This window comes from Amycolatopsis sp. NPDC004625 (assembly GCF_040609695.1).
GTDB lineage: Bacteria > Actinomycetota > Actinomycetes > Mycobacteriales > Pseudonocardiaceae > Amycolatopsis.
The window spans coordinates 1-56,187 of sequence record NZ_JBEXKX010000042.1 but is presented as its reverse complement, the minus strand read 5'-3'; the positions used below and the strand labels follow the sequence as shown (position 1 = coordinate 56,187).

58 protein-coding genes (1 of these 58 only partly in view) are annotated in these 56,187 nt (G+C 71.6%); 30 read left to right on the top strand and 28 right to left on the bottom strand.

What is annotated here, in order from left to right:
* Positions 1-620, bottom strand: the 5' portion of a protein-coding gene (locus ABZW17_RS35655; protein ID WP_354823939.1) for a hypothetical protein. The gene continues 217 nt to the left of window position 1, outside the view; 620 of the gene's 837 nt are visible here — the first part of the coding sequence; its start codon is at positions 618-620; the stop codon falls past the left edge of the window.
* A 167-nt stretch (positions 621-787) separates the two neighbouring features.
* Entirely contained in the window at positions 788-1,030 is a 243-nt protein-coding gene (locus ABZW17_RS35650; protein WP_004561020.1) for a DUF3039 domain-containing protein, read from the bottom strand.
* A 67-nt stretch (positions 1,031-1,097) separates the two neighbouring features.
* Here ABZW17_RS35650 and ABZW17_RS35645 point away from each other — a divergent pair, with 67 nt between their 5' ends.
* Genes ABZW17_RS35645 through ABZW17_RS35630 form a run of 4 tightly spaced genes read left to right on the top strand, consistent with a single transcriptional unit; the run spans position 1,098 to position 4,290 of the window.
* On the top strand, positions 1,098-1,886 hold the full coding sequence (locus tag ABZW17_RS35645; protein WP_354823937.1) for a sporulation protein: 789 nt from the start codon (positions 1,098-1,100) through the stop codon (positions 1,884-1,886).
* Positions 1,887-1,888: 2 nt separating this feature from the next.
* Positions 1,889-2,506: a hypothetical protein gene (locus ABZW17_RS35640; RefSeq protein ID WP_354823935.1), complete on the top strand. Its 618-nt coding sequence runs from the start codon at positions 1,889-1,891 to the stop codon at positions 2,504-2,506.
* Between the two features lie 9 nt (positions 2,507-2,515).
* Positions 2,516-3,421 (top strand): pseudouridine-5'-phosphate glycosidase, encoded by a 906-nt coding sequence (locus tag ABZW17_RS35635; protein WP_354823933.1) that lies wholly within the window; start codon positions 2,516-2,518, stop codon positions 3,419-3,421.
* Positions 3,418-4,290 (top strand): carbohydrate kinase family protein, encoded by an 873-nt coding sequence (locus ABZW17_RS35630; protein ID WP_354823931.1) that lies wholly within the window; start codon positions 3,418-3,420, stop codon positions 4,288-4,290. Before ABZW17_RS35635 ends, ABZW17_RS35630 begins: the two co-directional genes overlap by 4 nt.
* Before the next feature lie 55 nt (positions 4,291-4,345).
* Here the strand turns inward: ABZW17_RS35630 and ABZW17_RS35625 are convergent, their stop codons facing one another.
* Together ABZW17_RS35625 and ABZW17_RS35620 are read right to left on the bottom strand one after the other, a co-directional pair.
* The gene (locus tag ABZW17_RS35625) at positions 4,346-4,660 is read right to left on the bottom strand and encodes a DUF3099 domain-containing protein (RefSeq protein ID WP_354823929.1); all 315 of its coding nucleotides are present in this window, start codon (positions 4,658-4,660) and stop codon (positions 4,346-4,348) included.
* 37 nt (positions 4,661-4,697) lie between these two features.
* The gene (locus ABZW17_RS35620) at positions 4,698-5,963 is read right to left on the bottom strand and encodes an amidohydrolase (RefSeq protein ID WP_354823927.1); all 1,266 of its coding nucleotides are present in this window, start codon (positions 5,961-5,963) and stop codon (positions 4,698-4,700) included.
* 28 nt (positions 5,964-5,991) lie between these two features.
* Between ABZW17_RS35620 and ABZW17_RS35615 the strand changes: the two genes are divergently transcribed.
* The 4 genes from ABZW17_RS35615 (at position 5,992) to ABZW17_RS35600 (ending at position 11,576) form a co-directional block, all read left to right on the top strand.
* Positions 5,992-7,494: a methyltransferase gene (locus ABZW17_RS35615; RefSeq protein ID WP_354823925.1), complete on the top strand. Its 1,503-nt coding sequence runs from the start codon at positions 5,992-5,994 to the stop codon at positions 7,492-7,494.
* A complete protein-coding gene (gene dtd / locus ABZW17_RS35610; RefSeq protein WP_354823923.1) occupies positions 7,491-7,916 on the top strand; it encodes a D-aminoacyl-tRNA deacylase in 426 nt (141 codons plus the stop codon). The genes ABZW17_RS35615 and dtd overlap by 4 nt, the downstream gene beginning before the upstream one ends.
* Before the next feature lie 287 nt (positions 7,917-8,203).
* A complete protein-coding gene (locus ABZW17_RS35605; RefSeq protein ID WP_354823921.1) occupies positions 8,204-9,238 on the top strand; it encodes a sigma-70 family RNA polymerase sigma factor in 1,035 nt (344 codons plus the stop codon).
* 685 nt (positions 9,239-9,923) lie between these two features.
* Positions 9,924-11,576 carry a fumarate hydratase gene (locus tag ABZW17_RS35600; protein ID WP_354823919.1) on the top strand — a complete coding sequence of 551 codons (1,653 nt, stop codon included), beginning with the start codon at positions 9,924-9,926 and terminating at the stop codon, positions 11,574-11,576.
* Between the two features lie 56 nt (positions 11,577-11,632).
* On the opposite strand, the gene ABZW17_RS35595 is transcribed toward ABZW17_RS35600, so the two are convergent.
* The 10 genes from ABZW17_RS35595 to ABZW17_RS35550 form a co-directional block, all read right to left on the bottom strand.
* Positions 11,633-12,298, bottom strand: coding sequence for a hypothetical protein (locus ABZW17_RS35595; protein WP_354823917.1), 666 nt, complete (start codon positions 12,296-12,298; stop codon positions 11,633-11,635).
* A 186-nt stretch (positions 12,299-12,484) separates the two neighbouring features.
* Positions 12,485-12,994, bottom strand: a complete 510-nt coding sequence (locus tag ABZW17_RS35590; protein WP_354823971.1) for a hypothetical protein — start codon at positions 12,992-12,994, stop codon at positions 12,485-12,487.
* Positions 12,995-13,113: 119 nt separating this feature from the next.
* Complete coding sequence (locus tag ABZW17_RS35585; RefSeq protein ID WP_354823915.1) at positions 13,114-13,623, bottom strand: hypothetical protein; 510 nt, start codon at positions 13,621-13,623, stop codon at positions 13,114-13,116.
* A gap of 40 nt (positions 13,624-13,663) precedes the next feature.
* Positions 13,664-14,461, bottom strand: a complete 798-nt coding sequence (locus ABZW17_RS35580; RefSeq protein ID WP_354823913.1) for an ABC transporter permease subunit — start codon at positions 14,459-14,461, stop codon at positions 13,664-13,666.
* The gene (locus ABZW17_RS35575; RefSeq protein ID WP_354823911.1) at positions 14,439-15,290 is read right to left on the bottom strand and encodes a 2-aminoethylphosphonate ABC transporter permease subunit; all 852 of its coding nucleotides are present in this window, start codon (positions 15,288-15,290) and stop codon (positions 14,439-14,441) included. The genes ABZW17_RS35580 and ABZW17_RS35575 overlap by 23 nt, the downstream gene beginning before the upstream one ends.
* Entirely contained in the window at positions 15,287-16,336 is a 1,050-nt protein-coding gene (locus ABZW17_RS35570; protein WP_354823909.1) for an ABC transporter ATP-binding protein, read from the bottom strand. The genes ABZW17_RS35575 and ABZW17_RS35570 overlap by 4 nt, the downstream gene beginning before the upstream one ends.
* The gene (locus ABZW17_RS35565; RefSeq protein ID WP_354823907.1) at positions 16,333-17,340 is read right to left on the bottom strand and encodes a 2-aminoethylphosphonate ABC transporter substrate-binding protein; all 1,008 of its coding nucleotides are present in this window, start codon (positions 17,338-17,340) and stop codon (positions 16,333-16,335) included. Before ABZW17_RS35565 ends, ABZW17_RS35570 begins: the two co-directional genes overlap by 4 nt.
* The gene (locus ABZW17_RS35560) at positions 17,337-18,005 is read right to left on the bottom strand and encodes a phosphonatase-like hydrolase (protein WP_354823905.1); all 669 of its coding nucleotides are present in this window, start codon (positions 18,003-18,005) and stop codon (positions 17,337-17,339) included. Before ABZW17_RS35560 ends, ABZW17_RS35565 begins: the two co-directional genes overlap by 4 nt.
* A complete protein-coding gene (locus tag ABZW17_RS35555; RefSeq protein WP_354823903.1) occupies positions 18,002-19,117 on the bottom strand; it encodes a TIGR03364 family FAD-dependent oxidoreductase in 1,116 nt (371 codons plus the stop codon). Before ABZW17_RS35555 ends, ABZW17_RS35560 begins: the two co-directional genes overlap by 4 nt.
* 134 nt (positions 19,118-19,251) lie before the next feature.
* Positions 19,252-20,028: a GntR family transcriptional regulator gene (locus ABZW17_RS35550; protein ID WP_354823901.1), complete on the bottom strand. Its 777-nt coding sequence runs from the start codon at positions 20,026-20,028 to the stop codon at positions 19,252-19,254.
* 81 nt (positions 20,029-20,109) lie between these two features.
* On the opposite strand from ABZW17_RS35550, the gene ABZW17_RS35545 reads away from it, so the two are divergent.
* Positions 20,110-21,321 carry an APC family permease gene (locus tag ABZW17_RS35545; RefSeq protein ID WP_354823899.1) on the top strand — a complete coding sequence of 404 codons (1,212 nt, stop codon included), beginning with the start codon at positions 20,110-20,112 and terminating at the stop codon, positions 21,319-21,321.
* A gap of 124 nt (positions 21,322-21,445) precedes the next feature.
* A complete protein-coding gene (locus ABZW17_RS35540; RefSeq protein ID WP_354823897.1) occupies positions 21,446-22,252 on the top strand; it encodes a serine protease in 807 nt (268 codons plus the stop codon).
* A gap of 53 nt (positions 22,253-22,305) precedes the next feature.
* On the opposite strand, the gene ABZW17_RS35535 is transcribed toward ABZW17_RS35540, so the two are convergent.
* Both ABZW17_RS35535 and ABZW17_RS35530 read right to left on the bottom strand, forming a co-directional pair.
* Positions 22,306-23,406: a nitronate monooxygenase family protein gene (locus ABZW17_RS35535; protein WP_354823895.1), complete on the bottom strand. Its 1,101-nt coding sequence runs from the start codon at positions 23,404-23,406 to the stop codon at positions 22,306-22,308.
* A 12-nt stretch (positions 23,407-23,418) separates the two neighbouring features.
* Positions 23,419-25,038 carry an acyl-CoA synthetase gene (locus tag ABZW17_RS35530; protein ID WP_354823893.1) on the bottom strand — a complete coding sequence of 540 codons (1,620 nt, stop codon included), beginning with the start codon at positions 25,036-25,038 and terminating at the stop codon, positions 23,419-23,421.
* A gap of 62 nt (positions 25,039-25,100) precedes the next feature.
* On the opposite strand from ABZW17_RS35530, the gene ABZW17_RS35525 reads away from it, so the two are divergent.
* The 4 genes from ABZW17_RS35525 to ABZW17_RS35510 all read left to right on the top strand — a co-directional run bounded on the left by ABZW17_RS35525 (position 25,101) and on the right by ABZW17_RS35510 (position 29,133).
* Positions 25,101-25,889, top strand: coding sequence for a crotonase/enoyl-CoA hydratase family protein (locus ABZW17_RS35525; RefSeq protein WP_354823891.1), 789 nt, complete (start codon positions 25,101-25,103; stop codon positions 25,887-25,889).
* An 82-nt stretch (positions 25,890-25,971) separates the two neighbouring features.
* Positions 25,972-26,949, top strand: a complete 978-nt coding sequence (locus ABZW17_RS35520) for an OB-fold domain-containing protein (protein ID WP_354823889.1) — start codon at positions 25,972-25,974, stop codon at positions 26,947-26,949.
* 7 nt (positions 26,950-26,956) lie between these two features.
* Entirely contained in the window at positions 26,957-27,970 is a 1,014-nt protein-coding gene (locus tag ABZW17_RS35515) for a thiolase domain-containing protein (protein WP_354823887.1), read from the top strand.
* The gene (locus tag ABZW17_RS35510; RefSeq protein ID WP_354823885.1) at positions 27,967-29,133 is read left to right on the top strand and encodes a thiolase domain-containing protein; all 1,167 of its coding nucleotides are present in this window, start codon (positions 27,967-27,969) and stop codon (positions 29,131-29,133) included. The genes ABZW17_RS35515 and ABZW17_RS35510 overlap by 4 nt, the downstream gene beginning before the upstream one ends.
* A 28-nt stretch (positions 29,134-29,161) precedes the next feature.
* Here the strand turns inward: ABZW17_RS35510 and ABZW17_RS35505 are convergent, their stop codons facing one another.
* Positions 29,162-30,184 (bottom strand): YhjD/YihY/BrkB family envelope integrity protein, encoded by a 1,023-nt coding sequence (locus tag ABZW17_RS35505; RefSeq protein ID WP_354823883.1) that lies wholly within the window; start codon positions 30,182-30,184, stop codon positions 29,162-29,164.
* A 49-nt stretch (positions 30,185-30,233) separates the two neighbouring features.
* Positions 30,234-31,025, bottom strand: coding sequence for a transglutaminase family protein (locus tag ABZW17_RS35500; protein WP_354823881.1), 792 nt, complete (start codon positions 31,023-31,025; stop codon positions 30,234-30,236).
* A 35-nt stretch (positions 31,026-31,060) separates the two neighbouring features.
* Between ABZW17_RS35500 and ABZW17_RS35495 the strand changes: the two genes are divergently transcribed.
* Positions 31,061-31,642, top strand: coding sequence for a dienelactone hydrolase family protein (locus ABZW17_RS35495; protein ID WP_354823879.1), 582 nt, complete (start codon positions 31,061-31,063; stop codon positions 31,640-31,642).
* Here ABZW17_RS35495 and ABZW17_RS35490 read toward each other — a convergent pair.
* Entirely contained in the window at positions 31,614-32,840 is a 1,227-nt protein-coding gene (locus tag ABZW17_RS35490; RefSeq protein WP_354823877.1) for a cytochrome P450, read from the bottom strand. The two genes, ABZW17_RS35495 and ABZW17_RS35490, sit on opposite strands and share 29 nt — an antisense overlap.
* Positions 32,841-33,069: 229 nt before the next feature.
* Between ABZW17_RS35490 and ABZW17_RS35485 the strand changes: the two genes are divergently transcribed.
* Positions 33,070-34,227 carry a steroid 3-ketoacyl-CoA thiolase gene (locus ABZW17_RS35485; RefSeq protein ID WP_354823875.1) on the top strand — a complete coding sequence of 386 codons (1,158 nt, stop codon included), beginning with the start codon at positions 33,070-33,072 and terminating at the stop codon, positions 34,225-34,227.
* On the opposite strand, the gene ABZW17_RS35480 is transcribed toward ABZW17_RS35485, so the two are convergent.
* The gene (locus ABZW17_RS35480; protein ID WP_354823873.1) at positions 34,211-34,600 is read right to left on the bottom strand and encodes a RidA family protein; all 390 of its coding nucleotides are present in this window, start codon (positions 34,598-34,600) and stop codon (positions 34,211-34,213) included. The two genes, ABZW17_RS35485 and ABZW17_RS35480, sit on opposite strands and share 17 nt — an antisense overlap.
* A gap of 43 nt (positions 34,601-34,643) precedes the next feature.
* Here ABZW17_RS35480 and ABZW17_RS35475 point away from each other — a divergent pair, with 43 nt between their 5' ends.
* Positions 34,644-35,441 (top strand): alpha/beta hydrolase, encoded by a 798-nt coding sequence (locus tag ABZW17_RS35475; RefSeq protein WP_354823871.1) that lies wholly within the window; start codon positions 34,644-34,646, stop codon positions 35,439-35,441.
* 94 nt (positions 35,442-35,535) lie between these two features.
* A complete protein-coding gene (locus tag ABZW17_RS35470; RefSeq protein WP_354823869.1) occupies positions 35,536-37,038 on the top strand; it encodes a hypothetical protein in 1,503 nt (500 codons plus the stop codon).
* Here the strand turns inward: ABZW17_RS35470 and ABZW17_RS35465 are convergent.
* The 4 genes from ABZW17_RS35465 to ABZW17_RS35450 are packed head-to-tail and all read right to left on the bottom strand — an operon-like array spanning position 37,035 to position 41,054.
* Positions 37,035-38,237, bottom strand: a complete 1,203-nt coding sequence (locus ABZW17_RS35465) for an amidohydrolase family protein (RefSeq protein ID WP_354823867.1) — start codon at positions 38,235-38,237, stop codon at positions 37,035-37,037. The genes ABZW17_RS35470 and ABZW17_RS35465 overlap by 4 nt on opposite strands.
* Positions 38,234-39,649 (bottom strand): sodium:solute symporter family protein, encoded by a 1,416-nt coding sequence (locus ABZW17_RS35460; protein ID WP_354823865.1) that lies wholly within the window; start codon positions 39,647-39,649, stop codon positions 38,234-38,236. The genes ABZW17_RS35465 and ABZW17_RS35460 overlap by 4 nt, the downstream gene beginning before the upstream one ends.
* Positions 39,646-39,852 carry a hypothetical protein gene (locus ABZW17_RS35455; protein WP_354823863.1) on the bottom strand — a complete coding sequence of 69 codons (207 nt, stop codon included), beginning with the start codon at positions 39,850-39,852 and terminating at the stop codon, positions 39,646-39,648. The genes ABZW17_RS35460 and ABZW17_RS35455 overlap by 4 nt, the downstream gene beginning before the upstream one ends.
* Positions 39,849-41,054, bottom strand: a complete 1,206-nt coding sequence (locus ABZW17_RS35450) for a M20 family metallopeptidase (RefSeq protein WP_354823861.1) — start codon at positions 41,052-41,054, stop codon at positions 39,849-39,851. Before ABZW17_RS35450 ends, ABZW17_RS35455 begins: the two co-directional genes overlap by 4 nt.
* Before the next feature lie 68 nt (positions 41,055-41,122).
* Between ABZW17_RS35450 and ABZW17_RS35445 the strand changes: the two genes are divergently transcribed.
* On the top strand, positions 41,123-42,187 hold the full coding sequence (locus ABZW17_RS35445) for an AsnC family transcriptional regulator (protein WP_354823859.1): 1,065 nt from the start codon (positions 41,123-41,125) through the stop codon (positions 42,185-42,187).
* 578 nt (positions 42,188-42,765) lie between these two features.
* On the opposite strand, the gene ABZW17_RS35440 is transcribed toward ABZW17_RS35445, so the two are convergent.
* The 4 genes from ABZW17_RS35440 to ABZW17_RS35425 all read right to left on the bottom strand — a co-directional run bounded on the left by ABZW17_RS35440 (position 42,766) and on the right by ABZW17_RS35425 (position 46,882).
* Positions 42,766-43,704 carry a hypothetical protein gene (locus ABZW17_RS35440; protein WP_354823857.1) on the bottom strand — a complete coding sequence of 313 codons (939 nt, stop codon included), beginning with the start codon at positions 43,702-43,704 and terminating at the stop codon, positions 42,766-42,768.
* Between the two features lie 48 nt (positions 43,705-43,752).
* A complete protein-coding gene (locus ABZW17_RS35435; RefSeq protein ID WP_354823855.1) occupies positions 43,753-45,252 on the bottom strand; it encodes a DUF1996 domain-containing protein in 1,500 nt (499 codons plus the stop codon).
* A gap of 273 nt (positions 45,253-45,525) precedes the next feature.
* Complete coding sequence (locus ABZW17_RS35430) at positions 45,526-46,314, bottom strand: zf-HC2 domain-containing protein (protein ID WP_354823853.1); 789 nt, start codon at positions 46,312-46,314, stop codon at positions 45,526-45,528.
* Positions 46,315-46,321: 7 nt separating this feature from the next.
* Complete coding sequence (locus ABZW17_RS35425) at positions 46,322-46,882, bottom strand: sigma-70 family RNA polymerase sigma factor (protein WP_354823851.1); 561 nt, start codon at positions 46,880-46,882, stop codon at positions 46,322-46,324.
* A gap of 239 nt (positions 46,883-47,121) precedes the next feature.
* Between ABZW17_RS35425 and ABZW17_RS35420 the strand changes: the two genes are divergently transcribed.
* The 11 genes from ABZW17_RS35420 (at position 47,122) to ABZW17_RS35370 (ending at position 56,134) form a co-directional block, all read left to right on the top strand.
* Positions 47,122-47,718 carry a hypothetical protein gene (locus ABZW17_RS35420; RefSeq protein WP_354823849.1) on the top strand — a complete coding sequence of 199 codons (597 nt, stop codon included), beginning with the start codon at positions 47,122-47,124 and terminating at the stop codon, positions 47,716-47,718.
* Positions 47,702-48,502 carry a DUF4142 domain-containing protein gene (locus ABZW17_RS35415; RefSeq protein WP_354823847.1) on the top strand — a complete coding sequence of 267 codons (801 nt, stop codon included), beginning with the start codon at positions 47,702-47,704 and terminating at the stop codon, positions 48,500-48,502. The genes ABZW17_RS35420 and ABZW17_RS35415 overlap by 17 nt, the downstream gene beginning before the upstream one ends.
* Positions 48,495-49,112, top strand: a complete 618-nt coding sequence (locus ABZW17_RS35410; protein WP_354823845.1) for a ferric reductase-like transmembrane domain-containing protein — start codon at positions 48,495-48,497, stop codon at positions 49,110-49,112. Before ABZW17_RS35415 ends, ABZW17_RS35410 begins: the two co-directional genes overlap by 8 nt.
* Before the next feature lies 1 nt (position 49,113).
* Positions 49,114-49,344 carry a ferredoxin gene (locus ABZW17_RS35405; RefSeq protein WP_354823843.1) on the top strand — a complete coding sequence of 77 codons (231 nt, stop codon included), beginning with the start codon at positions 49,114-49,116 and terminating at the stop codon, positions 49,342-49,344.
* On the top strand, positions 49,337-50,779 hold the full coding sequence (locus tag ABZW17_RS35400; RefSeq protein ID WP_354823841.1) for an FAD-dependent oxidoreductase: 1,443 nt from the start codon (positions 49,337-49,339) through the stop codon (positions 50,777-50,779). Before ABZW17_RS35405 ends, ABZW17_RS35400 begins: the two co-directional genes overlap by 8 nt.
* Positions 50,780-50,896: 117 nt before the next feature.
* A complete protein-coding gene (locus ABZW17_RS35395; RefSeq protein WP_354823839.1) occupies positions 50,897-51,040 on the top strand; it encodes a hypothetical protein in 144 nt (47 codons plus the stop codon).
* A 410-nt stretch (positions 51,041-51,450) separates the two neighbouring features.
* Positions 51,451-51,894 carry a helix-turn-helix transcriptional regulator gene (locus tag ABZW17_RS35390; protein ID WP_354823837.1) on the top strand — a complete coding sequence of 148 codons (444 nt, stop codon included), beginning with the start codon at positions 51,451-51,453 and terminating at the stop codon, positions 51,892-51,894.
* Between the two features lie 10 nt (positions 51,895-51,904).
* On the top strand, positions 51,905-52,315 hold the full coding sequence (locus ABZW17_RS35385; protein WP_354823835.1) for a VOC family protein: 411 nt from the start codon (positions 51,905-51,907) through the stop codon (positions 52,313-52,315).
* A gap of 32 nt (positions 52,316-52,347) precedes the next feature.
* Positions 52,348-53,553, top strand: a complete 1,206-nt coding sequence (locus tag ABZW17_RS35380) for an MFS transporter (protein ID WP_354823833.1) — start codon at positions 52,348-52,350, stop codon at positions 53,551-53,553.
* Complete coding sequence (locus tag ABZW17_RS35375; protein WP_354823831.1) at positions 53,538-53,777, top strand: AraC family transcriptional regulator; 240 nt, start codon at positions 53,538-53,540, stop codon at positions 53,775-53,777. Before ABZW17_RS35380 ends, ABZW17_RS35375 begins: the two co-directional genes overlap by 16 nt.
* Positions 53,774-56,134, top strand: coding sequence for an excinuclease ABC subunit UvrA (locus ABZW17_RS35370; RefSeq protein ID WP_354823829.1), 2,361 nt, complete (start codon positions 53,774-53,776; stop codon positions 56,132-56,134). Before ABZW17_RS35375 ends, ABZW17_RS35370 begins: the two co-directional genes overlap by 4 nt.
* Positions 56,135-56,187: the final 53 nt, after the last annotated feature.

Genomic DNA, 56,187 nt, shown 5'->3' with positions numbered 1-56,187 from the left:
GGTTTCGTGGTGCCGAAGAGGCTGCCGTCCGGGTCGTCGGACGCGCAGAGGAGGCGGGTCGCCGTCTGGAAGTCGCAGCCCTGGACGTCGCGGACCGCGTGGTCCAGGCGGATCGCGCCGGCCAGCGGCAGGTTCTGCGCCGGGTTCGTGGCCACCACGCCGGGCATCGGGTGCACCAGGAGCCGGTCCATGGTGCCCCACTCCCCCGCCACCAGCCAGTGCGCGTCCGGCGACACCGCGGCGAAGGAGTTGTTGTTCGCCTCCCACGACTCGAGGTTGTGCTTGTAGTTCGCCCACGAGCCGTCCGGGGCCTGGACGCGGAACAGCTTCGCGCCGCGGTCGTCACGCTGGTAGGGCTCGACGTACCAGCCCTGGGCCGAGCCCGGGTCGCCGACGTGGTTCCAGCCCTGCGCGTTCAGGTCGGCCGGGATCGTGCCGATCCCGGTGTAGCGGATCGTCGTGCCCGACGGGCGGACGATGGTCGCGAGGCCCTGGCTCTCGTCGAGGGCCCGGGCGTTGTCGGAGCCGACCTCCGTCCAGCCGGTGACGGCCTGGGCCAGCGCGGGCGAGACCACGGCGAGCAGGGCGACGAGGGTGAGCACGATCCCGGTTCTGCGCATGTGCGACTCCGGTGGGTGGGGGGAACCTGGCCCGCTGGATTTACCAGGACCGCCCCACCCGGCACACCCGCCGAATGAAGGTTTTTCACGTTTGTTCGGCGACTTGTCCCGTTCCGGACAGCAGAAAGCCCCGGCGGGGGGTGCCCCGCCGGGGGTTCAGGCCCGGCTCACTTACCGGGGCGGAGACTGTCGTAGATCTCCTTGCAGGCCGGGCAGACCGGCGACCCGGGCTTCGGCGACTTCGTCACCGGGAAGACCTCGCCGCACAGCGCCACCACGTGAGTGCCCATGACCGCGCTCTCGGCGATCTTGTTCTTCTTCACGTAGTGGAACATCTTCGGCGAGTCGTCGTCGGTGGTGTCCGTGCCCTCGGGCGTGGTTTCCGGCTTCGTCAGCGTCTCGGTGCTCACCCGACCATTGTGCCCGAGTCCCGCCGGACCTCCCGCGATCGGCCCTCGGCCTGGCAGGATCCCCGGCATGTTCCAGAAGGTGCTCGCGACGTTCGGCTCGGGCGGGGCGCGGATCGACGCCCGCCTGCTCGACCGCACCGCCGCCCCCGGCCGCCCGCTCCACGGTGAGGTGCTGCTGCTCGGCGGCGAGGTCGACCAGGAGATCAACGGGCTCTCGGTGACGCTGCTGGCGCGCGTGCAGGTGCCCGGCGGCGAGAAGACCGAAGACCTCCCGTTCGGCACGCGGCACCTGGTCGGCAGCGAGGTCATCCGGGCGGGGCAGCAGATCAGGGTGCCGTTCGAGGTGCCGCTGCCCTGGGAGACGCCGGTGACCAGCGTCTACGCCAAGCCGCTGGCCGGCATGGCAGTCGGCGTCCGTGCCGAGCTCGACCTGGCCGCCGCGGTGAGCGACCCGTTCGACGCCGACGCCGTCGCGGTCGAGCCGCTGCCGGCGCAGAAGCGGATCCTCGACGCGCTGAGCCGGCTCGGCTTCACCTTCCGCGAGGCGGTCCTCGAGCCGGGCCGGGTCGACGGCGCCGCCCAGCAGCTGCCGTTCTTCCAGGAGATCCGCTTCACGCCTTCGCCGCGCTTCGCGAGCGTCTTCTCCCAGGTCGCGGTCACCTTCCTGGCTTCGGCCGAACGCACCGACGTCGTGCTGGAGGTCACCAAACGGGTCCGGGTGAGCAAGACCGGCGGGTTCGGCGGCCGCGGCCAGGACTTCCTCGGGATGTTCACCATGAAGCCGGACGTCAACTGGGAGAAGCAGCTCGAGGACTGGCTCGACCAGGTCGCCCGGCCGCGCGGGATCTTCGACTAGCCATGGAGTGGTCCGAAGCGATCACCGAGCTGGGCGGCGAGCCCGGGGCCTGGCCGCGGCTCGAAGCCCGCTACGCCGAGCCCCATCGCCGCTACCACACGCTCGCGCACGCGGCCGCCGTCGCGCGCGACTCCGCCTGGCTGGCCGAAGACCTCGGCGACGCCGAACGCGCGATCGTCGCCGTCGCGGCCTGGACGCACGACGTCGTGTACGACGCGAAGCCCGGCGAAGACGAGCGAGCCAGCGCCGCCTGGGCCCGCGCAGCCTTGGCAGGAGTCGCCGAAGCGCACGTCGAGCGCGTCGAAGGGCTGATCCTCGCCACGATCGGGCACGACGCGCCGCCGGGCGACCTCCTGGCCACCGCCCTCCTCGACGCCGACCTCGCCGTCCTCGGCGCACCCGAAGCGCAGTACGCCGACTACGCCCGCGGAGTGCGCGAGGAGTACGCGAAGTACCCCGACGACGTCTGGCGCGAAGGGCGCATCGCGGTCCTGGAACGCATGCTCGCGCGCGAGCTCTACCGCAGCGAACCCGCGCGGACACGCTGGGCGAGCGCCGCCGAGCGGAACCTCACCACCGAGCTGACCCACTGGCGCGGCGGGCGGACCGATCACCGATGATGGTCCCTCGTGACTACCGCACTCTCGCTGCACGAAGAGGTCGCCTCGGCGCTGCGTGACGGGCACCCCGTCGTCGCGCTGGAGAGCACCATCCTGTCCCACGGCCTGCCGCCGGGCCGCAACCTCGACGTCGCCCGCCGCCTCGAAGGCGTGGTCCGCGACGGCGGGGCCGTGCCGGCCACGATCGCGGTGCTCGACGGACGGGTCGTCGTCGGCCTCTCCCCCGCCGAGCTCGAGCGGGTCTGCGCGCCGGACGCCGGCCTGGACAAGCTGTCGCTGCGCGACCTCGGCCCGGCCGTCGGCCTCGGCCGCTCGGGCGCGACCACCGTGGCGAGCACGTCGGCGCTGGCCGCCGCGGCCGGGATCGGGATGTTCGCCACCGGCGGCCTCGGCGGCGTGCACGTCGGCGCCGCGCAGTCGTGGGACGTCTCGGCCGACCTCGGCGTGCTGGCGAAGGTGCCGACCGTGGTCGTCTGCTCCGGCGTGAAGTCGGTGCTCGACATCCCGGCCACCCTCGAAGTGCTGGAGACGAACTCGGTGCCCGTGCTGGGCTACCGCACGAGCGACTTCCCGGCGTTCTACCTGCGCTCGTCGGGCCACCAGGTCGGCTGGCGGGTCGACGACCCGAAGCAGGCCGCCGCCGTCATCGACGCGCACCGCGCGTACGCGGGTTCGGGCGTCCTGCTGGCGAACCCGATCCCCGAAGCGTCCGAAATGGACAAGGACCTGCACGACCGGCTGCTCGCCGAGGGTCTCGCGCTCGTCGCGGAGCAGGGTGTGCACGGCGCCGACGTCACGCCGGTCCTGCTGGAGCACTTCCACACCGCGAGCGGCGGCGTGAGCATCGACGCGAACGAAGCGCTGGTGCTGAACAACGCCAAGCTGGCCACCGAGGTCGCGGTGGCACTGGCATGAACAGGATCGTGGTGGTCGGCGACGCGGCCCTGGACGTGATCGCCCGGCACGACAAGCCGCTGCCGCACGGCGGCGACGCGCGCGCGAAGATCCGGTTCACCGGCGGCGGCTCGGGCGCCAACACGGCGCTGTGGCTGCGGCACCTCGGCGCGGAGACGACGCTGGTCGCGCGGATCGGCGACGACCCGGGCGGCCGGCTCATCCGCGCCGAGCTGGAGGCCGCGGGCGTGCGGTGCGCGTTCGCCGTCGACGCCGAGGCGCCGACCTGCTGCGTCGTCGTGATGGTCGACGGCTCCGGGCAGCGCAGCATGCTGGCCGACCGCGGAGCGAACCAGCGGTTCGCGCCCGAAGACGTCACGCCCGAAGCGCTCGAAGGGGCGAGCCACCTGCACCTGTCCGGTTACGTGCTGCTCGACCCGCCGTCGCGCGCGGCCGGGCTCGCCGCGCTGGCCGCGGCTCGCGAAGCGGGCCTGACGACGTCGGTCGACCCGCAGGCCGCCGCGCACATCACCGACCCGGCCGCCTTCCTGGCCGACGTCCGGGGCGTGGACCTGCTGATGCCGAACACCGAGGAACTGGTCGCGCTGACCGGTTCGGCGGACCCGGCGTCGGCGAAGGAGCTGCTCGGCACGGTCGGCGCGGTGGTCGTCACCGCCGGGCTCGACGGCGCTAGCTGGGTGGACGCGGACGGCGTCACCAGCGTGCCCGCGGTGGCGGCGGAGTGCCTCGACTCGACCGGCGCGGGCGACGCCTTCGACGCGGGCGTGCTCACCGGCTGGCTGGCCGGGGAGTCCACTGTGGACGTTCTGCGCCACGGGACGCGGCTGGGGGCGCTGGCCGTCGGCAAGGTGGGCCCCCAGCCCTCGTGAGTGTTAAGGCGGGTTCTAACCCGCCTTACCACTCACGAGCCGTGGTGGGTGGGGCTCAGCCGTCGATCACGCGGTGGGTGGTGCCTTCGATCGCCTTCGCCTCGTGCACGTACGTCGAGACGTTCTCGGACTTGCGGGGCGGGCGGTCGTTGGCGATCAGCACCGCCACCCACGGCAGCGGTACCGAGATCGCCAGGAACCCCAGCGCGAGCCACCAGGTGTGGTAGGTCAGGCCGGCGAGGATCAGGCACGGGATCCGGCAGGCCATCATGATCACGTACTTGCGCTTGCGCGCGGCGAACTGCTCTTCGTACGACGGGGCCGCCCCGGTGATCAGCACCGGGTCCGAGTCCTTGGCGGGCGTGGTCACTGCACCACCTCCGCCTCCATCGTCCCACTTGCGGGGTTCATCCGACACCGGGGTGACGCATCCGGCTCACCGCGGCGGCGACCAGGGTTTCGATGCCCGTGCGCAGGGTCGGGTGCAGCACCGGGGCGAACCGCGGCGAGTGGTTGGACGGGATGTCGCGCTCGAACCGGCCTTCGGTCATCGCCGTGATCACCGTCTGCGGGTCGTAGCCGCCGACCAGCCAGAACACCGAAGGCACGCCGGCCGCGCGGCCGAACTCGCTGAAGTCCTCGCTGCCGGTGACCAGCGGGGCGGGCAGGACGACGTCGGCGCCGAAGCGGGCCCGGAAGACCTCGGTGAGGGCGTCGTTGGCGGCTTCGTCGTTCTCGGTGATCGGGTACGCGCCGGACCGCTCGATGTCCGGCGGCTTCGGCGCACCGGCCGTGGCCGCCTCGCCGTTGACGATCCGCTCGACCGCGGCCAGCACCCGCTCGCGCACCGCCTGGTCGAAGGACCGGACGTTGACCTCGAGCACGGCGTCGTCGGCGATCACGTTGGCCGCGGTGCCCACGTGCAGCGAACCGACGGTGACGACGGCCGAGTCGGTGGCGGCGATCTCCCGCGACACGATCGTCTGCAGCTTGAGCACCACGGACGCGGCCAGCACGGCCGGGTCGACGGTGGTCTCCGGGCGTGAGCCGTGCCCGCCGCGGCCGTGCAGGGTGACGCGCAGCGTGTCGGTGGCGGCCATGATCACCCCCGGCCGGGTGAGCACCCAGCCGGCCGGGCCGGGCACCAGGTGCTGGCCGAACACGACGTCGGGCTTCCCGGCGATCTCGAACAGGCCGTCGCGGACCATCGCCGAGGCGCCGCCCGCGCTCTCCTCCCCCGGCTGGAACACGACCAGCAGCGTGCCGGACCAGGTTTCGCGGCCCTTCGCGAGCAGCGCGGCGGCGCCGGAGAGCCAGGTGGCGTGCATGTCGTGGCCGCAGGCGTGCATGACCGGGACGTCGTTGCCGTGTTCGTCGGTACCGCGGGCGGTGCTGGCGTAGGACAGCCCGGTCTTCTCCTCGACCGGCAGCGCGTCGATGTCGGCGCGCAGCATCACCGTGGGCCCCTCGCCGTTGCGCAGCACGCCCAGGACGCCGGTGCCGGCGATGCCGGTGTGCACCTCGTAACCGTCGTCCTCCAGCCGCCGGGCCAGCTCGGCCGCCGTCCGGGTCTCGGCGAAGGACAGCTCCGGGTGCCGGTGGAAGTCGATGTACAGCGCTTCGAGTTCGGGCAGCGCCGCGTCGAGCGGGGCGAGGACGCGTTCAAGGGTCACGGGGGCCATCGTGGCAGCATTACCCACCGTGAGCACGCGAACGGCACTGCCCGACCTGTCCGACGACGTCTGCGCGCGGCTGCGCGAGGCCTTCCGGCGCACCGCCTACGACGCCGACGGCGTGGTCGACGCCCTCGGCGGGGCGGCACACGCGGCGCTGGGCCGCGGCGAGCCGGTGCCCGCCGAGCGCGCGAGCCGCGACGCGGGCGACCTCGGCACGCTGATCCGGCTGTTCCTGCTGGGCGGCACCGAGTCCGGGACCGCGGTCAAGGCGGCCCTCGCGCCGCTCGCGGTCGAGGACGCCGTCGCCGCCGGCGTGCTGGCGGCCGTCGCCGACGGTTACCGGGCCGCGCTGGACATCCGGCCGCACGGCGACGAGGAAGGCTCGTGGTGGGTCGTGTCCGACCTCGACGCCGACCTGCTGGGCCACACCGTGCCCGAGGACCACGTGCTCGGGGTCGGGCACGCGTCGCTGTCGCTGATCCGGGCGACCAGCCGGCGTCCGGTCGGCACCCTGCTCGACCTGGGCACCGGCAACGGCGTCCAGGCGCTGCACGCGACCCGGCACGCCCGGCGCGTCACCGCGACCGACGTCTCCTCGCGGGCCCTCGCCCTGGCCGCGGCGACCTTCCGGCTGAACGAGCTGGACGTCGAACTGGTCCGCGGCGAGTGGTTCGCGCCGGTCGCGCGGCGGAAGTTCGACCAGATCGTCTGCAATCCCCCGTTCGTGGTCGGCCCGGCACGGGTCGACTACACCTACCGCGACTCCGGGCTGGCCGGCGACGACGCGAGCGCGCTGGTCGTGCGGCAGCTGCCGGGCTTCCTCACCGACGGCGGCACCGGCCACCTGCTCGCGTCCTGGCTGCACACCGGCCGCGAAGACTGGGCCGACCGGGTGAGCCGCTGGCTGCCCGCCGAGACCGACGCCTGGTTCGTGCAGCGCGACGTCGCCGATCCGGCGCTCTACGTCGGCACCTGGCTGCGGGACGCGGGCCTGGACCCGCGCTCGCCCGAGGGCCGGGCGAAGGCGGCGGCGTGGCTGGACTGGTTCGCCGCGAACGACGTCCGGGGCATCGGCTTCGGGTTCGTCACGCTGCGCCGGGCGGCCGGGCGGACGCCGGCGGTCGTGTGCGAGGACCTGCGGCAGGCCTACGACGACCCGCTGGGCCCGGAAGCGGCGGGCTGGCTGGACCGGGTGGAATGGCTGCGCGAATCGGGTGATTCATTACTCGATGTCCGTTTTGTGGTGCCGGACACGGTATTGCTCGAAAGCGTCGAAGAACCCGGCGACGAAGGCTGGGCGACGACCATCCGGCGGCTGCACCGCACCGACGGGCCGGGCTGGCAGCACGAGGTCGACGAACTGGCGACGCGGCTGCTCGCGGGCTGCCGCGGGGCGCTGCCCCTGGAGGACCTGATCGAGCTGCTGGCGGCCGCGCAGGGCCTGTCCTCGGAGGAACTGGCGGACGCCGCGCTGCCGGTCGTCCGGGAGCTCGTCCGGCACGGGATGCTCGTCCCGGCGGACCGGTGAGGGCGGTCGCGGCCCGCGTCACGCGGGCGGACGTGACGGTCGACGGCGAAGTCGCCGGCGCGATCGACGAGCCGGGTTTGCTCGTACTGCTGGGAATCCACGTCGACGACGATCCGGCGAAGGCCGCGACGATGGCGCGCAAACTGCACGAACTGCGAGTGCTGCGCGACGAGGAATCATGCGCGACGGCGAATGCACCCCTGCTCGTGGTGAGCCAGTTCACGCTCTACGGCGACACGAAGAAAGGGCGGCGGCCGTCGTGGACGCAGGCGGCCCGGCCGGAGGTCGCCGAGCCGTTGGTGGACGCCGTGGTGGCCGAGCTGCGCGGCCGCGGCGCGACGGTGGCGACCGGGCGGTTCGGGGCGATGATGGCGGTGTCGAGCGTGAACGACGGTCCGTTCACGGTTTTGGTAGAGGTCTAGACCACTGCCCGCCGGTTCGATTCCGGCCGGATTCATATGGAATTCTCAGGTTTCCCCGGCACGGAACGTTCTCAGGAAAAGCTCAGCCTTGATTGAGCAACCGGATCGCTCCGGCAGCCGTCTTGTTCTATGACGAGCCGGGAACGTTTTGGGAACCCGGAGCGTTGTGCCAGATGTCCAGCCAAGCCGGCCGGACCGGCGTACCGGGTTCCACAGGCCCCGGTCCGCGGGTACGCACCCGGTGGACGACCGCAGCAGCACGTTCAGCCCGTGACCGGGGAGGCAGAATGTCAGTCCAGACTCTCGAACGCGAGTCGCGCGGGATTCGCGAGCGCATCCCGGCTCAGACGTCCGAGGAGCCGACGACGCTGGGCGTGGGGGCGCTCACCGACGCCGACCTCGACGCCCAGAGCCCCGCCGCCGACCTCGTCCGCGTCTACCTCAACGGCATCGGCAAGACGGCCCTGCTCAGCGCGGCCGACGAGGTCGAGCTGGCCAAGCGCATCGAAGCCGGGGTGTTCGCCCAGCACATGCTGGACACGGCCGAGGACCTCACGGCGAAGCGGCGCACCGAGCTGGCCGCCCTGGTCCGGGACGGCCACGTGGCGAAGAACCACCTGCTGGAGGCCAACCTCCGCCTGGTGGTCTCGCTCGCCAAGCGCTACACCGGCCGGGGGATGCCGCTGCTCGACCTGATCCAGGAGGGGAACCTGGGTCTGATCCGCGCGGTGGAGAAGTTCGACTACTCCAAGGGGTTCAAGTTCTCGACGTACGCCACGTGGTGGATCCGCCAGGCCATCACCCGGGGGATGGCCGACCAGGGCCGCACCATCCGGCTCCCGGTCCACCTGGTGGAACAGGTGAACAAGCTGGCCCGCATCAAGCGCGACCTGCACCAGCAGCTCGGCCGCGACGCGACGCACGAGGAGCTGTCGGCCGAGTCCGGCATCCCGGCGCACAAGATCTCGGACCTGCTCGACCACTCGCGTGACCCGGTAAGCCTGGACATGCCGGTCGGCACGGAGGAGGACGCCCCGCTGGGCGACTTCATCGAGGACTCCGAGGCGACCGACGCGGAGAGCGCCGTGATCTCGGGCCTCCTGCAGGACGACCTGCGCCGCGTCCTGGCCACCCTGGACGACCGCGAGCAGCACGTGATCCGCCTGCGCTACGGCCTCGACGACGGCCAGCCGCGCACGCTCGACCAGATCGGCAAGCACTTCGGGCTGTCCCGCGAGCGCGTCCGCCAGATCGAGCGCGAGGTCATGTCGAAGCTGCGCCAGGGCGAGCGCGCGGACCGGCTGCGGGCCTACGCCAGCTGAGCAGTACGTCAAGGGGCGGGTGTCCTCGGGCACCCGCCCCTTTTCTCTGCGTACTGGAGATTTTTTCACGAAACCGGGTTTCGCCGTTCACGAAGGTGGGTAGCAACCCTCCGCCAGCACCCGTTCGGCGGCGTTGACTTATGACCTGCGTCACGACAGCCTCGAAGTGCCGGCGCAGGCCTCGCAACCGGATGTGCACGCATCCGGGCGCTTCCCCCGGGAGGTCGGGTCCGTCGGGGTGGACCCGGCCTCCCGACCAGTTTCCGCAGCAGCGCACCCGGCCAGCCAACTCACGTACTCAGACGGTCGGCTCGCGTACCCGGAAGGTCGGCTCACGCACTCAGACGGTCGGCACGCGTACCTGGAAGGTCGGCTCGCGACCCGGGGCGCGCGTTCCTGGCGCAGAAGCGGAGCGGCCGGGCAAAACCGGCACACCACCCAGCCCTCCCCCGCCACCCCGATCCGAAGCCAGAACACGGACGGCGGTGCCGGGTCAAGGCATCTTTCCCGCCTTGACGCGGTACCGCCGTCCGTAGTCACAATCGAGCTTCGGGGTGGTGGGGCCCAACGTGGTGGGTCCACGGAAGCCACGTGGGGTGGCCCACAGTGACCGGGTGCTTCTGTCGGGTGCGAGGACAGCAGCCGTAGGGTGGACCGATCCCGGAGCTGGCAAAGGAGCCTGGCAGTGCCGTCCACCACGTTTCAGCACACCGAAGTCCTCCCGCTGGGCAAGGACACCACCACGGAATACCGGCTGGTCACCGACCAGGGCGTCGAGACCGTCGAAGCCGCCGGGCGGACCTTCCTGAAGATCACCCCCGAAGCGCTCACCACCCTCGCGCGCACCGCCATCACCGACATCCAGCACCTGTTGCGCACATCACACCTGCAGCAGCTCAAGGCCATCGTCGACGATCCCGAAGCCAGCGGGAACGACCGGTTCGTCGCCATGGACCTGCTGCGCAACGCCGCCATCTCGGCCGGTGGGGTGCTCCCGATGTGCCAGGACACCGGGACCGCCATCGTCATCGGCAAGCGGGGCGAAGGCGTCCTCACCGGCGGCGACGACGAGCGGGCCCTCTCCCAGGGCATCTTCGACGCCTACCAGCAGCTGAACCTGCGGTACTCGCAGATGGCTCCGGTGAACTTCTGGGACGAGCGCAACACCGGGACAAACCTGCCCGCGCAGATCGAGCTCTACCACAAGGACGGGGACCCGACCTACGAGTTCCTCTTCATGGCCAAGGGCGGCGGCAGCGCCAACAAGACCTTCCTCTACCAGGAGACCAAGGCCGTCCTGAACCCGAAGCGGCTCGCGCGCTTCCTCGACGAGAAGCTGCGCAGCCTCGGCACCGCCGCCTGCCCGCCGTACCACCTCGCGATCGTCGTCGGCGGGATGTCGGCCGAGTTCAACCTCAAGGTCGCCAAGCTCGCCTCCGCGCGCTACCTCGACAACCTGCCGCAGGAGGGTTCCGAACTCGGGCACGCCTTCCGCGACACCGACCTCGAGCAGCAGGTGCTGGAGATGACCCGGCAGTTCGGGATCGGTGCCCAGTTCGGCGGGAAGTACTTCTGCCACGACGTGCGCGTCATCCGGTTGCCGCGGCACGGCGCCAGCTGCCCGGTCGGCATCGCCGTCTCCTGCTCGGCCGACCGGCAGGCGAAGGCCAAGATCACCGCCGACGGCGTCTTCATCGAGCAGCTCGAGCGCGATCCCGCCCGCTTCCTGCCCGACGTCACCGAGGAGGACCTCTCCGACGACGTCGTCGCCGTCGACCTCAACCGGCCGATGGCCGAGATCCGGGCGCAGCTGTCGCAGCTGCCGGTCAAGACGCGGCTTTCGCTCACCGGGCCGCTGGTCGTCGCCCGGGACATCGCGCACGCGAAGATCGCCGAGCGGCTCGACGCCGGCGAGGAAATGCCGGAGTACCTCAAGAACCACCCGGTCTACTACGCCGGCCCGGCGAAGACGCCCGAGGGCTACGTGTCCGGCTCGTTCGGGCCGACCACGGCCGGGCGGATGGACTCCTACGTCGAGCAGTTCCAGGCCGCCGGCGGCTCACTCGTCATGCTGGCCAAGGGGAACCGCTCGAAGCAGGTGACCGACGCGTGCCGGGCGCACGGCGGGTTCTACCTCGGCTCGATCGGCGGCCCGGCCGCGCGGCTCGCGCAGGACTGCATCAAGCAGGTCGACGTCCTCGAGTACGCCGAACTCGGCATGGAAGCCGTCTGGAAGATCGAGGTCGAGGACTTCCCGGCGTTCGTGGTCATCGACGACAAGGGCAACGACTTCTTCGCCAGCACCGGGGATCCGGTGCTGCAGATCAGCTTCCGTTAGCGGACAAGGGAAAGGGGGACACCGGCCCGCCGCCGGTGTCCCCCTTTTCCGCACCCTCAGCCGACGCGCTCGATCCGCGCGCGCCGGATGAGGAACTTGCCGGGTTCCCGGACCTGTTCGAAGGCCGCGTTGTTGAGCAGCGTGCAGCTGCCCGACACCGACGTCACCTCGACCGTCGTGGACTTCGAGTTGTCCAGATTGGTCACCTTCAGCTTGGTCCCGGCCGGGAACTGGTTGCTCGACGCGGCCGGCGCGCCGCCCTCGCCCGAGAGCGTCACCGTCGATCCCGGGCAGACGACCTGGCCCACCGCGCCACCGGCGGCGGCCTGGTCCTGCTTCTTCTGCTGGCCGGGGGCCTGCGCCTTGCCCGGGGCGTTGCCGGAGTTGCCGGGCGCGGCGGCGGCCTGGCCGTTGTTCGCCGCGACGTTCGCCGTGCACCCCGCGACCTGCCGCCGCTGCTGGATCAGGTCGACCACCGCCTGCCGGTTGGCGATCCGGGCGGCCGATTGCGCGTCCGGGTTCGCCTGCTGGCCCGCGATGAAGTTCAGGTTGTTCTGCAGCGCGGTGTCGAGTCCACCGCAGTTCTCCTTGGGCGCTTCGGCCGCGTTGCCCGCGGGACTGCTCAGCGCGATGGCGGTCGCGGTGACGCCGGCGACGCCCAGCAGCGCGGCCAATCCGACGGTCGCCTGCTTGCGGTGCCGGCCACTGCTCAACCGGGGCATGGGCCCCTCCTCTCTGATCGCCACCTCACTCCGGGACACGGCCCGGTCACGGCGGCGGTTCAAGGGGAGCCCTGACAATTTTCGACAACTTCGACGGCGGCGCCGTCGTGGTCCGGACCACTGGCCGACGAATGTCCACTCCGGACCGGTCGTGACCCCGGCGGATCCGGGGTCACGACCACCGGCTCACTTCGGCGGCGTGGTCTTCAGCACCACCGTGCGCTGGTCCAGCGGCGCGGCCAGGGCGACCGAGATCACCGGGTAGCGGATGTCCATGGTGCACATCTGCCCGGTCTGCGCCTTCGTCTCGCTCAGGTTGACGACGACGTGGTCGCCGGCCTGCTCGGCCGCCTCGCCGAGGGCGTGGCCGCAGCCGCCTTCCTGGGCGCGGATGTCGAGGATCGTGCCGCCGTTGGACGTCCACACCTCGCGCGGGAAGCCGGCGGGCAGCGCGGACGCGTCGATCTTGGCCGGCGGCACCGGGGTGCTGCCCTCGGGCACGGTCAGCCGGGGCTTGCCCGGCGGGTTGGGCGTCGGCTGCGGCACCACCGGGTCGCCCGGCGACGGCGAGGCCGACGGCGATGTCGACACGCTGCCGGTGGGTGCCGTGGAAACACCGCCCGCGGGCTGGCTGGTGGGCATGTCCTGGCCGGCACAGGCCGTAGCCATCAGCAGGAACGCGCCTGTCCCGACCACCTTCGCTAAGTACCTCATGCCCCGAAGACGGAACGGGGGCGGCGCGGGGTTGCACCGGACGTGGTCTGGGAGGGCGCCCGCGGGCATCCCGGGGGCCGCCCTCCCAGCGTCGGAGGGGGTCAGCCCTGGCGGAGGACGACCGTGCGCGAGCCGAGCGGCGCGGCGAGCACCAGGGGCAGCTTGATCTCCCGGATGTAGTCCGGGCACAGCTGCCCCTTCGGCGCCGACAGCACGGCGACCAGCACGACCACCTGCTGGGCCGTCTGGTCGCCGACGCGGGCCGAGATGCGGCGGCAGCCGCCCTCCTCGGCCTGCAGGACCAGCGTCCTGCCGTCGAGGCTGCGGGTGAGGCTGCGCGGGTAGCCCTCGGGCAGCTGACGGGCGTCGACCTGCGTCTCGGCGACGACGTCGTCACCGGGCGCGATGCCCTGGGTCGGGCGCCCGGCCGTCGGCGACGACGGCGAGACGGGGGTCGGGGTCACGGACCCGGGTGCGGGCGCGCTCGCCGACGACGTGGCCGAGTCCGAGCCGGGGCCGCTCGCCGCCGGGGCGCCGGCACCGGAGTTCGCCGCGCAGGCCGTCACCGTGAGCAGCAGCAGGCCCGTGCCCAGCAGTTTTGTTGAACGCATACCTGCCAGACGTAACGGACCGCCGCCGGGTTGCACGCGCTCACCGGGCAGCCGCCCGGCCGCGGGCCAGACCGAGCAGGACCACCCCCGCGAGGGTGACCCCGAGCAGCAGCACGGTGGCCGCGGAGGCGAGGAACACCTGGCCGCGGTCGGTCAGCGCGAAGATGCTCGCCGGGAGCGTGCGCCAGTCCGGCGGGTACAGCATCACCGTGGCGCCCAGCTCGCCCATCGACATCGCCAGCGCGAGGCTCGCCGACGCCGTCATCGCCGGGAGCAGCACCGGGATCCGCACCCGCAGCAGCACCCGGACGGGGGACGCGCCGAGCGACGCCGCCGCCTGGGCCAGCTGCGGGTCGACGCGGGCCAGCGCGGCCGAGACGGTGCTGTAGGCGAACGGCAGCAGGATCAGCAGGTGCCCGAGCAGCACGATCCAGCGCGTCCCGTTGAACGCCAGCGGCGGCCGGCTGAACGCCACCAGCAGCGCCAGGCCCAGCACCACCGACGGCACCGCGATCGGCAGGTGGAACAGCGTGCCGGCGACCTGCCGCAGCCGCCGCGGCGCGGTCTCGGCCGCCAGCGCCGCCCAGGTGCCCAGCAGCACGGCCGCCGCGCCCGCGAGCACGCCCGTCTGGACGCTCACCGAGAGGCTCGCGAACGTCTCCCCCGACAACGCGTCCGCGTAGTGGCCGAAAGTCGGCCCGCCGGGCAGCACGTCCGTCCAGTGCCCGGCGAACGACGCCAGCACGATCACCGCCAGCGGCGCCACGACCACGACGGTGAACACCACCCCGAACACCAGCCACAGCAGCACCTTGCTACGCCGCGTCCACAGCAGCACCGCGACTCCTTCCCGCCAGGACCCGGTAACTCCCGTACAGCAGCAGCGAAATCACGACGTCGACCAGCGCGACGACGCTCGCCGCCGGGAAGTCGAAGGTGACGATCCCCTTGCCGTAGACCAGCATCGGCAGCGTCGTGACGCCCTTCGCGCCGAGGAACAGCACGATGCCGAACTCGTTGAGCGCCAGCAGCAGCGTCAGGCACGCCCCCGCGGCCAGCGACGGCAGCGCCGCGGGCAGCACGACCCGCCACAGCACCCGGCCCGGCCGCGCGCCCAGCGACGCCGCGACGTCCAGGTGCACGCCCGGGACCTGGCCGAACGCCGCCAGCGCGGGCCGCATGACGAACGGCGTGTAGAACGTGACCTCGGCCAGCAGCACGCCCCACGGCGAGTACAGGAACGCGCCCGCGCCGAAGACGCCCGCGCTGCCGTACAGGAAGGTGAAGGCCAGCGCGATGAGGAACGACGGGAACGCGAGCACGGTGTCCACCAGCCGCGACAGCGTCCGGGCGCCCGGGAACGGGACGAACGCGATCACCAGGGCGAGGAACGTGCCGAGCAGCACGCAGCCGGTCGTGGCGCCGAGCGCGAGCAGCACGGTCTGCCACGCGGCGTCGCGGAACTCCGCCGAGCCGAGCACCTCCGCCCACACCGCCCACCCGAACCCGGTGTCCGTGGTCAGGGACTGCCCGGCCACCAGGACCAGCGGGTAGCCGCAGAACACCGCGACCACCACCAGCGGCGGCAGCAACCACACCCCACCCCGTCGTGAGTGGTAAGGCGGGTTAGAACCCGCCTTACCACTCACGAGCGCCACGGCGGTCATGAGGTGACTCCGACCAGGGGGCAGCCGTCGGGGATCGAGACGCCGACGGCCGTTCCGACCGGGAAGGCGTCGGGGACCTCGGCGCGGATCAGCGCGCCGCCGTCGAGCTCCAGGTCCAGGCGGTAGCCGGTGCCGCGCCACTGCACGGCCCGGACCAGCGCCGGGAGGGTGTCCGCGCCGGGCGTGCCGACGCCGACGCGGTGCGGGCGCACCCCCAGCGCGACCGGGCCCGGCCCGAGCACGCCGGTCGGTTCGGCGGTCAGCACGCGGCCGCCGAGCCGGACGGTCGCGGGCGTGCCGTCGCGGACGAGGTCGACCGGGATGAGGTTGGCCGCGCCGAGGAAGCTCGCCGTGAACTCCGTGGCCGGGCGCCGGTAGAGCTGCTCGCACGGGCCGGTTTCGACCAGCCGCGAGTCGCGCATCACGGCGATGCGGTCGGCCAGCGCGAGGGCCTCGCCCTGGTCGTGGGTGACGTAGACGAGCGTGGTGTCCGGCAGTTCGGCGCGCAGCCGCAGCAGTTCCGCGATCATGTCCTCGCGCAGGGCGGCGTCCAATGCGGACAGTGGCTCGTCCAGCAGCAGCACCGGCGGCCGGATGGCCAGGGCCCTGGCCAGCGCGACGCGTTGCTGCTGCCCGCCGGACAGCTCACGCGGGAACCGGCGGGCGTAGGCACCCATGCCGACCAGGTCGAGGACTTCGGCGACGCGCCGGGCGGTCTCGGCGCGCGGTGTCCGCCGGGCTTTGAGCCCGAAGGCGACATTGGCGTCGACGCGCAGGTGCGGGAACAGCGCGTAGCTCTGCACGACGACGCCGAGCCCGCGCCGGTGCGGCGGGAGGTCGGTGACGTCCTCGCCGGCCAGCAGCACGCGGCCGGCGCCGGGCCGGACGAACCCGGCGAGGGCCTTGAGCGCCGTCGACTTGCCGGAGCCGGACGGCCCGAGCAGCGCCAGGGTTTCGCCGCGGGCGACCGTCAGGTCGAGGGTGTCGAGCGCGGTCGTACGTCCGAAGTGGACGGACACACCGCGCCACTCGACGGCCGGGGTCACCGGCCGACCGCCTTCTTGTACGCGGCCAGGTCGGCGTCCAGCCGGGCGAGGACCGCGGACCAGTCCGGGTGCCAGATTTCGACGCCGTCGAGCGCGGCCTTGATCTTGGCGGCGTGGGGGCCGGCCGCGGTGACGTCGGCGCGGCCCGGGATGCCGTACGCGTCGGCGGCCTTCGCCTGGACCTCGGGCGAGAACAGGAAGTCCAGCAGCTTCTTGGCCTCGCCGGCGTGCGGCGCGTTCGCCACCAGGCCGGCGTAGTACGGCAGCGCGAACGTCGAGCGCCTGCCCTGGGCGTCGGCCGGGAAGAACACGTCGAAGCCGCCGCTCTTGGCGATCTCGGCGAGGTTCATCTGGACGTCGCCGTTGGCCACCAGCAGCTCGCCCTTGGCCACCTTCGGCTGCAGCTTGCCGGTGGACGACGACGGCCCGGCGTTGTTCGCCTCCAGCCTGCCGAGGTAGTCGAGCGCGCCCTGCTCGCCCAGGACGTGCTGCAGCTGCAGGAGCACCGCGGTGCCGTCGCCGGCCTCGCCGGGCGTCGAGTACTGCACCTTGCCCTTGAGCTTCGGGTCAAGCAGGTCGTCCCAGGTCTTGGCGGTGGACTGCGGGTTGCGGATGAAGCTGAGGTAGTTGTCCATCACGGCGAAGTAGCGGCCCTGAGCGTCCTTTTCGGACACCTTGTCCGCACCCGTCGGGGTGTAGGGCTGCAGCAGGCCGGCGACGCGCTGGACGAACGGCGGCAGCGTGACGAGGACGTCGGCCTGGGTGTTGGCCTGCTCCTTCTCGACCCGGGACGCGACCTCGCCGGAACCGGCGGTGACCGCCTGGACGGTGATGCCGGTCTGCTGCTTGAACTCGGCGAAGCGTGCGGTGTACCAGTCCTCCAGTCCGTCCACTGTGTACACGGTGACGGTCTTGCCGCCGGAGCTCGCGGCCCCGGTGCCGCCGCAGGCGGCCAGCAGGGCGGTCAGCGCCACCGCGAGGACGGCGGCGAGGGTCTTCTTCATCGGGGTTCTCCTTCGAGCACGGCGGGGAGGTCGGCGACGGATGCGAGGACGTGGGTGGCACCGGCGAAGTCGTCGCGGCGGCCGGCGCCGGTGAGGACACCGGCGACGACGGACGCCCCGGCGCGCAGGCCGCAGAGGACGTCGGACGCGGTGTCGCCGGCGACGGCGATCCGCCGCACGTCGGTGACGCCGAGCCGCAGCGCGGCGGTCAGGACGAGGTCGGGGAACGGGCGGCCGCGGACGCCTTCGCCGGGAGCGAGCGCGAGGTCGGCGAGGTCCTGCCAGCCGAGGGCGTCGAGGATGGCCCGCTGGGTGGCGGGCGCGAACCCGGTCGTGAAGGCGACCTTGACGCCGTCCTCGCGGAGGCGGCGGACGACGTCTTCGGCGCCGGGCAGGGGCGCGCACTCCCCCGCCGCGACGAGCTCGCCGTAAGCGGATTCGAAAGCCGCATTCGCTTGCTGCGCAAGGGTTTCCTCGCCGAGGAGGGCCCGGAAGACGGTGATCTTCGACTGGCCCATGGTCTCGGTGACGTACCGGAGCATGTCCGCGTACCGCTCTTCGGGGACGCCGACGGTGCCGATCGCGGTGGTGAAGGCGCGCACGACGAGGCCGTCGTCGGCGACGGTCGTCCCGGCCATGTCGAGCACGACGAGTTCGGGGGTCACAGGTTCAGCTCCTCGGCGGTGACTTCGGCGATGGCGGGCGCGCAGGTCATCCCGCGCCCGCCCGGACCGGTGACCAGGACGGCGTTGGCCGCGACGCGGGCGCGGTGCACGACCTCGGCCGGGTCGGCGGTCTGCGCGTACACCCCGGCCCAGCGGCGGCGGATCCGCGGCAGCGGACGGCCGAGCAGCGCCCCGGCCACGGTCGCCAGGTGGTCGTAGGGGTCTTCGGTGACGTCGAAGGCGAACGGCTCGTCGTACTCGTGGGTGTCGCCGATGGTCAGGGAGCCGTCGAGCCGCTGGACGAGCAGCAGCTGCATCCGGTGGGCCCGCGCGGTTTCGGCTTGCGGCTGCGCCGTTTCGAGGGTGTCGAGCGCGGGACCGCGGTAGGCCGGGTAGTACCGGAAGCTGTCGCCGTCGGCGACGCTCGTGGTGAGCGGTTCGCCCAGGGGTTCGGTCTGGGCCATCTGGAGCCGGACCTTCCGCACCGGCGGATCGCCGGCCAGCTCCCGGACGAGCCCGCCGGTCCAGGCGCCGGTGCAGAAGACGACGACGTCGCCGTCGTGCCGCTCGCCGTGGTCGTCGACGACGCCGGTGCCGGTCAGGTGCCGGACCTCCCGGCCCGGGCGCCAGGTGTAGCGACCGCTCTTCGCGAGTTCGGCGCGCAGGGCGGGCTGGGCGGTCCGCGGCTCGACGGCGGCATCGCGCTCGCACCACAGCGCGCCGAGGAACTCGCCGCGCAGCGCCGGGTTGAGCGCCCGCGTCCCGGCGGCGTCGAGCACCTTGAATCCTCGTTCACCGCCGCCGCTTGCCGCCGCCTCGCGGGCGACGGCGAGTTCGGCCTCGGTCCGGACGACGGTCAGCGAACCGTTGGCGCGGAAGCCGAGGGCGGGCACGCGCTCGCCGATCCGGGCCCAGAGGGCGCGCGCCCGCCGGGCGGTGTCGAGTTCCGGCCCGGCCGCGCGCCCGCCGACCCAGACCAGGCCGAAGTTGCGCACGGACGCGCCCCGGGCCTCGGGTTCGCGTTCGAGCTGGACGACGTCGTGGCCGCGTTCGACGGCCTGCCAGGCGTGCAGCGTGCCGAGCACGCCGCCGCCCACGATGAGGATTCGCACGGCGCCCACGCTGTCCGGAGCGCGCCAACGACGGCTGGCCCTTCCGCTAACGCAGGGTGAAGACGCCCCGAATATTGGATCGAATGAGTTATCGTTCTGTTACCAAATCAGGGCGCCACGAAAGCTGCCGGCGTTCAGTCGGTGCGACCCAGGCGGGTGGTGAAGCTGAGGCGGTCACCTCGGTAGAGGGACCGCACCCGCTCGAACGGCACCCCGTCCGGCCCCCACGAAATCCGGTGCATCAGCAGCATCGGCAGCGCCGGGTTCGTCCCGATGAGCAACGCCTCCCGCGGCGTCGCCAGCACCGTCTCGACCCGCTCCTCGGCGCCGTCGAACACCACGCCGAGCCGCTCGCTCAGGCACGCGTACAACGACTGCTCGGGGTCGAACACCTCCAGCAGCCGGGGGAACCGGTCGACGAGGAGGTATGTCGACTCCAGCCCCACGCGTTCCTCGTCGGCCAGCAGCACGCGCTCGAGGTGGAACACCTCGGCGTCCGACGTCACCTGCAGGTCGGCGGCCAGGGCCCGGCCGGCCAGGCGCCGCTCCAGCGTGATGACGTTGCGGCCCGGCCGGATGCCCTGCCGCCGCAGGCCCTCGGTGTAGCTGACCAAGGCCAGCGGCTGGACGAGCTTCGGGCCGGCGACGTAGGTGCCGCTGCCCTGGCGGCGGCTGAGCTTGCCCTCGAGCACCAGCTCGCCGACCGCCTGCCGTACGGTCGCCCTCGACACCTCGAACCGTTCGCACAGTTCCCGTTCCGTCGGCAGCGCCGCGCCTTCGCCAAGTTCCGCGATCACCGCCAGCAGTTCGACCTTGACCGCGTAATACCGCGGGACCCGGCCGTGCTCGGGAATCCCGTCCAGCACGGGGCCGTCGGCGGACAGGCGGTCATGACGCGAAGGGGCGGGCACGGCACTGACCCTATTCGGTTACCGGCGTGCCGTGGTTCGCTGTGGCGCGCAACACCACCCGATACCTGGAGGATCACCCGGATGCGTCCCGCTCCGCTGGCACGCCGGCTCGGCCTCGCCGACGCCGTTTTCCTGGGCCTGGGCTCGATGATCGGGGCCGGCGTGTTCGCCGCGTTCGCCCCGGCGGCGCGCGCCGCCGGGGCCGGATTGCTCATCGCGCTGGTCGTCGCCGCCGTCGTCGCCTATTGCAACGCGATGTCCTCGGCCCGGTTGGCCGCGATTCACCCGGAATCCGGCGGAACCTACGTGTACGGCCGGGAACGGCTCGGTGAATTCTGGGGATATCTGGCCGGCTGGGGATTCGTCACCGGAAAAACGGCCAGCTGCGCCGCGATGACGCTGACCGTCGTCGCCTACGCCGCCCCCGGGCTCGGGCAGCCGTGGCGGAGCGTGCTCGCCGTCGCCGTGGTCGCCGCGCTCACCGCGGTCAACTACTTCGGCGTGCACCGCTCGGCGCTCGCGACCCGGGTGATCGTCTCGTGCACGCTGCTCGTGCTCACCGCGGCGGGGGTGGCGATGGCCGCCGGGCCGTCCGGCGGCGGCCCGCTCGTCGCCTGGCCGGGTGGCGGAAGCGTGCTGGAGGCGGCCGGGCTGCTCTTCTTCGCCTTCGCCGGGTACGCGCGGCTGGCGACGCTCGGTGAGGAGGTCCGCGATCCCGCCCGGACCATCCCGCGCGCCATCCCGCTGGCCCTCGGCATCGCCCTGGTGGTCTACGCGGCCCTGGCGGTGCTGCTGCTCGTCCGGCTCGGCCCGGCCGCGCTCGCCGCGAGCCCGGACCCGATCGCCGCGGCCGTCCCGGGGTGGCTCGCCCCGGTCGTCCGGGTGGGCGCGGCCGTGGCGGCGCTCGGTTCGCTGCTCGCGCTCATCCTCGGCGTCTCGCGCACGACGCTGGCGATGAGCCGCGACGGGCACCTCCCCCGGTTCCTCGCCGCCGTCCACCCGCGCTACCACGTCCCGCACCGGGCCGAACTCGCCGTCGGCGTCGTCGTCGCCGTGCTCGCCGCGTCGATCGACCTGCGGTCCGCGATCGGCTTCTCGTCCTTCGCCGTCCTGACCTACTACGCGATCGCCAACGCCGCGGCGCTCACGTTGCCGGGCAAGGCGCGGGCCGCCTTGGGCCTCGCCGGGTGCGTGGTGCTGGCGTTCAGCCTGCCGTTGCCGTCGGTGCTGGCCGGCTGCGCCGCCCTCGTGCTCGGCGCTTCGGCCTACGGGGTTCGCCGGATCCGCCGGTGAGAAATCACCCAACTGCCCGAAAGATCCGAAGAAAGTCGGTTGTCCCGGTCTTGATCACCTGGTGTAGTCATGGGGCCGCCGTCGGCAACGGTCTCCACTGTGGACACTGGAAGGACTGATCCCCTTGGCTCCCAAGCGCTGGTTCACCCTGCTCAGAAACGCCACCACCGCACTGGCCGCGGTCGCCGCGGCCGCGTCGTTCGCCACGCCGGCGATCGCCACCGCCGCCCAGCCGCCGTCCACCGACGTCGTCGGCGGGACGCGGGCCGCCCAGGGCGAATTCCCGTTCATGGTCCGGCTTTCCATGGGCTGTGGCGGCGCCCTCTACACCAAGCAGATCGTCCTGACCGCGGCACACTGCGTCAGCCGGACGGGTTCGAACACCTCGATCACGGCGACCGTCGGCGTCGTCGACCTGCAGAGCACCAGCGCGCAGAAGATCCGCTCGACCTACGTCTACCAGTCCCCCACCTACGGCACCTCGACCGGCGGCGACTGGGCCCTGATCAAGCTGGCCAGCCCGGTGAGCGGGCTGTCGACCATGCCGATCGCGACGACCAGCGCGTACAACACCGGCACGTTCACCGTGGCCGGCTGGGGCGCGGCCCGCGAAGGCGGCGCGCAGCAGCGGTACCTGCTGAAGGCGACCGTCCCGTTCGTCGACGACGCCACCTGCGCCGCCCAGGGCGGCAGCTACCCCGACCTGATCCCGAGCGCGGAGATCTGCGCGGGCAACCTGGCCTCCGGCGGCGTCGACACCTGCCAGGGCGACTCCGGCGGCCCGATGTTCCGCCGCGATGCCAACAACGCCTGGATCCAGGTCGGCATCGTGTCCTGGGGTGACGGCTGCGCCCGCGCGCACGCCCCCGGCGTCTACACCGAGGTGAGCACGTTCGCGTCGAAGATCGCCGCGGCCGCCGCCACCCTGTAACCGGTTACGCACGACGAAGGGGCCCCGCCGCGGCGGGGCCCCTTCTCGTTCGCTCAGCGCGTCTTGTCCAATCGGGACAGTGCTTCTTCGTAGCCGCTCACCAGTTCCGCGACGACGTCGGCGACCCGGCGGACCGAGCTCATCCGGCCGACGATCTGGCCGACCGGCATCGACACCACGCTCGGGTCGTTCGCCGCGTGGATCCGGTTGTGGGCGGGGGAAACCAGCAGGTTCTGCAGCGGCATCGGCAGCGGCTCGGGCGCGTCGGGCGCGGCCCACGCCTCGGTCCAGCGGGTCTTGAGCAGCCGGGCCGGCTTGCCGGTGTAGATGCGCGTCCGCACGGTGTCCGACGACGACGCCGCGACGAGCGCCTGCTGCATCGCCACCGATTCGCCCATCGTCTGCAGGTACTCCTCGGTGGCCAGCCACATCGAGCCCATCCAGACGCCCGACGCGCCGAGCGCGAGCGCCGCGGCCACCTGGCGGCCGGACCCGATCCCGCCCGCGGCGAGCACCGGCACGTCGACCGCGTCGGCGATCTCCGGCACCAGCACCATGGACGCGATCTCACCGGTGTGCCCGCCGGCTTCGTAGCCCTGCGCCACCACGAAGTCGACGCCGTTCTCGACGTGGCGCACCGCGTGCTCGGCCTTCCCGGCGAGGGCCGCGACCGGGACACCTTTGTCGTGGCACTGGGCGATCACGTCCGCCGGCGGCGAGCCGAGCGCGTTGGCGATCAGCTTGATCGGGTGGTTCAGCGCGACCTCGACGTGCGACCGGGCGACCGAGTGCAGCCAGCCGAGCACGCCCGCGCGCTCGTCGGTGTCGTCCGGCAGCGGCGGTACCGAAAGCTCCTTGAGCACGCGGTCGACGAACGCGCGGTGGCCGTCCGGGATCAGCTTCGCCAGATCGACCTGCGTGCCCTCGGCGGGCACCTTCGCCGGCATGACGATGTCGACGCCGTACGGTTTCCCGCCGGTGTTCTCGTCCATCCAGGTGAGCACCCGGTCGAGCTCGGCGGCGTCGTTGAACCGCACGCAGCCGAGCACGCCGAGCCCGCCGGCGCGGCTGAGCGCCGCGGCGACGTGCTCCGACGGGGTGAACCCGACGATCGGCAGGTCGATGCCGAGCCGGTCGCACAGGGGTGTCCGCACGTGTTGTCCTCCTCAGACGGGCTGGGCCGCGGCCGGTTCGTGCCCGGCGGCGTAGCGCTGGGCCCACGGGTAGTCCGGCTTGCCGCTGGGCGAGCGGCCGATCTCCTCGGCCAGCCACACCGTGCGCGGCACCTTGTACCCGGCGACCCGGTCCCGGACGTGCCCCTCGATCGCGGCCAAGTCGGCTTCGGCGCCTTCGCGCAGCTGGACGACGGCGGCGACGCGCTGGCCGAGCCGGTCGTCCGGGACGCCGATGACGAGCGCGTCGAAGACGTCGGGGTGCGACTTGAGCGCCCCTTCGACCTCCTCCGGGTACACCTTCTCGCCGCCGGTGTTGACGCACTGCGAGCCGCGGCCGAGCAGCGTGACGGTGCCGTCGTCCTCGTAGCGGGCGTAGTCGCCCGGCACGACGTACCGGACGCCGTCGACCTCGACGAAGATCTTCTTGCTCTTCTCGGGATCGCCGTAGTACCCGAGCGGGACGTGCCCGCGCCGGCCGATCAGCCCGGTCGCGCCGGGTTTCTTTTCGACGATGGTGCCGTCTTCGTCGAGCAGGACGGCGTCCTGGCCGAAGTTCACCCGCGGGCCCGCGCTGTGGTCGGACCCCTTGGCCACCGCGCCGATCCCGGTGAAGCCGCTTTCCGACGCGCCGATCGCGTCGGTGACCAGCGCGTGGGGCGGCACGATCTCGACGAACTGCTGCTTCACCGACTGCGAGAACAGCGCGGCGTGGCTCGAAACGGCGACGATCGACGAAGCGTCGTAGCCGCCCTCGTGGTAGGCCTCGATAAGGGGCCGGGCCATCGCGTCACCGACGATGGTGAGGACCTGGACCTTGTGCTCCTGCACGGCCTTCCAGATCTCGTGGGCGTCGAACCGCGGCACGAAGATCACCGGGCTGCCGGTGAACAGGGCACCGAAGGCGGCCCACTGCGCGGCGCCGTGGATCAGCGGCGCGGCGGGCAGCCGGCTCAGGCTCCCGGCCTTGCCCTGCTCGGCGAGCGTCCACTCGTCCGGGACGTATTCGCCGGTGACGAAGTTGATCCCGCCGCCGAGCGCGCGCCAGACGTCCTCCTGCCGCCAGAGCACGCCCTTCGGGTAGCCCGTGGTGCCGCCGGTGTAGAGGATGTAGAGGTCGTCGCCGCTCCGCTCCTCGAAGTCCCGTTCCGGGGACTGCGCTGCGAGCGCGGCCTCGTAGTCGACACCGCCGTAGCTGTCGTAGTCGCCGTCGCTGCCGTCGTCGATCACGACAACGTGTTTCAGTTTCGGCGTCTCGGGCAGAGCGGCCCGCACCTTGTCGGCGTAGCCGCGTTCGTGCACGAGGGCGACGAGCTCGGCGTCGTTGAACAGGTAGACGAGCTCGCCGTGCACGTAGCGGTAGTTGACGTTGACGGCGATCGCGCGCAGCTTGTACGCCGCGATCATCGCCTCCAGGGCCTCGATCGAGTTGCGGGAGTAGACCCCGATGTGGGATCCGCGTCCCACGCCGTGCGCGGCGAGGTGGTGGGCGAGCCGGTTGGCCCGCGCATCCAGTTCGGCGAAGGTGACCTGCCGGTCGCCGCACACGACCGCGACGCGCTCCGGCACGGCGTCGACGGCGTGCTCCAGAAGATCCGCGATGTTGAGTGCCACGCCCTCAAAGTAGAACATGTTATCGTTCCGGGCAATGGCACTGCTCCTTCAGGAGGTCTCTCGTGGGTGAACCGCACGCGCTGGTGACGCAGGAGGGGCAGACCCTCGTCGTCACGATGAACCGGCCCGAGGCGCGCAACGCGATCACCGGCGAGATGATGGCGATCATGGTCGACGCCTGGGACCGCGTCGACTCGGACGAGGGCATCCGCAGCTGCATCCTGACCGGCGCGGGCGGCGCGTTCTGCGCGGGCGCGGACCTGAAGTCGATGTCCCGCAGTTCGCCGTCGGAGTCGTTCGCCTCGGGCAAGTTCGACCCTTCGCGGATCCCGGGGCTCCTGAAGGGCCGCCGCCTGACGAAACCGCTGATCGCGGCGGTCGAGGGCCCGGCGATCGCGGGCGGGACCGAGATCCTCCAGGGCACCGACATCCGGGTGGCGGGCGCTTCGGCCCGCTTCGGCGTGTCGGAGGCCCGCTGGGGCCTGTTCCCGATGGGCGGATCGGCGGTGCGGCTGCCACGGCAGATCCCGTACACGGTGGCCGCGGACATCCTGCTGACCGGACGGCATTTGTCCGCTTCGGAAGCACTGGCCATCGGGCTGATCGGCCACGTAGTGCCGGACGGGACCGCGCTCGCGAAGGCCCTGGAGCTGGCCGCGCTGGTCAACGCGAACGGGCCGCTGGCGGTGCGGGCGATCCTGCGGACGATCCGCGACACGGAAGGCCTCCACGAGGAGGAGGCGTTCAAGCTGGACTCGCAGTACGGCATCGAGGTCTTCGCTTCGGAGGACGCCAAGGAGGGGCCGCGGGCGTTCTCGGAGAAGCGCAAGCCGGACTTCCATGGCCGCTGACCTAGAACATGTTCCACTTTTGACACGACCAGTCCGCGGGGGAATCTTGCCGCCGAATCGAGAACATGTTTCACTCAAGGATGTGACCGAGACACCGCTTGCGGCACCGCTGAACGTCGGCTTCGACTACACCCGCTCGACCGGGCCCGTCCTCGGCCGGTTCGTCACCGCGTTGCGCGATCGCCGCATCGAAGGCATCCGCGGCAGTGACGGCCGGGTGCACGTTCCGCCGGTCGAGTACGACCCCGTGACCGCCGACCGGCTCGGCGAGTTCGTCCCGGTGGGCGAAGAGGGCACGATCGTGTCCTGGTCGTGGTGCCCCGAGCCGCTCGACGGGCAGCCGCTCAACCGGCCGTTCGCCTGGGCCCTCGTCCGGCTCGACGGGGCCGACACCCCGATGCTGCACGCCGTGGACGCCGGCTCGCCGGAGAACATCCACAGTGGACAGCGGGTGCGCGTCCGCTGGGCCGAGGAGACCGTCGGGCACATCCGGGACATCGCCTACTTCCTCCCGGTGGACGCCGAGGACACCGCGCCGACCGAGCCCGCTCCCCCGGTCGCCGAGCGCGAAGAGGGCGCGCCGGTCAGCGTCGTCATCACGCCGGTGCACCTCAAGTACCTGCACTCCGCCTCGCCCGAGGAGAGCACCTACCTGCGCGGGCTCGCCGAGGGGAAGATGATCGGCCAGCGCTGTCCCGCCTGCGGCAAGGTCTACATCCCGCCGCGCGGGGCCTGCCCGACCGACGGCGTGCCGACCACCGACGAGGTCGAGCTGCCCGACACCGGCATCGTGACGACGTTCTGCATCGTCAACGTCCCGTTCCTCGGCCAGCGGCTCAAGCCGCCGTACGTGGCCGCGTACATCCTGCTCGACGGCGCCGACATCGCCTTCCTGCACCTCGTGCTCGGCTGCGCCGCCGAAGACGTCAAGATGGGCATGCGCGTGCGCGCCGCCTGGAAGCCGCGCGATCAGTGGTGGACGTCGCTGGAGAACATCAGCCACTTCGAGCCGACCGGCGAGCCCGACGCGGCTTACGAAACCTTCGCCCACCACCTGTGAGGTCCTGATGCCAGACGTCGCGATCGCGGGCTTCGCGAAGGCCCCCAACGTCCGCGAAACCCCGGGCACCACCAACGGCGTGGAGATGCTCGTCCCGATCTTCGCCGAGGTCTTCGCGCAGACCGGCCTGTCCAAACAGGACATCGGCTTCTGGTGCTCCGGCTCGTCGGACTACCTGGCCGGGCGGGCGTTCTCGTTCATCGCCGCGGTCGACGCGATCGGCGCGTTCCCGCCGATCCACGAGTCCCACGTCGAGATGGACGCCGCCTGGGCCCTCTACGAAGCCTGGCTGAAGATCAAGATGGGCGAGGTCGAGACGGCGCTCGTCTACGGCTTCGGCAAGTCCAGCGCCGGGCAGCTGCGCCGGGTCCTCGCCCTGCAGCTCGACCCGTACGTCGTCACCCCGCTGTGGCCGGACTCGGTCTCGATCGCCGGAATTCAGGCGCGGCTGGGCCTGGAGGCCGGGCTGTGGTCCGAAAAGGACCTCGCCGAGGTGGCCGCGCGCGGCACCGGCCGGGACGTCGCCGAGCTCCTCGACGCACCGTACTTCGCGGACCCGTTGCGCCGGCACGACATCGCGCCGATCACCGACGGCGCGGCCGTGGTCGTCCTGTCCACTGTGGAACGCGCGCGCGACATCGTCGAGCGGCCCGCGGTGATCGCCGGGATCGAACACCGCGTCGACTCCCCCGTGCTCGGCGCCCGCGACCTGACGCGTTCGCCGTCCACCGAGGCCGCCGCCAAGGCCCTGGACCTCGACGGCGCCGACCTCGCCGAGCTGCACGCGCCCTTCACGCACCAGGAGCTCATCCTGCGCAGCGCACTCGGGCTCGGCGACGGCGTGCAGCTCAACCCCTCGGGCGGCGCGCTCGCCGCGAACCCGATGTTCTCCGCCGGCCTCGCCCGCATCGGCGAGGCCGCCGCCCGCATCCACCGGGGCGAATCCCGCAAGGCCGTGGCGCACGCGACGAGCGGCCCGGCGCTGCAACAGAACCTGGTGACCGTGCTGGAGGCCCGATGACCAAGCAGCTCACCGCCGTGCTCGGCACCGGCCAGACGCACCACCGCGCCAAGCGGCAGGACGTCTCGATGCCGGGGCTGCTGCGCGAGGCGATCGACCGCGCGATGACCGACGCCCAGGTGGCGTGGGCCGACATCGACGCCGTCGTGCTCGGCAAGGCCCCGGACCTGTTCGAGGGCGTGATGATGCCCGAGCTGTTCCTCGCCGACTCGCTCGGCGCGACCGGCAAACCACTGCTGCGCGTGCACACGGCGGGCTCGGTGGGCGGCTCGACGGCCCTGGTCGCGGCGTCGCTGATCCAGGCGGGCGTGCACCGCCGGGTGCTCACGGTGGCCTACGAGAAGCAGTCGGAATCGAACGCGATGTGGGGCCTGTCGATCCTGCCGCCGTTCCAGATGCCGGTCGGGGCCGGCGCGGGCGGCTACTTCGCGCCGCACGTGCGCTCCTACATCCGCCGGTCCGGGGCGCCCGAGCACGTCGGCGCGATCGTCGCGGCGAAGGACCGGCGCAACGGCGCCCTGAACCCGTACGCGCACCTGCAGCAGCCGGACATCACCGTCGAGTCGGTGCGGGCGTCGCAGATGCTGTGGGACCCGATCCGCTACGACGAGACGTGCCCGTCCTCGGACGGCGCGTGCGCGATGGTGCTCGGCGACGAGGCCGCCGGTGACGCCGTCGAAGGCGGCGCGGCCTGGGTGCACGCGACGGCGATGCGCACCGAGCCGACCACGTTCGCCGGCCGCGACCAGGTCAACCCACGGGCCGGGCGCGAGGCGGCGGCCGCGCTGTGGGCCGAGGCCGGCATCACCGACCCGATGTCCGAAGTGGACGTCGCCGAGATCTACGTGCCGTTCTCGTGGTTCGAGCCGATGTGGCTGGAGAACCTCGGGTTCGCCCCCGAAGGCGAGGGCTGGAAGGTCACCGAGGCCGGCGAGACGGCGATCGGCGGCCGGCTGCCGTGCAACCCCTCGGGCGGGGTGCTCTCGTCCAACCCGATCGGCGCGTCCGGCATGCTGCGGTTCTCCGAAGCGGCCAAGCAGGTCATGGGCCGGGCCGGGGACTACCAGGTGGACGGCGCGCGCCGCGCGCTCGGCCACGCCTACGGCGGCGGCTCACAGTACTTCTCGATGTGGCTGGTCGGTTCCGAGAAGCCCGGCTCGTGAGTGATAAGGCGGGTTCTAACCCGCCTTATCACTCACGACGGGAGCGGCGCAGGCGGAGGGCGAGCAGGGTGCCGAGGACACCGGTGACCACGCCGACCGTGGCGGGCACGGCCAGCGGCGGGTCCACCACGACCACCGGCTTCAGCACCACCGGCGCCGGCGGCTGGACCGGCTTCGGCGGCGCGTCCGAGCCGGTCGCGGTCCACGCCGTCACGAACACGAGCAGCCGCGCGACGAGCGAGATGAAGAAGATCAGGCCGATCACCGAACCGAAGGCGATGCCGGTCGGCGAGTCGCTGATGAGCCGCAGGTAGAACCCGCCGGCCAGCTTCAGCACCTCGAACCCGACGGCCAGCGCGACCGCGCCGCGGACCGCGCTGCGCACGCCGACCTTCTGCCGCGGCAGCCGGGTCAGCACCCACAGGAACACCAGCCAGTCGGCGGTCAGCGACAGCGGCACCGAGGACGCGGACACGAGCTGGTGCCCCCAGCTGGTGTCGTCGAGACCGGCGAGCCGGAGCAGGTAGCTGCCGAGCGCGGTGCCGGAGATGGTGAGCGTGAACGACACCACCAGCGCCGCGGACAGGCCGAGCAGCGCGAGCAGGTCGACGAGGATCAGCCGCAGCAGCGACTGGTCCGACCGGTTCTGCCCCCACAGGGCCGTCAGCGAGTCCCGCAGCGCGTTCATCCAGTTCCAGCCCGAGTAGAGGCCGATGGCCAGGCCGACCACGCCGACGCTGGTCCGCTGCTTCACGAAGCCGGTGAGCAGGTCGGTGGCCTTGCCGCCGAGGCCGCCGGGCAGCGTCCTGACGATGGCGGAGACCATCGTGTCGAGCAGGTGCGGCTGGGTGGCCAGCACGAACCCGGCGACCGACGAGGCGACCATCAGCAGCGGCACCAGCGACAGCAGGCTGAAGTAGGTGATCGAAGCGACGTAGTGGTAGCCGCCGGAGTCGATGTAGCGGTTGGTCGCGCGGGCGATGTGGTCCAGCCACCGGTACCGGGCGCGCGCCCGGGCCCAGGGACTCGGCGCCTTGGGGGAACTCTTCACGGAGACTGTCTACCCAGCCGCGGCCGTCTTCGCTCAGGCAACACGCGGATCAGCCCAGAACGACCGATCCGGACCCGTCGTCGACCGGCAGCGCGGCGTCCGTCGTGGCGAAGACGGTGCTGCCGAGGAAGTCGAGCTCGCAGCCGAGGGTGGCGAGGAACGCGGTGTCGGCGGCGTCGCGGCCGGTGGAGATCCGGAGCATGGTCTGCCGCGGCGCGAGGCGGGTGGCGTCGAAGACGTACCAGTACCCGTCGACGGCGGCCTCGAAGACGGCGTGGAAGTCCATCGGCGCCAGCCCGGGCGCGTAGACGCCGGCGTAGCGCGCGGGGATGTCGAGGAACCGGCAGAGGGAGATGCAGACGTGCGCGAAGTCGCGGCAGACGCCTTCGCCGGCCAGCAGGGTGTCGATGGCGTCGTCGGTGGGCCGGCTCGCACCGGCCACATAGGACAGCCGGTCGTGGACGTGCCGGACGATGGCCTGGACCTGCTTTTCGGCGCTCTTGAGCCGGAGCAGTTCGGGCGGGACGAGCCCGGCGAGCCGGTCCGACGGGCAGTACCGGCTCGGCCGGGTGAACACGGCGACGTCGGCGAGGGTGACCGGCTCGGGTTCGGGCTCGGTCAGCGCCCGCTCGGCGTGGTAGGTGACGCGGTGCTCGCCGGCGGGCAGCTCGAAGACCTCGGCGCGGGCGCCGTGCTCGAACTCGACGGGCTCGCTCTCGCCGTGCCAGGACACGGTGAGGTCCTCGGTGTCGGCGTGCGCCGCGGCGACCGAGATCGCGGCAGGACCGGGCTTGGTGACGCGGACGGCGAACTCGACGTCCACGGTCGCTCGCGGGGCCATCGCCCCATCATGGCAGCTGCGGGCAGAATCGCCGGATGACCGACATCGTGGTGTTCCACTCCGTGCTGGGCCTGCGGCCCGTCGAGCACGGCCTCGCCGAGCGGCTGCGGGCGGCCGGGCACCGGGTCGCCACCCCGGACCTCTACGCCGGCCGGACGGCGTCGAGCCTGGACGAAGGCTTCGCGCTGAAGGACGCCGTCGGCTGGGAAACGATCACCCAGCGGGCCTTCGATGCCGTGCGGGAGCTGCCACCGGAGACCGTGCTCGTGGGGGTCTCGATGGGGGCGGGCGTGGTCGAGACCGTGCTGCCGCACCGCCTCGGCACGGCCGGCGTCCTGATGCTGCACGCCGTGGGGGCGTTGCCGGCCGGGATCCGGGCCGGCCTGCCGGTGCAGGTGCACGTCGCCGACCCCGACCCCATCGCACCCCCGGCGCAGATCACGGCGTGGCGCACGACCGCGGCCTGGGTGGGCGCCGACGCCCGGGTGTTCACCTACCCGGGCATCGGCCACTTCTTCACCGACGCGGACGGCCCCGAGTACGACGAGCGCGCGGCCGAGCTCGCCGGGGACCGCGTCCTGGAATTCCTCAGCCGTAGTTCACCGGGTAGTGCTTGATGCCGTTGATCCAGCTCGACCGCAGCCGCACCGGGGGCGCCGCTTCGGTGATGTCCGGCATCACGTCCGCGATCGCGTTGAAGATCAGGTCGATCTCCAGGCGGGCCAGGTTGGCGCCGATGCAGTAGTGCGAACCGGTGCCGCCGAAGCCGACGTGCGGGTTGTCCTCGCGGAGGATGTCGAACTTCTCCGGGTCGTCGAAGACTTCGTGGTCGAAGTTGGCCGAGCTGTAGAACATGCCGACGCGGTCGCCCTTGCGGATCTGCGCGCCGCCGAGCTCGGTGTCGCGGGTGGCGGTGCGCTGGAACGCCACGATCGGGGTGGCCCAGCGGACGATCTCGTCGGGGGCGGTCTTCGGCCGCTGCTCCTTGAACAGCGCCCATTCGTCCGGGTGGTCCAGGAACGCCTTCATGCCGTGGGTGATGGCGTTGCGCGTGGTCTCGTTGCCGGCGACGGCGAGCAGGATGACGAAGAAGCCGAACTCGTCGGAGCCGAGCGACTCCCCGTCGACGTCGGCCTGGATGAGCTTGGTCGCGATGTCGTCCATCGGGCACTTGCGCCGGTCCTCGGCCATGTTCCAGGCGTAGCCGACGAGCTGGGCCGACGCCTCCAGCGGCGCGACCTCGTACTCCGGGTCGTCGTAGGCGACCATCTGGTTGGACCAGTCGAAGATCTTGAGCCGGTCCTCCTGCGGGATGCCGATCAGCTCGGCGATCGCCTGCAGCGGCAGCTCGCACGCGACGTCGGTGACGAAGTCGCCCGACCCCTTCTTCCGCGCTTCGTGCACGATCCGCTCGGCGCGGTCGCGCAGGGTGTCCTCGAGCTTCGAGATGGAGCGCGGGGTGAAGCCCTTCGACACGATCCGCCGCAGCTTCGTGTGCTGCGGGGCGTCCTGGTTGAGCAGCACCAGGCGGTTCGCCTCGAGGTTGTCCTCGGTCATGTTCTCGTCGAAGCGGATGATGGCGGTCTTCTCCCGCGACGAGTAGAGCGTGCTGTCGCGGGAGACCTCCTTGACGTCCGCGTGGCGCGAGACGACCCAGTAACCGTCGTCTCGGTAGCCCGCGGTGTTGTGCTTCTGGGGGTTCCACCACACCGGAGCGGTCCGCCGGAGTTCCGCGAACTCGGCGACGGGGAGCCGTTCTGCGAGGAGATCGGGATCGGTGAAGTCGAACCCGGCGGGGATGAGCGGAGCGGCCACGTTGCCTCCCACGGTTCGCACTTGGAACACGTTCTAGCTTGGATTGAAGCATACGGTGTTAACCATGGGAAGAGCTTCAGTGAAACCCGTTTACTCAACCGGCGATGGCAGGTGAGCGTGCGCTCACCCGATGAAGATCAAGAACGCGTCACGCCTGCGCAGACTTGCACAAAACAATAACTTGTTCTAGTTTTTGGCCTGGACAGTGTTTCCCGACGAAGGGGACGACATGGGCGTGCCGGTCATCGTCGAAGCCGTGCGGACCCCGATCGGCAAGCGGGGCGGGCTCCTGGCCGGCCTGCACGCGGCCGAGCTGCTGGGCGCCGCCCAGCTGGCCCTGCTGGACCGGGCCGGGATCGACCCCGGGCTCGTCGAGCAGCTCATCGGCGGCTGCGTCACGCAGGCCGGTGAGCAGTCGAACAACGTCACGCGCACGGCGTGGCTGCACGCGGGCCTGCCCGAGACGGCGGGCGCGACCACGATCGACGCCCAGTGCGGCTCGGCGCAGCAGGCCACCCACCTCGTCGCCGGCCTGATCGCGGCGGACGCCATCGAGGCCGGGGTCGCCTGCGGGGTCGAGGCGATGAGCCGGGTCCCGCTGGGCACGAACCGCGCCGGCGCGTCCCCGCGGCCGTCGTCGTGGTCGATCGACCTGCCCGACCAGTACGGCGCGGCCGAGCGCATCGCGGTCCGGCGCGGGCTGAAGCGCGACGACGTCGACGCGTTCGGCGCGGCCTCCCAGCACAAGGCGGCGGCCGCCTGGGCGGCGGGCCACTTCGACCGCGAGGTGGCGCCGGTGAAGGCGCCGGTGCTGTCCCCGGATGGTGTTCCGACCGGGGAAACCCGGCTGGTCTCCCGCGACCAGGGCTTGCGCGAGACGACGGTCGAGGGCCTCGCGCGGCTGAAGCCGGTGGTCGAGGACGGCGTCCACACGGCGGGCACGTCGTCCCAGATCTCCGACGGCGCGGCGGCGCTGCTCCTGCTGGAGGCGGACCGGGCGGCGGCGCTGGGCCTGCGTCCGCGCGCCCGGATCGTCGCGCAGGCGCTGGTCGGCGCGGAGCCGTACTACCACCTGGACGGCCCGATCCGCGCCACGGAACGCGTGCTCGCCCGGACCGGGATGACGGTGGCCGACGTGGACCTGTTCGAGGTCAACGAGGCGTTCGCGTCGGTGGCGTTGTCGTGGCAGCAGGTGGTGGCGCCGGACCCGTCCCGGGTCAACGTCAACGGCGGCGCGATCGCCCTCGGCCACCCGGTGGGCAGCACGGGCGCCCGGCTGCTGACGACGGCGTTGCACGAGCTGGAACGCCGCGACGCGGCGACGGCCCTGGTGACGATGTGCGCGGGCGGCGCACTGGCCACCGCGACGATCATCGAGCGGCTTTGAGCGCGTCCACTTCGATCTCGATCTTCATCCGCGGGTCCGCCAGGCCGCACTCCAGCATCGTCGCGGCCGGGCGGACGTCGGCGAACGCCTTGCGCAGCACCGGCCAGCACGGTTCGAAGTCCGCGCGCGAGGGCAGCAGGTAGCGGACGCGGACCACGTCCGCGAAGGTGCAGCCCGCTTCGGCCAGCGCTGCCTCGATGTTGCGCAGGCACTGGGCCGCCTGCTCGACGACGTCGTCGGAGATGGTCATCGCCGCGTAGTCGAAGCCGGTCGTGCCCGAGACGTACACGCGATCGCCGTGCACCACGGCCCGCGCGTAACCGATCTGCTCCTCGAACGCGGACCCGCTCAGGATCGCTCGCCGTTCCGTCATACCGCGCACATTAGCTTGCGGCCCTTGTGCTTCACTTCGATGCATGATCTCGGAGAGCCGCTGCCCGGTGGAGGACGGTGAGCTCCTCGTCCGCCGCGGCGGCGAGGGCCCGGCGCTGCTGCTGATCGCGGGCGGCACGGGGTCGGGTGACTCCTACCGCGCGCTGGCGAAGCAGCTGTCCGCGGACTACACCGTGATCACCTACGACCGGCGCGGCCACTTCGGCAGCACGGACACGACGACGGGCCCGGTCCCGGTGTCCCTGCAGGCCGACGACGCACGGGCGGTCCTGAACCACGCGGCGACCGGCCCGGCGATGGTGTTCGGCTCGAGCGCGGGCGCGCTGATCGGCCTGGACCTCGTCGCCCGGTACCCGGACAGCGTGACGACGCTGGTGGCCCACGAACCCCCGGCGGTCCACCTGATGCCGGACGCGAGCGGCTGGCTCGAAGCGGCGGCCGAACAGGTCCGCCTCGCCCGGTCGGGCGAACTGATGGCGGCGGTGACGCGCTTCGCGGACGCGATCGCGGGCGCGGCCCTGCCGAACCTGCCCAATCTGCGCCTTCCGCACGAAGCCGACTGGATCCGGTTGTTCGACCGCGAGCTGACGGAGTTCTTCGACTACCTGCCGGACCTGCGGGCCCTGCGCAGGGCGAGCACGGAGATCTTCCCGGTGGCGGGCGAAGGAAGCCGGGGCCGGTACCACTACCAGCCGGCGAAGATCCTGGCGCTGGAGCTGGGGTTGCCGTTCACGGAGCTGCCGGGGTCCCACCTGGCACCACAGCGAAACCCGGTGAAGTTCGCTGCGGCGTTGAAGGAACTGCTGAGCCCGGAAGCGTGACCCTGATGTAACGCCCCTTCCGGCCGCGACGACTCGGAAGGCGTTGCAAGTCGGCTCACCGGGAAGACGTGGGCTACCGGGAGCAGGGAGTCGCATGGCCCAGGCCATCCAAATGCACCTCAACCAGGCTCTGATGCGGATTCCCCGCCGCGCGGAAAGCGCCGATCGGTCGACGTTGGCGGCCACCTACGTCACGGCCGGCTCCTTCTCCGCCATGATCAACTCGACCGACCACCAGATCCTCTTCGGCCGACGGGGCACGGGCAAGACCCACGGCCTGCTGCATCTCCACGACCTCATCGAACAGACCGGCGACGTCGCGGTATATCTCGACTTGCGCACGATCGGGTCGACCGGCGGCTTGTACGCCAACGAGGCATTGAGCCCGGCCCAACGCGGCACCCAGCTTCTCGTGGACACGCTCGAGGCGGTTCACGACCAGCTCGTTGCGGTGGCCATCGACGGCCGGGACTTCGATCAGGATCAGGTCATGCAGGGCCTCGACGACTGGGCCGCCGCGGCGACCGAAGTCGAGGTCGTCGGAGAGACCGAGCAGGAGCAGACTCGCGGCGACGCCGACGAACACGTCGGTGGTCTCGAAGCGTCATTGGGCCGAACGGGCGGATTCAAAGCCGGCCTGCACCACAAAGCTTCCACGACTGCTTCGAGCCGACGGAAACGCACCGGTGTCGAACAGCACCGGGTCATGTTCGGTCCGCTCAGCAGGGCGATCCAGGCAGTCGCCGACGGGATTCGGCCGACGAGGTTGTGGATACTGCTCGACGAATGGAGCAGCATACCGCTTGACCTGCAGCCGTTCCTGGCAGACCTGCTGCGACGCAGCATCCTGCCGATACGCGGGACAACCGTGAAGATCGCCGCCATCGAGCACCGCGCACGGTTCTTCATTCCGGTCCACGATGACTACCTCGGCATCGAGGTCGGCTCGGACGCCGCTTCGACGGTGAGCCTCGACGACGCCTTGGTCTTCGACCAGTCGCGGCAACAAGCCCAAGCCTTCTTCCGACAACTGTTCTACAACCACGTTCGACCGGTTCTCAAGACCATGCTGCGGACCGCCACCCCGGACATCGACGACTTCACGGAAGGCACGTTTCGGGAGGGAGCATTACCTGAGCTGGTCAGAGCAGCCGAAGGAGTGCCCCGTGACGCGATCAACATCGCCGCGCTCGCTGCTCAGCACGCACACACGGGCAAGATCGATGTCTCGCACGTGCGCCGGGCAGCGAAGGACTGGTACCTGCGAGACAAGAAAATCGCGCTGAAAAGGTACGAGGGCGCCGACCAGCTCCTCGCGAACCTCGTCGACGAAGTGGTGGGACGCCGCCGCTCCCGCACCTTCCTCCTGCCCGCGGCGGATCGTCCGGCCACGATCGACGCGTTGTGCGATGCGCGCCTGCTCCACGTTCTCCGCCGAGGCGTCGTCGATCCCCGGCACCCGGGACGGCAGTACGACGGCTTCGCCATCGATTACGGCTGCTACGTCGCACTCCTGACCGACGACACCAAGAATGTTCCCGCCGACGTCTTTCACTTTGACAAGGCCATCGTCGATCTCGCTCGGATCGGCGGTTAGACGACCCGGATGCCGTCCTTCCAGACCTCCCGGATGTTCGACGCCAGCGCCGGGAAGTCGTACGGATCCCCCGCCACCACCACGACATCCGCCCGCAGCCCCGGCTCCAGCCGCCCCAGCTCCCCGTCCAGCCCCATCAACCGCGCGGCCGAGGACGTCGTCGCCTCCAGGACGTCCCCCGGTGGCATCCCGCACGCCGCCATCAACGCCAGTTCCTCGAGGTTCGTCCCGTGCGGCCCCACGCCGCTGTCCGTGCCCATCGCGATGCGCACCCCCGCCGCATAAGCGCGGCGCACCGAGTCCCGGTGGGCTTCCACCACCTCTCGCGCCTTCGCCACCACCGCCGCCGGGAGGTCGACGCCCGCGTCCGCCGCGCGGACCACGTTCACCGGGGCGATCAGCGTCGGGACCAGCCACGTTCCGTGGCCCAGCATCAGCTCGATCGCCTCGTCGTCCAGGTGGATGCCGTGCTCGATCGACCGGACGCCCGCGCGGACCGCGTTCTTGATGCCCGCCGCGCCCTGGGCGTGGGCCATCACCGGGCGGCCCTGCATCGCCGCCTCCGTCACCAGGACGTCCAGTTCCTCCGGGGTGAACTGCGCGTGCCGCGGGTCGTCGCGCGGGGACAGCACGCCGCCCGTCGTGCACACCTTCAGCACGTCGGCGCCCGCGCGCAGCAGCGTGCGGGCCACCCGCCGCATCTCGTCGGGGCCGTCGGCCGTCGCGTCCGGGCGGCCCGGGTGCGGCAGCATCAGCGGCACGCACAGCCCGGACGGGTGCCAGGAATCGCCGTGGCCGCCGGTCGGGCTGATCAGCCCGACCGAGATCTGCAGCCGCGGGCCCGGGATCAGCCCGTCGTCCACCGCCTGCTTGATGCCGAGGTCGGCGCCCGCGGCGTCGCGGACCGTCGTGATGCCCAGCCCCAGCGTCGCCCACAGGTTCCGCGCGGCTTCGTAGAACTGGTAGGAAAACGGCTTCTGCACCCGCGCGAGCAGCCCGATGTCCGAAATCGTCACGTGCACGTGGCAGTCGAACAGCCCGGGCAGCAGCACCGTGCCGCTGCAGTCGACGCCCTCGTCGCCGTCGAGGTCCGTGCCGACGTCGACGATCCGGCCGTGCTCGACGACGACGTCGGCCGGCGCCGGGTCCGCGCCGGTGCCGTCGAACACCGAGCCGCCGGTGAACACCGTGCGCGTCACGCCGCCTCCACGAGAGCCGTCCGCCGCGGCGCCACCGCCGCGGTCAGTGCGAGCACGACCACGTTCGCGCCGAGCCCGACCAGGCCGACGTTGACCGTGCCCACGAGATGAGTGTCCACAAAGGTCAGCCAGAGCACCACGAGCTCGCCCGCGACCAGCCCGGCGAGCACCGGGCCCTTGCCGACCGGCACGCGCCGCAGGAACCCCAGCAGGTTCGCCGGGGCCAGCTGGACCGACCCGGAATAGGTCAGCAGCAGGAGGTTGGCCAGCAGATCCGGCCGGAAGATGCCGAGCACGAGGGCAAGAGTACTCGCGAGCACAACCGTGCCGTGGTTGATCCAGAACTGGCGGCGGCCACTGCGGACCCGGACGATGTTGCGCGCCACCAGCGACGAGATGCCGATCAGGATGCCGGCCGCCGGCACCATCGCGGTGGCCGTCGCGGCGACCACGACGATCCCCGTCACCCACCCGGGCAGGGCGTCCTTCGACAGCGTCAGCAATACGCCGTTCGGGTCACTCCCCTTGGGCACCACCAGGATCGCCGCGAACCCGATCACCATGGGCAGCAGCAGGCACAGCTCGTACACCGGCATCCAGGCGTAGTTGCGCCGCAGCACCTTCGGGTCGCGCGCGGACATCAGCGCCGGCCACGAGTGCGGCAGTGTCATCAGCCCGACGCCGATCGCGCTGACCAGCATGCTCGTCACGAACCAGACGTGGTCGTTCGCTCCACTGTGGACGATCAGCTTCTCCGGGTGCAGCTGTTCGATCTTGTGGAACACCGCGGGGATGCCGCCGGCGAAGTGCGTCGGCACCGCGATGATCAGCACCACCAGCGCGACCAGCATGATGCCGTCCTTGAAGTAGGACGTCGCCGCGACGCCGCGCAACCCGGCCCACAGCACGAACGCGACCACCAGCACGCTGCCGGCGACCATGCTCAGCGTCCCGGACGCGGTGTCGCCGGTGACCAGCCGGACGATCAGCCCCAGCCCGGTGATCTGCAGCTGCAGGTAGGGCAGCACGAAGACGACGCCGAGCACCGCCGACAGCGTTCCGAGCGCCCGGCTGGAGTAACGGTCCTCGAGGAAGTCGCCCTGCGTGAGGTAGCCGCGCTCCTTGCCCAGCGTCCACAGGCGTTTCGCGAGGAAGAACAGCACGACGTAGGCGATCGGGACGTACGGCAGCGCGTACATCGCCGCGACGCCGCCGGAGAACGCGAGGCCGGCCATGCCGAGGAAGGTGAAGGTGGTGAACACCTCGCCCGCCTGCAGGAACCACATCGTCACGGCGCCGAACCGGCGGCCGCCGACGGTCCACTCGGCCAGGTCCGCGGCCGGGCGGCGGCGGCCGACGAAGCCGAGCACGCCGATGAGCACGATGCCGGCGAGGGTGAAGGCGAGGATCATCCGTCGTCCTCCCCCGCGCGCATCAGACGTTCCGACAGCAGCAGCGCCGGGGTGAACATGAGGCACCAGAACGCGCCCCACACGACCATCCGCGGCAGCCCGAGCCACAGCCCGGTGGTGTTGACGAACGGCAGGAACGGCATCAGGACCAGCGCGACGACGGGCAGCAGCGGCGGCCAGTGGTAGCGGCGCACCGGCGTCACCCGGCCAGGAGCGTGAGGCGGCGGACCGCGAGTTCGGCCAGCAGCGCGGCGCCGTCGCCGAGCACGCTGTCGTCGAAGCGGGCGCGCGGCGAGTGGTTGTCCGGGGCGCTCGCCGGGTCCGTCGGGCACGCGCCGAGGAAGAGGTACGCGCCCGGAACCCGGTCCAGGACGCGGGAGAAGTCCTCCGAACCGGTGATCGGATCGGCCATCTCGGTGAACCGTTCCGCGCCGAAGACGTCGCGGATCGTGTCGGCGACGAAGCCGTACGCCTCGGCGTCGTTGACCGTGGCGGGGTACTCGGGTTCGTAGGTGACGTCGATGTCGAGGCCGTGCGCCTGGGCGATGCCGCGGCAGACCTGCACCGCCCGCTCCCCCACCCGCGCGGCGACCTCCGGGGAGAACGAGCGGAGCGTCGCCTCGAACACCGCGTCGTCCGGGATGATGTTGCGCCGGGTGCCGGCGTGGAACGAGCCGACGGTGATCACGACCGGGTCGAAGACGTCGAAAGTGCGCGTGACCATCGTCTGGAGCGCGGTCACCATCTCGCAGGCCGCCGGGATCGGGTCGCGGGCGTCGTGCGGGGAGGAGCCGTGGCCGCCGTCGCCCTTGACCCGGACCTCGAGGGCACCCGACGCCGCCATCAGCGTGCCGGGACGGGCGGTGAACTGGCCCTTCGCGTAGCTCGCGGCCGAGACGTGCAGGCCGTAGGCGGCGTCGACGGGCTTGCCGGACGCGGTCAGGACGCCTTCGTCGATCATGTGGCCGGCGCCGTCCCAGCCCTCTTCGCCGGGCTGGAACATGAAGACGACGTCGCCGGGGAGGTCTTCCTTGCGCGCGGCGAGCAGGCGGGCCGCGCCGACCAGGCCCGCGGTGTGGAGGTCGTGGCCGCAGGCGTGCATGGCGCCGTCGTGGGTCGAGGTGAACTCCTCGCCGCTGGCCTCGGTGACCGGGAGCGCGTCCATGTCGCCGCGCAGCAGGACGGCGCCGCCGGGTTTGCCGCCGGGTTTGCCGCCGCGCAGGACGGCCGTGATCGACGACAGGTTCTTGCCGAGGGTGACTTCGAGCGGCAGGCCGTCGAGGGCGGCGAGGACGCGTTCCTGGGTGCGCGGCAGGTGCAGGCCGATTTCGGGGATGCGGTGCAGGTCGCGGCGGAGGGCGACCAGGTCGTCGAGCAGGGCGGCGGCGTCGGATCGCAGGGTCATCCGCCGATCATGCGAGTGTCGAGCACAATGACCGGGGAAAATCGTCAAAACCACCGATCCGAGGGCTGATGAGCGAAGAATCCGCCATGTTGGCCGAGCAGGACCTCAAACTGGTCGACGCGATCCAGGCGGCGCCGCGGGCGTCGTGGTCGACGCTCGGCGAGGCACTGGGCCTGGGCGCGGTGACGGCGGCCCGGCGGTGGGACGCGCTGGTGGAGCGCGGTGACGCCTGGCTGACCGCCTACGCCGGCGGGGAGCTGACCACGCAGCTGGCGTTGGCTTTCGTCGCGCTCGACTGCGAGCCGGGGGCGGTGCTCGACGTCGCTTTCGCGCTGGCGGCGGACGTCCACGTGGCCACCGTCGAGCACGTCGCCGGGCCGTGCGAGCTGCTGGTGCACGTCGTGGCGCCGTCCCTGCGGGAGCTGGGCGCGCACGTCGCGGGCCGGGTGGCGGCGGTGGCGGGCGTGACGCGGGCGCGGACGGTGCTGTCCCCGCGGATGTTCACCGAGGGCAGCCGCTGGCGGGTCCGGGCGATCTCGCCGGGGCAACGCGAAGCCCTGTCGGCGAAGCCGCCGCGAAAGCGCACACCGGTGCGGTTCGACGCGGCGGACCGGGCGCTGATCCTGGCGCTCGGGGCGGACGCCCGCGTGTCGGCAGCGGCTTTGGCGGGCGAACTCGGCGTCGGGGCGACGACCGTCCGGCGCCGGCTCGACGCGCTGCTCGGCCGCGGCGCGATCCGCGTCCGCTGCGAGATCGCGCGGTCGGTGTCACCGGCGCCGGTCACGGTCACGCTGTGGCTGCGCGTCCCGCCGGACAAGCTGGAGACGACCGCCCGGTCGCTCGCGGTGGTGCCGGAGGTCCGGATGTGCGCGGCCCTGTCGGGGGCGGCGAACCTGATGCTGGTGGTCTGGCTCCCGGCGTCGCACGACGTGCTGGCGCTCGAGGCAGGCCTGGCGGCGAAGCTGCCGTGGCTGGAGATCGTCGACCGGGCGGTGACCCTGCGGAGCGTCAAGCTGATGGGCCGGCTGCTCGATTCGGCGGGGCGCGGGACCGGGCGGGTGCCGCTGGACTTCTGGGCCGCGGTCCCCGTGCCGGAGCACGGGGACCGCAGCGTTGACCGGTCCGGGGGATGAGGGGGGTGAGGTGGAGGGAAGCATCCCCCGGGACCGGGGTCCGGGACGTGCCGCGGAAGCGGACTTTCGAGCGGCGGCCGACGGCCGAGGGGCGGCCACCGGCGGGGCTTCGGGAGCGGTCTCGCGTGGACGGAGGCGGGACTCGCGTGTTCAGCGGCGGATCCGGCGCGCTCGGAGACGGGACTCGCGTGATTGGGCGGGCATCTCGCGTGATTTGGAAGGCATCACACGTGATTGGAGGGGCATCTTGCGTGGCTGGGGGGCGGTTCGGGGGGAGGTTCCGGCCGGTGGACTGGGGGGGTGAGGTGGAGGGAAGCGTCCACCGGGCCGGAACTCGCGGGCGGGAGTGGCTCCCGCCGTTTTCCTCCTTCGCTGACCCGGCTCGGCCGGGTCGGTGGGGGGTGAAGAATCCCGGCCCGGTGGACGGGGGGTGAGGTGGAGGGAAGAGTCCACCGGACCGGGGCTCGGGGTGCGGGACGGGGTCCCGCCTTTCTTCTCGGGGTGAAGCAACCGGCCCGGCGGACTGGGGGGGGTGAGGTGGAGGGAAGTGTCCGCCGGGCCGGGGTTCGTGGGGCGGGTCAGTACCCGCCGGGGGTGGTCGCGACGGCCTGCCGGACTTGCGGCCGGCTCGCCGGGTTCGCCTTGCAGCCGTTGGGTTCCACCGCGAACCACGTGCCGCCCGCGCCGTGGCCGCTCGCCTCGCCGGAGGCGGTGTCCTGGGCGTAGGTGTAGACCGGCCAGCCGCCGACCGTCACCTGGCTGGTGCCGTCCGGCCGGCGGATGCGGCCGACCAGGCCGGAGTCGATCCCGGCCGCGACCGTGATCCGGCCGTCGGCGGGCAGCGGCGGCCACTTCTGCGCGCAGGTTCCGTCGCAAGTGGACTTTCCGGAACCCTTGCCGTCCTTGGTGAACAGGTAGAGCGTGCGACCGGCCGAGTCCGTGAGGACCGGCCCGAGGCCGCCGACGTCGGTGGTGCCGACGGTGGCCGGGCCCGCGTCCGCCTTCTTCCCCGAAGGCGTGATCGCCGTCCAGTCCGCGCTGACGTTCCGGCCGAGCGCCACGCCCGGCCCGGTGTCCTTGGCGTACCGGTAGACCGGCCAGCCGCCGACCGTCACCTGCTTCGTGCCGTCGGGCCGGGTCACCTGCCCGACCAGGCCGCCGTCGACGCCGGCGGCGAGCGCCGGGACGTCGGACACCAGCGGCGGCCAGGTCATCGCGCACGGGCCGGCGCAGGTGGCCTTCGCCGGCTCGGCGGTGTCCTTGGCGTAGCGGTAGAGCGTGTGTCCTTCGCCGTCGGCCAGAACTTCGCCCAGACCATCCACAGTGGACGTGATGAGCTGGGCCCGTTCGGCCGGGGAACCGGCCGGGACCGCGCTCGCCGGTTGCTGCTGCTGGGCGCCGAGGGTCAGCTGCTGACCGGCACCGGAAGTGGCGTACGGGTTGGTCCCGCAGGCCGCGACCAGCGCGAGTCCGGCGAAGGCGAGCGGCAGGGCGGCAACCGGGCGAGCACGGTACATCGGAGGTTCTCCTTCCTGGCTTCTCGAAAGGGGCCGGGAGCGCGGTGGCTATTCGGCGCAGGCCTTGCCGGAGTTGACGCAGTTGACCAGGCGGCCCATGATCTGCTTGCTCATCACGTTCGCGAAGTCGTCGTGGTCCGAACGCGGGTTGTGCTTCTCCTGGGCGAACGCGTCCACTTTGTACTCGCCGTTCTGCTGGACGTCCTGCGGGACGTTGTACACCAGGGTGACCTGCAGCTGCGGCACGTTCTTGAAGCCCTGCGGGCACTTGCCCTGCTGGTTGGCGAAGACGATGTGGCTGCGGTGGTCCTTGCTGTCGGTGTTCTTGCCGTCCCAGCAGTTCGGGAAGGCGTGGATGCGCTCGACCTTGCTGCCCGCCGGGCAGATCGGGTACAGGTCGGTCAGCCGGTCCTCGAACCCGGTGCAGGTCCAGCTCGGCCGGGCGTTCTTCGGGCCGTTGGTGCTCTGCTTGGCGTCACCGTAGAGGATCTTCAGGCCGAGCGGCATCGCGACGACGTCCTGCGCGCCACCGCCGATGAACTTCAGCGTCGCCGACTCCGGCTCGATGATCGTGCCGTCGTTGTCGCCGACCTCCTTGTTCGCGCCCTGGATGCCGCCGAGCTCGTCCTGCTGCTGGTTCTGGTTCTGGTTCTGGTTGGCCTTGTCCTGGTTGTTCTGCTGCTGGTTGTTCTGGTTCTGCTGCTGGTTGTTCTGGTTCTGCTGCTGGTTCTTGTTCTGGCCCTGCTTGTTCTGGCCGTTCTGGTCCTGCTGGTTGTTCTGGTCCTGCTGGTTGTTCTGGTCCTGCTGGTTGTTCTGGTTGTTCTGGTCCTGGTTCTGCTGCTGGTTGTTCTGGTCCTGGTTGCGCTGGCGGCGCTGCTGCTGACCGTCCTGGTTCTGGTTCTGCTGGTCACCCTGCTGCTGCGCGCTCCGGCCCGAGCGGCCGCCACCCTGACCCTGGTTGTTGCGCTGGTCCTGGGTGTCCTTGGCGTCCTGGGCGCTCTTGTCCTCCTGGACGTCGCCCGTCTTGCCCTTCTGCTGCTGCTGGGCCTTCTGGTTCTTCTGCTGCTGCGCTTCCTTGTCGCCCCGGTCGATGCGGATGACCGGCCAGAAGTAGGCGGACTTGTCGCCGTTCTTGCAGGTGGTGCCGCCGGCGAGCAGGCTCTTGAGGCTCGAGTCGGCGTTCGTGGTCAGGTTGCCCACGTAGTCGTGCAGGTGCTGGGCACCGTTCTTGATCCCGGGCTGGGCGATGAAGTTGTCCGGGTTCTGGTGCGCACCGTCGGCGTTGGTTCCACAGTTGACGGTGAAAGACCCTTGCGCACCCTTCTTCTTCAGGGCGGCATTGACGTTGTTGCCGGCGGGGACCTTGTTGATGTCGATGAAGAACGACGGGTCCGCGGGGTCCGCGCTGGCTTCGCCCGTGCGGCCCGTGGTGACCGCGACGGCGAGTGCGCCGACCGCGATGGCCAGGCCGATCGCGCCCATCGCGATCTTGGTTCGGCGGGCGACACGATGCTTGCCCGACACGGGGGGCCGAGAATTCCGGGGCATGGACTAGTTCACCTCGTTCGTTTTTCCGGGCGCGCCGAACTGCGCGGCAGCCCGGGCAAGAACTACCGTCAATTGAGGTCGAGATCGCACGGAACCGGTAAGGGGGATGCTTGCGGTTCCGGCTGTCGGGATGCATCGGGGGATGCATTGGGGGATACGGACCCGAGCGCCCCGAGGTTCAAAAGCGACCGGCCCGTTATCTGTTCGTTATCAACCGGAACGCAACCGGGCGGCATTCACCCAGGTCACGGCGTCGGAGGGGAAAAGAGAAAGTCAGCGCTGCACGACGACGAGGACCGTGCCGTCGTCGCCGCGGACCTCGAAGCGGCTGATCTGGTCCATCGCCAGGGCGACCGAACCCTGCAGCCGCAACGGTTCCGGCGAGCCGGGGATGCCGAACCCCTTGGGCGGCACCGACCAGCTGGACACCACGCGCTCGGCTCCGGTCGCCGGGATGGCGACCAGCTGGCACTTCACCGGTCCGACGATCCCGCGCAGCTCGAGGTCGACGCGGCTGCCCCACTCCACCGGGGACACCGTGACCAGCGCGCTGACGGCGGACCCGCCGCTGCCGCGGCCGTAGGTCTGGCCGCCGCCGGGCTGACCGGCCGACGTGGACGGCGGGGGCGTGGACGTGCCCTCGACGCTCGTCACCGGGGGCGGCTGCTTGCCGCTCGGGGCGGCGAGCGAGGCGGGCGGGACGGCGTCGGCCGGCCGGACCGCGAGGGTCACCAGCGGGCCGGCGATCACGGCCGCCGCGGCCGCGGCCCCGGCGAGGATGCCGATCCGGCGACGGCGGCGGCGCTTCACCGCGGCCTCTTCCATCAGGCCGCGCAGCACCCGGGGGCCGGGCGAGAGGGTGCGCGGGCCGGGCGCGGGCATCGGGGGCTCCGGCCAGCTGCGCTTCACCAGGTCGAGGACGTCCGGCAGCTGGTAGAGCTCGATCAGGTCGAGCTGACAGTGCGGGCAGTTCATCAGGTGGGCTTCGAACTGGGTGTTCTCGGCCTCGGAGAGGACGCCGAGCACGTACGCGGCGACGTCGGTGTGTGCGGAACCGGCCACGTTCAGTTCACCCCCGCTCGCGCAGGGCCCGGCGCAGCGCGCGGACGGCGTGGTGGATGCGGGACTTGACGGTGCCCGGGGGCACGCCGAGGGTCGCCGCGACCTCGTTCACGGTGCGATCGCGCAGGTAGGTCTGCTGGATGGCCTCCCGCTGCTCGGGCGAAAGGCCCTGCAGCGCCTCGTAAACGATCATCGCGGCGAGCGTCCGGTCCGATTCGTCGGACACCGCGATCGCGTCGGATTCGATCTCCTCGAGCTCCTGGGGCCGGACACTGCGGCTGCGCCAGCCGTCGATGACGGTACGCCGGGCCACCGTGAACAACCAGGCACGCAGCATCTCCGGCTGGCGGTCGAGCTTGTCCGCGTTCCGCCACGCCTTGATCAGGGTCTCCTGCACGACGTCCTCGGCCCACTGCCGGTCGTGGCCGGTCAGCCGCAGCGCGAACGCCATGAGGGACCCGCCGAACTCCTGGTAGAGCGCCTTGGCAAGATCATCGGAACCGTCGCCGGGCTCGACGACGGCTTCGGGGTCTCCGACGGATCTCAGCGCCCGGGTGTGCCGTCCCACGCGGGACATCCTGGTGGGCCGGACGGCCTACGTCCAGTACTTCGGACCCGCGAACCGGGCCAAAACTTTTTTGAACCGTTTCCGGACCGTGTCCGTATCCCCTACCGAAGACCCCGACCAGGCGTTGTCCCCCGCAACGCTCCGCATCCACTCCGGACCGAATGTCCACTGTGGATCTTTCGCGCCCTTTTCCGTTGCACTACCGGCAACAGCGCGTAGTCATGCCCCACGGAGGAGCAGTGATCCGCATTCCCCGCCCGGTGGTCCCCGCCGCCGTGTGCCTCTCCGCACTCGCCTTGCTCACTGCCTGTACCGCCGGCGCCGCCACCACCTCGGGTGGCGGGTACGCCGCGGGTGGCGCCGGGATGCAGATGCCCGGCATGCAGCAGGGACAGGTCGTGCTGCCGATGCCGCAGGGCATCACGGCCGACCCGAACAACCCGGCGAAGAGCCAGCTCCGGGCCGCGAAGACGTTCGACCTCGGTCTCCTGCTCGTCGACGGGACCGGGTACACGATCTACCGCTACGACCGCGACACCCCCAGGCCGTCGCGGTCCAACTGCACGGACGCGTGCGCGGCCAAGTGGATCCCGGTCAAGCCCGGCACCCTGGCCCCGATCGACGTCGACCAGTCGCTGATCGGCCAGATCACCCGCGACGACGGCAGCGTCCAGCAGACCCTCGCCGGCTGGCCGCTGTACCACTTCACCGGCGACCAGGAGCCGGCCGACACCTCCGGCCAGGGCGCCGACCAGGCGTGGTACCCGATCGCGCCGGACGGCAAGAAGATCACGTTGACCCAGGACGAGTGGAGGCAAAATGCGTTCGGCGTCTGAGCTCGCCGGGTTCGACTGCGAACCCCCGTCGGTCCTCGAGCGCTCCCGGCCGCTGGTCCGGATCCTGTTCGTGCTGGCCGCGATCCTGACGCTGCTCGCGCCGGGCTCGGCCTCGCTCGCCCAGACCGGCGCCGTGAACTCGGTGTCCGACACCGACGCGGTGCTGCTGACCAAGGTCCGCCAGGCCGGTCTGTGGGAAATGCCCTCGGGCATGATGGCCATGGAAAAGGGCAGCCCGCTGGTCCAGAAGGTCGGCTTCGCGATCATGATGGACCACGGCCGCCTCGACGTGGCGACCCGCGCCCTGTCGCAGAAGCTGAACTCGCCGGTCCCCGACCAGCCCTCCGACGAGCAGCGCGGCTGGCTCGCCGAGGAGATGGCCGCCTCCCCCGGCCCGGAGTTCGACCGCGTCTTCGCCAACCGGCTGCGGGCCGCGCACGGCCAGGTGTTCGCCGTCCTCGCGCAGCTGCGGGCCGGTACCCGCAACGACGACGTGCGGGCCTTCGCCACCGTCGGCAACCAGGCCGTGATGCGGCACATGACGATGCTCGAGAGCACCGGGATGGTCGACTACACCGCCCTGCCCGCCCCGGTCGTCTCGACCACGGCGGCGCCCACCGGCATCCAGCTCGGCCTCGACACGTCCCAGATCGCCGTGGTGGGAGCACTGTTCCTGCTGGTCGGCGGCGGGCTGTTCTACGTGCTGCGCCAGATCAAGGGCAACCGCAGCCGTGCCAGGGGCGCCCGGCCGGCCGCCGCGAGAACCGGGGGTAGCCATGGTTGAGACCTGGCACAACGCGACGATCTTCCTCACCCAGCAGTTCCAGCCGAAGACCGACCCGGCGGCCCGCGGCCTCGCGGCCTTCGCCGCCCGGACGTCCTACGCGGCGACGATGCTGACGCTCACCTGGGGCGTGCTCACCGCGACCGGCTGGATCCGCTCGGTCACCGGCCGGAAGGGCCTGCGCAGCACGCACATGGTGCTGGCCACCGCGACGATCATCTTCGGCGCCGTCCACGCACTGGGGTTCACCTACCTGACGGTCGCGCCGTACAGCTTCGCCTACATGTTCGTCCCGTTCGGCTCCGGCCAGGAGGCGCGCCACATCGCCGGCATCATCGGCTTCGAGGTCATGTTCGCCATCTTCCTCACCGCCGGCCTGCAGCGCTTCACGTCCTACCGGCGCTGGCTGTGGCTGCACCGCTGCGCCTACCCGGCCGTCGCCCTCATCGCGATCCACTCCTGGTTCGGCGCCATCGCCAACGGACACCTCTCGGTCACCTGGCTCGGCGGCATCACGCTGCTGGTCCCGGCCGTGACGGTGTCGATGCTGCGGTTCATGCCGGCCCGGACCCTGGAACGCATCGGCCTCGTGGAAGAGCAGGTGGCCTGACATGCCGCTCCGACTGCCCGGTGGCGGGCCCCGGATCAGCGTCGACAACGACCGGTGCGAGCTCTACGGCATCTGTGCCATGGAGGCACCGGACGTGTTCGACCTCGGCCAGGACGGCCGCCTGCGCTTCCACACGCGGCTGCTGGACGAGACCACCATGGAACAGGCGAAGATGGCCGCCCGCTGCTGCCCGATGCAGGCGGTCGTGATGAGAGGGGACCTCGATGGCTGACGGCGACCGGATCGTCATCGTCGGTGCGGGCGTCGCCGGGCTGCGCGCCGCGGAACGCCTGCGGGAACAGAAGTTCGACGGCGAGATCGTCCTGATCGGCGACGAGGCCCGGCGGCCCTACCACCGGCCGATGGTCTCCAAGGCGCTGGTGATGGGGACCGAACGGCCCAGCGACGTGGGCCTTTCGCACTACCTGCCGGACCTCGACGTGCACTGGCGCCTCGGCGCGCGCGTGACGCACCTGGACACCACCGAGCGGGTCGTGCACCTGCCCGGCGGGGAATCCCTCTGGTACGACGGCCTGATCGCCGCGACCGGCGTTTACCCGCGGCACCTGCCCGGGGCGCCGCGGCACGACCCGCGGGTGCGGATCCTGCGCACGGTCGAGGACTCGATGGCGGTGCGGCGCTGCCTCAACGCCAGCAAGAAGCCGGCCGTCGTGATCGGGGCCGGCCTGATCGGCAACGAGTTCGCCGCGAGCATGCGGCACATCGGCCGGGACGTCACCCTGATCGGGCACGCGAAGGCGCCGCTGCACCGCTTCGGCGACCGCGTCTCCAGCGGCATCGTCGAGGCGCACCACGAGCACCGGGCGAAGCTGGCCATGCGCAGCGAAGTGCGGCACTGGATCAGCACGAAGGACACCGTCGGGCTGCACCTGACGAACAACCAGCTGCTGGTCGCCAGCGTCGTCGTGCTCGCCATCGGCAGCGTCCCGTCGGTGGACTGGATGCGCGGGTCGGGCCTGGACATCAGCGACGGGGTCCTGTGCGACTCGAAGCTGTTCGCCGAGGGCGCCTCCGACGTCGTCATCGCCGGCGACATCGCGCGCTGGCCGAACCTGCGCTTCGACGAGACCCCGCGGCGGGTCGAGCACTGGATCAACGCCGTCGAATCGGCCCGGCACGCGGCGGACAACCTGCTGATGGGGCACTCCAGCGCCATCCCGTTCACCCCGCTCCCCCGCGCCTGGTCGACGTTGTACGACACGCGGCTGCAGATGTGCGGGATGCCTTCGCTGGCCGAGGACACGGTGTCGCTGGCCGACGGCATCACCGGCTTCGTCCGCGACGGCCGGCTCGTCGGCATCTCCTGCTGGGACAAGCCGCGGGCGATGCTCGACTGGATGGCCGAGCTGGACCGCCGGCTCCCCGCACCGGACTACGTGCCGGAGCCGGAGCCCGCACCCGCGGCGGAGGTCCCCGAGGTCCCGGTCGTCGAGCCGGCGCTGGCCGCACTCGCTGCCGACGTCCCGGCGGAGTTCGACAGCGGCTTCGACCACCAGGCCTTCGAGCGCGAGTTCGAGAGCGAGTTCGCCAACGACATCCCGACGACGGCGTTCCCCGCGCAGTCCCTGCCGGCCCCGCCGACCACGGCGTTCGCCGCGCAGCCCGGGGCCGCGCTGCCGACCATGGCCATCCCGATGGGGAGGTAGAGAAAAGCCGGGGCGGGGCTGCGCGCGGCGGCCCCCGTCCCTTGCCGGTCACCACACTCCCTCCGCGGCTGGGTGTGTGGTGACCGGCCCCGACGTCCCCCAGCCCGCCTCGCGGTCGTGGACCACGAGCGCCCGGCGGGCCAGGAGAAGGTCATCCCGAGGGAACCCGACGCCCCCGGGGTGGCCTTCTTCCGGCGCACCGGGCGGGGGCACGGGGCCGAGCGCCGCGGCGGTTCCCCCGCCGGGGCGCACGGGCCGTGACGATCGCTGCCGGCGGAAGGGTATGCCGCCGTCAGGGAGCGCCACGGTCTTGCAGCACCGGTGCACGGCCGTCCCGGAGGCACGGGAACCCCCGGGACGGCTCCCCCCTCGAGCCGACCCCCCTTCACCCGAGCCGACCCTCCAGACACGCGAACCGACCCTCCAGGTACGCGAGATGCCCCTCCAGTCACGTGAGATACCCCTCCAAGCACGCGAGATGCCCCTCCAAGCACGCGAGATGCCCCTCCAGTCACGCGAGATGCGCGTTCGAGCACGCGAGATGCCGTGCGCGAACGGTCGGCTCGCGTGTCCGGAGGGTCGGCTCGCGTACCTGAGGAGTCGGTTCGCGTCCCTGGAGGGTCGGCTTCGAACTCCTCCGCCGGGGCCGTCAGGTGTGGCAGGATTCATCCGTGACCAGCTCGCCCGCCTCGGCGCAGTACCTGCGCGACCTCGCGCTGCTGCGGCGCGTCCGGGACCGGATCGACCGGGAGTACGCGCAGCCGCTCGACGTCGAGGCGCTCGCCCGGGGGGTGAACATGTCGGCCGGGCACCTCAGCCGGCAGTTCCGGCGTGCCTACGGTGAGTCACCGTATTCGTACCTGATGACCCGGCGGATCGAACGGGCGATGGCGCTGCTGCGCACGGGCGAACTGAGCGTCACGGAGGTCTGCTTCACCGTCGGGTTTTCGTCGCTGGGCACCTTCAGCACGCGGTTCGCCGAGCTGGTCGGGATGCCTCCGAGCGTCTACCGCGAGCAGCAGGCGGAGGCCACCGTCGGGATGCCGCCGTGCGTGGCCAAACAGGTCACCAGACCGATCAGGAATCGAGAAGCGCGGCCCTCGGCCGCCACCTAGGGTGACCACCATGGACGTCACCATTCACTCGAGCTTCCTCCCGCACACCGACCCGGAAGCCTCGCTCGCCTTCTACCGCGACCTGCTCGGCTTCGAGGTCCGCCAGAACGTCAAGTACGGCGACATGCAGTGGATCACCGTCGGCCCGCCGAACCAGCCGGACACCTCGATCGTGCTGTCCCCGGTGGCCGCGACGCCCGGCCTGACCGACGACGAGCGCCGCATGATCAACGAGATGATGGCCAAGGGCACCTACGCGAGCGTCAACCTCGCCACCAAGGACCTCGACGCCCTCTTCGCGAAGCTCGAAGCCGGCAACGCCGAAGTCGTCCAGGAGCCGGTCGACCAGCCGTACGGCATCCGGGACTGCTCGTTCCGCGACCCGGCGGGCAACCTGCTCCGCATCCAGGAACTGCGCTGACCACGACCGTCCCCGCGCTCGGCTACCGCGAGGTGCTGCGCGACCGGCGGGTCGCCGGGCTCCTGCTGGGGGACCTCCTGGCCAACGTCGGCACCGGCATGCTGCTGGTCGCCATGCCCGTCCAGACATTGTCGCTGCACGGCAGCGTCCCGAAGGCGATCGCCATCGGGCTGGTCGAGGCCGCGCCGTTCGTGCTGTCCACCGTGCTGGCGCTGGCCGTCGGCCTGGGCCGGGTGCGGGTGGCGCCGCGGACGCTGCTCGTCGCCGACTGCGTGCTGCGGTCGCTGACCTTCGCCACGCTCGGCGTCCTGGCCGTCACCGGCCGGCTGACGCTGCCGGTGCTGGTCGCCGGGCTGTTCTTCGGCGCGGCGTTCCGGCTGGCCGGGTCGAGCAGCCGGCGCGTCCTGGCGACGTCGGCCGCGGGCGACGCCGGCCGGTTCTCGGTCAACGGCCTGCTCGGCCTGAACACGACGTTCGCGCTCTACATCGCCGGGCCGGTGCTCGGCGGGGTGGTCGTCGCGACCGCCGGCGCGGGGTTCGCGCTCTTCGCCGACGCGTGCGGGGCGCTGGTCCTGCTGGCGTGCGTCCCCCGCGGCGCCGGCGACCGTGACGCGCTGCGCGAGGAGGGCACGCCCGAGTCGGGCTGGCGGATCCTGCGCCGCCGCCCGGTCGCCGCGCGGCTGCTGGTGGTCGAGTTCTTCTTCAACTTCCTGTACATGCCCGTCGAAGTCGCGCTGCCGCTGTACGTGAGCGGGACGCTGCACGCGGGTGCGTCCGGACTGGGGGTGCTGTGGGGTGCGCTCGGGGCCGGCGCGTTCCTCGGCGCCGCGCTCGTCGGCCGGCTGCGGAACCTGCCGCAGCGGCCGCTGCTCGTCGCGATCATCGGCCTGTGGGCGCTGTGCCCGATCGCGCTCGCGGTCACCGGCGACCTCACCGTGGCCCTGCTCGTCTTCGGCCTGGGCGGGCTGGTGTACGCGCCGTTCACGCCGGTCGCGTACAGCTTCCTGCAGTCCGGGCTCGCCCCCGGGGAGCAGCAGCAGGTCGTGACGCTGTGGACGACCGGCGCCACCGTGGCCGCCCCGCTGGGGCTGGCCCTGGGCGGCCCCCTGATCGAACTGGCCGGCAGCACCGGTGGCCTGGTGCTGTCCGGCGTGCTGACCCTGCTGTTGCTGCCGATCGCGGCCCGGGCGGTGCTCGGGCGTACCCCGGAGAGGAATCCCCTATGTGCCTCAGCCTGAAAGCCGCCGCGCAGCAGCATTTCCGCGAACTGGCGCTGTTGCGGCGCGTCCGCGACCGCATCGACCGCGAACACGCGCTGCCGCTGGACATCGAGTCGCTCGCGAGCACGACGGGCCTGCCCGTCACGCAGTTCATCAGCCGTTTCCGAGACGCCTACGGCGTTTCCCCGCACGATTACCGGCAGGCCGCCGAGGCCCGGACGAAAACCTGGAGCACCCGATGACCGAACCGCACGCGGCCGACAGCCACGACCTGATCCGCGTCCACGGCGCCCGGGTGAACAACCTCAAGGACGTCAGCGTCGAACTGCCCAAGCGGCGGCTGACGGTGTTCACCGGGGTCTCCGGCTCCGGCAAGAGCTCCCTGGTGTTCAGCACGATCGCGGCGGAGTCGCAGCGGCTGATCAACGAGACCTACAGCACCTTCGTGCAGGGCTTCATGCCGACCCTGGCCCGCCCCGACGTCGACGTGCTGGACGGGATCACCACGGCGATCATCGTCGACCAGGAGCGGATGGGCGCCAACGCCCACTCCACCGTCGGCACGGCGACCGACGCGAACGCGATGCTGCGCATCCTCTTCAGCCGGCTCGGGACGCCGCACATCGGTTCGCCGCAGGCGTTTTCGTTCAACGTCGCCTCGATCAGCGGCGCGGGCGCGGTCACCCTCGAAAAGGGCGGCCGGCAGATCAAGGAACGCCGCAGCTTCAGCATCACCGGCGGCATGTGCCCGCGCTGCGAAGGCCGCGGCCGCGTCAACGACATCGACCTGACCGCGCTGTTCGACGAGAACAAGTCGCTCAACGAAGGCGCGATCACCATCCCCGGCTACAGCATGGAAGGCTGGTACGGCCGCATCTTCCGCGGCTCCGGTTTCTTCGACCCGGACAAGCCGATCAAGAAGTACACCAAGAAGCAGTTCAACGACCTCGTCTACAAGGAACCGACGAAGATCAAGGTCGAAGGCATCAACCTGACCTACTCGGGTCTGGTGCCGGCCATCCGGAAGTCCATGCTGTCCAAGGACGTCGACTCGCTGCAGCCGCACATCCGCGCGTTCGTCGAGCGGGCGGCCACCTTCACGACCTGCCCGGACTGCGACGGGACGCGGCTGTCGCCGGAGGCGCGGTCGTCGAAGATCGACGGGATCAGCATCGCCGACGCCTGTGCGATGCAGATCAGCGACCTCGCCGCGTGGGCCGGGAAGCTGTCCGAGCCGTCGGTCGCGCCGCTGCTGGACGCGCTGAAGCACACGCTGAACTCGTTCGTCGAGATCGGCCTCGGCTACCTCTCGCTCGACCGTCCATCCGGGACGCTTTCCGGCGGCGAAGCTCAGCGCACCAAGATGATCCGCCACCTGGGGTCGTCGCTGACCGACGTCACCTACGTCTTCGACGAGCCGACGATCGGCCTGCACCCGCACGACATCACGCGGATGAACGAGCTGCTGCTGCAGCTGCGCGACAAGGGCAACACGGTGCTGGTGGTCGAGCACAAGCCGGAGGCGATCGCGATCGCCGACCACGTCGTCGACCTCGGCCCGCGCGCCGGCACCGCGGGCGGCGAGATCGTGTTCCAGGGCACTGTGGACGGTCTGCGGGCCAGCGGCACGCTGACCGGGCGGCACCTGGACGACCGGGCGTCGCTGAAGTCGTCGGTGCGCTCGCCGTCGGGTTTCCTGGAGGTGCGGGGCGCGTCGACGCACAACCTGCAGGACGTCGACGTCGACATCCCGCTCGGCGTGCTGGTCGTGGTGACCGGGGTGGCGGGGTCGGGCAAGAGCTCGCTGATCCACGGTTCGGTGTCCGGCGGCGAGGGCGTGGTGACGGTCGACCAGACCGGGATCCGCGGCTCCCGCCGGAGCAACCCGGCGACCTACACCGGCCTGCTGGAGCCGATCCGCAAGGCGTTCGCCAAGGCCAACGGCGTCAAGCCGGCCCTGTTCAGCGCGAATTCCGAAGGCGCGTGCCCGAACTGCAACGGCGCCGGCGTGGTCTACACGGACCTGGGGATCATGGCGGGCACGGCGACACCGTGCGAGGTGTGCGAAGGCCGCCGGTTCAACGCCGACGTGCTGGAGTACACCTTCGGCGGCCGCGACATCAGCGAGGTGCTCGGGATGCCGGTGTCTTCGGCGCTGGAGTTCTTCGCGTCCGGGGACGCCGCCTTGCCGGCGGCGCACAAGATCCTGACGCACCTGTCCGACGTCGGCCTCGGCTACCTGACGCTGGGCCAGCCCCTGACGACCCTGTCCGGCGGCGAGCGCCAGCGGATCAAGCTGGCGACGCACATGGCCGAGCAGGGCGGGGTGTACGTCCTGGACGAGCCGACGGCGGGCCTGCACCTGGCCGACGTGGAGCAGCTGCTGGGCCTGCTGGACCGTCTGGTGGACGCGGGCAAGTCGGTGATCGTGATCGAGCACCACCAGGCGGTGATGGCCCACGCGGACTGGATCATCGACCTGGGCCCGGGAGCGGGCCACGACGGCGGGCGGGTCGTGTTCGAGGGCACGCCGGCTCAGCTGGTGAAGGCGCGGAAGAAGACCCTGACAGGCAAGCACCTCGCCGAGTACGTCGCCTGACGCTGCCCGGACCGGTCGTGAGTGGTAAGGCGGGTTAGAACCCGCCTTACCAC

Coding starts and splice junctions, on each gene's coding strand:
- ABZW17_RS35415 (WP_354823847.1), top strand. CDS start 47,702: ATGCGTTCGGCGTCTGAGCTCGCCGGGTTCGACTGCGAACCCCCGTCG.
- ABZW17_RS35480 (WP_354823873.1), bottom strand. CDS start 34,600: ATGACGGAACGGCGAGCGATCCTGAGCGGGTCCGCGTTCGAGGAGCAG.
- ABZW17_RS35385 (WP_354823835.1), top strand. CDS start 51,905: ATGGACGTCACCATTCACTCGAGCTTCCTCCCGCACACCGACCCGGAA.
- ABZW17_RS35470 (WP_354823869.1), top strand. CDS start 35,536: ATGGCCCAGGCCATCCAAATGCACCTCAACCAGGCTCTGATGCGGATT.
- ABZW17_RS35645 (WP_354823937.1), top strand. CDS start 1,098: ATGTTCCAGAAGGTGCTCGCGACGTTCGGCTCGGGCGGGGCGCGGATC.
- ABZW17_RS35640 (WP_354823935.1), top strand. CDS start 1,889: ATGGAGTGGTCCGAAGCGATCACCGAGCTGGGCGGCGAGCCCGGGGCC.
- ABZW17_RS35565 (WP_354823907.1), bottom strand. CDS start 17,340: ATGAAGAAGACCCTCGCCGCCGTCCTCGCGGTGGCGCTGACCGCCCTG.
- ABZW17_RS35515 (WP_354823887.1), top strand. CDS start 26,957: ATGCCAGACGTCGCGATCGCGGGCTTCGCGAAGGCCCCCAACGTCCGC.
- ABZW17_RS35375 (WP_354823831.1), top strand. CDS start 53,538: ATGTGCCTCAGCCTGAAAGCCGCCGCGCAGCAGCATTTCCGCGAACTG.
- ABZW17_RS35460 (WP_354823865.1), bottom strand. CDS start 39,649: ATGATCCTCGCCTTCACCCTCGCCGGCATCGTGCTCATCGGCGTGCTC.
- ABZW17_RS35445 (WP_354823859.1), top strand. CDS start 41,123: ATGAGCGAAGAATCCGCCATGTTGGCCGAGCAGGACCTCAAACTGGTC.
- ABZW17_RS35595 (WP_354823917.1), bottom strand. CDS start 12,298: ATGCCCCGGTTGAGCAGTGGCCGGCACCGCAAGCAGGCGACCGTCGGA.
- ABZW17_RS35545 (WP_354823899.1), top strand. CDS start 20,110: ATGCGTCCCGCTCCGCTGGCACGCCGGCTCGGCCTCGCCGACGCCGTT.
- ABZW17_RS35585 (WP_354823915.1), bottom strand. CDS start 13,623: ATGCGTTCAACAAAACTGCTGGGCACGGGCCTGCTGCTGCTCACGGTG.
- ABZW17_RS35435 (WP_354823855.1), bottom strand. CDS start 45,252: ATGCCCCGGAATTCTCGGCCCCCCGTGTCGGGCAAGCATCGTGTCGCC.
- ABZW17_RS35440 (WP_354823857.1), bottom strand. CDS start 43,704: ATGTACCGTGCTCGCCCGGTTGCCGCCCTGCCGCTCGCCTTCGCCGGA.
- ABZW17_RS35575 (WP_354823911.1), bottom strand. CDS start 15,290: ATGACCGCCGTGGCGCTCGTGAGTGGTAAGGCGGGTTCTAACCCGCCT.
- ABZW17_RS35500 (WP_354823881.1), bottom strand. CDS start 31,025: ATGGCCCCGCGAGCGACCGTGGACGTCGAGTTCGCCGTCCGCGTCACC.
- ABZW17_RS35410 (WP_354823845.1), top strand. CDS start 48,495: ATGGTTGAGACCTGGCACAACGCGACGATCTTCCTCACCCAGCAGTTC.
- ABZW17_RS35400 (WP_354823841.1), top strand. CDS start 49,337: ATGGCTGACGGCGACCGGATCGTCATCGTCGGTGCGGGCGTCGCCGGG.
- ABZW17_RS35630 (WP_354823931.1), top strand. CDS start 3,418: ATGAACAGGATCGTGGTGGTCGGCGACGCGGCCCTGGACGTGATCGCC.
- ABZW17_RS35450 (WP_354823861.1), bottom strand. CDS start 41,054: ATGACCCTGCGATCCGACGCCGCCGCCCTGCTCGACGACCTGGTCGCC.
- ABZW17_RS35405 (WP_354823843.1), top strand. CDS start 49,114: ATGCCGCTCCGACTGCCCGGTGGCGGGCCCCGGATCAGCGTCGACAAC.
- ABZW17_RS35475 (WP_354823871.1), top strand. CDS start 34,644: ATGATCTCGGAGAGCCGCTGCCCGGTGGAGGACGGTGAGCTCCTCGTC.
- ABZW17_RS35495 (WP_354823879.1), top strand. CDS start 31,061: ATGACCGACATCGTGGTGTTCCACTCCGTGCTGGGCCTGCGGCCCGTC.
- ABZW17_RS35485 (WP_354823875.1), top strand. CDS start 33,070: ATGGGCGTGCCGGTCATCGTCGAAGCCGTGCGGACCCCGATCGGCAAG.
- ABZW17_RS35510 (WP_354823885.1), top strand. CDS start 27,967: ATGACCAAGCAGCTCACCGCCGTGCTCGGCACCGGCCAGACGCACCAC.
- ABZW17_RS35370 (WP_354823829.1), top strand. CDS start 53,774: ATGACCGAACCGCACGCGGCCGACAGCCACGACCTGATCCGCGTCCAC.
- ABZW17_RS35605 (WP_354823921.1), top strand. CDS start 8,204: ATGTCAGTCCAGACTCTCGAACGCGAGTCGCGCGGGATTCGCGAGCGC.